This window comes from Kitasatospora sp. NPDC048365 (assembly GCF_043200835.1).
GTDB classification, from domain to species: Bacteria; Actinomycetota; Actinomycetes; order Streptomycetales; family Streptomycetaceae; genus Kitasatospora; species Kitasatospora terrestris.
The window spans coordinates 1-55,854 of record NZ_JBICYJ010000022.1; the positions used below are offsets into that span (position 1 = coordinate 1).

Annotated in this window: 49 protein-coding genes and 1 pseudogene (1 of these 50 only partly in view); 24 read left to right on the top strand and 26 right to left on the bottom strand. The window is 73.7% G+C overall.

Annotation, left to right across the window (positions count from 1 at the left end):
• Positions 1-221: 221 nt before the first annotated feature.
• The 5 genes from ACGFX4_RS22390 to ACGFX4_RS22410 form a co-directional block, all read right to left on the bottom strand.
• Positions 222-974: a hypothetical protein gene (locus ACGFX4_RS22390; protein ID WP_393077140.1), complete on the bottom strand. Its 753-nt coding sequence runs from the start codon at positions 972-974 to the stop codon at positions 222-224.
• Positions 975-1,834: 860 nt separating this feature from the next.
• A complete protein-coding gene (locus tag ACGFX4_RS22395) occupies positions 1,835-2,488 on the bottom strand; it encodes a vitamin K epoxide reductase family protein (RefSeq protein WP_393077143.1) in 654 nt (217 codons plus the stop codon).
• Between the two features lie 3 nt (positions 2,489-2,491).
• Positions 2,492-3,298: a DsbA family protein gene (locus ACGFX4_RS22400; RefSeq protein ID WP_393077146.1), complete on the bottom strand. Its 807-nt coding sequence runs from the start codon at positions 3,296-3,298 to the stop codon at positions 2,492-2,494.
• A 114-nt stretch (positions 3,299-3,412) separates the two neighbouring features.
• The gene (locus tag ACGFX4_RS22405; protein WP_393077149.1) at positions 3,413-4,057 is read right to left on the bottom strand and encodes a hypothetical protein; all 645 of its coding nucleotides are present in this window, start codon (positions 4,055-4,057) and stop codon (positions 3,413-3,415) included.
• Positions 4,058-4,094: 37 nt separating this feature from the next.
• Positions 4,095-4,475 (bottom strand): nuclear transport factor 2 family protein, encoded by a 381-nt coding sequence (locus tag ACGFX4_RS22410; protein WP_393077152.1) that lies wholly within the window; start codon positions 4,473-4,475, stop codon positions 4,095-4,097.
• A gap of 127 nt (positions 4,476-4,602) precedes the next feature.
• Between ACGFX4_RS22410 and ACGFX4_RS22415 the strand changes: the two genes are divergently transcribed.
• Positions 4,603-5,460, top strand: a complete 858-nt coding sequence (locus tag ACGFX4_RS22415; protein WP_393077155.1) for a CHAD domain-containing protein — start codon at positions 4,603-4,605, stop codon at positions 5,458-5,460.
• Positions 5,461-5,512: 52 nt separating this feature from the next.
• Here the strand turns inward: ACGFX4_RS22415 and ACGFX4_RS22420 are convergent, their stop codons facing one another.
• Positions 5,513-6,262 carry a uracil-DNA glycosylase gene (locus ACGFX4_RS22420; protein WP_393077158.1) on the bottom strand — a complete coding sequence of 250 codons (750 nt, stop codon included), beginning with the start codon at positions 6,260-6,262 and terminating at the stop codon, positions 5,513-5,515.
• 90 nt (positions 6,263-6,352) lie between these two features.
• Here ACGFX4_RS22420 and ACGFX4_RS22425 point away from each other — a divergent pair, with 90 nt between their 5' ends.
• Together ACGFX4_RS22425 and ACGFX4_RS22430 are read left to right on the top strand one after the other, a co-directional pair.
• Positions 6,353-7,327, top strand: coding sequence for a slipin family protein (locus ACGFX4_RS22425; protein ID WP_393077161.1), 975 nt, complete (start codon positions 6,353-6,355; stop codon positions 7,325-7,327).
• Positions 7,324-7,746: a CBS domain-containing protein gene (locus tag ACGFX4_RS22430; RefSeq protein WP_393077164.1), complete on the top strand. Its 423-nt coding sequence runs from the start codon at positions 7,324-7,326 to the stop codon at positions 7,744-7,746. Before ACGFX4_RS22425 ends, ACGFX4_RS22430 begins: the two co-directional genes overlap by 4 nt.
• A gap of 117 nt (positions 7,747-7,863) precedes the next feature.
• Here ACGFX4_RS22430 and ACGFX4_RS22435 read toward each other — a convergent pair whose 3' ends face one another.
• Positions 7,864-8,757, bottom strand: coding sequence for an SGNH/GDSL hydrolase family protein (locus ACGFX4_RS22435; protein ID WP_393077167.1), 894 nt, complete (start codon positions 8,755-8,757; stop codon positions 7,864-7,866).
• 159 nt (positions 8,758-8,916) lie between these two features.
• Entirely contained in the window at positions 8,917-9,333 is a 417-nt protein-coding gene (locus ACGFX4_RS22440) for a PaaI family thioesterase (protein ID WP_345700452.1), read from the bottom strand.
• A 165-nt stretch (positions 9,334-9,498) separates the two neighbouring features.
• Here ACGFX4_RS22440 and ACGFX4_RS22445 point away from each other — a divergent pair, with 165 nt between their 5' ends.
• Positions 9,499-10,899 carry an amidase gene (locus ACGFX4_RS22445; RefSeq protein WP_393077169.1) on the top strand — a complete coding sequence of 467 codons (1,401 nt, stop codon included), beginning with the start codon at positions 9,499-9,501 and terminating at the stop codon, positions 10,897-10,899.
• Between the two features lie 51 nt (positions 10,900-10,950).
• Here ACGFX4_RS22445 and pntB read toward each other — a convergent pair whose 3' ends face one another.
• The 3 genes from pntB to ACGFX4_RS22460 form a co-directional block, all read right to left on the bottom strand.
• On the bottom strand, positions 10,951-12,411 hold the full coding sequence (gene pntB / locus ACGFX4_RS22450) for a Re/Si-specific NAD(P)(+) transhydrogenase subunit beta (RefSeq protein WP_393077172.1): 1,461 nt from the start codon (positions 12,409-12,411) through the stop codon (positions 10,951-10,953).
• 6 nt (positions 12,412-12,417) lie between these two features.
• Entirely contained in the window at positions 12,418-13,974 is a 1,557-nt protein-coding gene (locus tag ACGFX4_RS22455) for a Re/Si-specific NAD(P)(+) transhydrogenase subunit alpha (protein WP_393077175.1), read from the bottom strand.
• 158 nt (positions 13,975-14,132) lie between these two features.
• Positions 14,133-17,018: an FAD-binding and (Fe-S)-binding domain-containing protein gene (locus ACGFX4_RS22460; protein ID WP_393077177.1), complete on the bottom strand. Its 2,886-nt coding sequence runs from the start codon at positions 17,016-17,018 to the stop codon at positions 14,133-14,135.
• Positions 17,019-17,087: 69 nt separating this feature from the next.
• Here ACGFX4_RS22460 and ACGFX4_RS22465 point away from each other — a divergent pair, with 69 nt between their 5' ends.
• Complete coding sequence (locus tag ACGFX4_RS22465; protein WP_393077179.1) at positions 17,088-17,705, top strand: hypothetical protein; 618 nt, start codon at positions 17,088-17,090, stop codon at positions 17,703-17,705.
• Positions 17,706-17,808: 103 nt separating this feature from the next.
• A complete protein-coding gene (locus ACGFX4_RS22470) occupies positions 17,809-18,888 on the top strand; it encodes a glycoside hydrolase family 19 protein (RefSeq protein WP_393077181.1) in 1,080 nt (359 codons plus the stop codon).
• Between the two features lie 8 nt (positions 18,889-18,896).
• On the opposite strand, the gene ACGFX4_RS22475 is transcribed toward ACGFX4_RS22470, so the two are convergent.
• The 4 genes from ACGFX4_RS22475 to ACGFX4_RS22490 form a co-directional block, all read right to left on the bottom strand.
• Complete coding sequence (locus tag ACGFX4_RS22475; RefSeq protein ID WP_393077183.1) at positions 18,897-19,514, bottom strand: hypothetical protein; 618 nt, start codon at positions 19,512-19,514, stop codon at positions 18,897-18,899.
• 83 nt (positions 19,515-19,597) lie between these two features.
• The gene (locus ACGFX4_RS22480; RefSeq protein WP_393077186.1) at positions 19,598-20,590 is read right to left on the bottom strand and encodes a glycosyltransferase family 2 protein; all 993 of its coding nucleotides are present in this window, start codon (positions 20,588-20,590) and stop codon (positions 19,598-19,600) included.
• A gap of 160 nt (positions 20,591-20,750) precedes the next feature.
• Entirely contained in the window at positions 20,751-21,578 is an 828-nt protein-coding gene (locus ACGFX4_RS22485; protein WP_393077188.1) for a lytic transglycosylase domain-containing protein, read from the bottom strand.
• A gap of 543 nt (positions 21,579-22,121) precedes the next feature.
• On the bottom strand, positions 22,122-23,456 hold the full coding sequence (locus ACGFX4_RS22490; RefSeq protein ID WP_393077191.1) for a polysaccharide lyase family 1 protein: 1,335 nt from the start codon (positions 23,454-23,456) through the stop codon (positions 22,122-22,124).
• A 169-nt stretch (positions 23,457-23,625) separates the two neighbouring features.
• Here ACGFX4_RS22490 and ACGFX4_RS22495 point away from each other — a divergent pair, with 169 nt between their 5' ends.
• Positions 23,626-23,841, top strand: coding sequence for a hypothetical protein (locus ACGFX4_RS22495; protein WP_393077192.1), 216 nt, complete (start codon positions 23,626-23,628; stop codon positions 23,839-23,841).
• A 22-nt stretch (positions 23,842-23,863) separates the two neighbouring features.
• The gene (locus ACGFX4_RS22500; protein WP_393077195.1) at positions 23,864-24,349 is read left to right on the top strand and encodes a hypothetical protein; all 486 of its coding nucleotides are present in this window, start codon (positions 23,864-23,866) and stop codon (positions 24,347-24,349) included.
• A gap of 67 nt (positions 24,350-24,416) precedes the next feature.
• Here ACGFX4_RS22500 and ACGFX4_RS22505 read toward each other — a convergent pair whose 3' ends face one another.
• A complete protein-coding gene (locus ACGFX4_RS22505) occupies positions 24,417-25,421 on the bottom strand; it encodes an ArsR/SmtB family transcription factor (RefSeq protein ID WP_393077197.1) in 1,005 nt (334 codons plus the stop codon).
• Between the two features lie 204 nt (positions 25,422-25,625).
• Between ACGFX4_RS22505 and ACGFX4_RS22510 the strand changes: the two genes are divergently transcribed.
• Positions 25,626-26,207 carry a DUF4328 domain-containing protein gene (locus ACGFX4_RS22510; protein ID WP_393077200.1) on the top strand — a complete coding sequence of 194 codons (582 nt, stop codon included), beginning with the start codon at positions 25,626-25,628 and terminating at the stop codon, positions 26,205-26,207.
• 63 nt (positions 26,208-26,270) lie between these two features.
• Positions 26,271-27,536 carry a metallophosphoesterase gene (locus ACGFX4_RS22515; RefSeq protein WP_393077202.1) on the top strand — a complete coding sequence of 422 codons (1,266 nt, stop codon included), beginning with the start codon at positions 26,271-26,273 and terminating at the stop codon, positions 27,534-27,536.
• A 50-nt stretch (positions 27,537-27,586) separates the two neighbouring features.
• Here the strand turns inward: ACGFX4_RS22515 and ACGFX4_RS22520 are convergent, their stop codons facing one another.
• Positions 27,587-27,823: a hypothetical protein gene (locus tag ACGFX4_RS22520; protein WP_393077204.1), complete on the bottom strand. Its 237-nt coding sequence runs from the start codon at positions 27,821-27,823 to the stop codon at positions 27,587-27,589.
• 107 nt (positions 27,824-27,930) lie between these two features.
• Between ACGFX4_RS22520 and ACGFX4_RS22525 the strand changes: the two genes are divergently transcribed.
• Positions 27,931-29,130 carry an MFS transporter gene (locus ACGFX4_RS22525; RefSeq protein ID WP_393077207.1) on the top strand — a complete coding sequence of 400 codons (1,200 nt, stop codon included), beginning with the start codon at positions 27,931-27,933 and terminating at the stop codon, positions 29,128-29,130.
• 22 nt (positions 29,131-29,152) lie between these two features.
• On the opposite strand, the gene ACGFX4_RS22530 is transcribed toward ACGFX4_RS22525, so the two are convergent.
• Together ACGFX4_RS22530 and ACGFX4_RS22535 are read right to left on the bottom strand one after the other, a co-directional pair.
• Complete coding sequence (locus ACGFX4_RS22530; RefSeq protein WP_393077209.1) at positions 29,153-29,962, bottom strand: leucyl/phenylalanyl-tRNA--protein transferase; 810 nt, start codon at positions 29,960-29,962, stop codon at positions 29,153-29,155.
• Between the two features lie 52 nt (positions 29,963-30,014).
• Positions 30,015-33,143 (bottom strand): amino acid adenylation domain-containing protein, encoded by a 3,129-nt coding sequence (locus ACGFX4_RS22535; protein WP_393077212.1) that lies wholly within the window; start codon positions 33,141-33,143, stop codon positions 30,015-30,017.
• A gap of 196 nt (positions 33,144-33,339) precedes the next feature.
• Between ACGFX4_RS22535 and ACGFX4_RS22540 the strand changes: the two genes are divergently transcribed.
• Positions 33,340-36,459 (top strand): putative bifunctional diguanylate cyclase/phosphodiesterase, encoded by a 3,120-nt coding sequence (locus tag ACGFX4_RS22540; RefSeq protein ID WP_393077213.1) that lies wholly within the window; start codon positions 33,340-33,342, stop codon positions 36,457-36,459.
• Positions 36,460-36,512: 53 nt separating this feature from the next.
• On the top strand, positions 36,513-39,164 hold the full coding sequence (locus ACGFX4_RS22545; RefSeq protein WP_393077443.1) for a SpoIIE family protein phosphatase: 2,652 nt from the start codon (positions 36,513-36,515) through the stop codon (positions 39,162-39,164).
• Here ACGFX4_RS22545 and ACGFX4_RS22550 read toward each other — a convergent pair.
• The 4 genes from ACGFX4_RS22550 to ACGFX4_RS22565 form a co-directional block, all read right to left on the bottom strand.
• Positions 39,139-39,573 (bottom strand): SRPBCC family protein, encoded by a 435-nt coding sequence (locus tag ACGFX4_RS22550; protein ID WP_393077216.1) that lies wholly within the window; start codon positions 39,571-39,573, stop codon positions 39,139-39,141. The two genes, ACGFX4_RS22545 and ACGFX4_RS22550, sit on opposite strands and share 26 nt — an antisense overlap.
• A 73-nt stretch (positions 39,574-39,646) precedes the next feature.
• A complete protein-coding gene (locus ACGFX4_RS22555; protein WP_393077219.1) occupies positions 39,647-39,988 on the bottom strand; it encodes a tetratricopeptide repeat protein in 342 nt (113 codons plus the stop codon).
• A 58-nt stretch (positions 39,989-40,046) separates the two neighbouring features.
• Positions 40,047-41,474, bottom strand: coding sequence for a hypothetical protein (locus ACGFX4_RS22560; protein ID WP_393077221.1), 1,428 nt, complete (start codon positions 41,472-41,474; stop codon positions 40,047-40,049).
• A 382-nt stretch (positions 41,475-41,856) separates the two neighbouring features.
• A complete protein-coding gene (locus tag ACGFX4_RS22565) occupies positions 41,857-42,366 on the bottom strand; it encodes an SMI1/KNR4 family protein (RefSeq protein ID WP_393077224.1) in 510 nt (169 codons plus the stop codon).
• 59 nt (positions 42,367-42,425) lie between these two features.
• On the opposite strand from ACGFX4_RS22565, the pseudogene ACGFX4_RS22570 reads away from it, so the two are divergent.
• A pseudogene (locus ACGFX4_RS22570) lies at positions 42,426-42,722 on the top strand (IS5/IS1182 family transposase); the annotation flags it as partial.
• Between the two features lie 34 nt (positions 42,723-42,756).
• Here ACGFX4_RS22570 and ACGFX4_RS22575 read toward each other — a convergent pair.
• Positions 42,757-43,131, bottom strand: a complete 375-nt coding sequence (locus ACGFX4_RS22575) for a Zn-ribbon domain-containing OB-fold protein (RefSeq protein WP_393077227.1) — start codon at positions 43,129-43,131, stop codon at positions 42,757-42,759.
• A gap of 484 nt (positions 43,132-43,615) precedes the next feature.
• Between ACGFX4_RS22575 and efeO the strand changes: the two genes are divergently transcribed.
• The 5 genes from efeO (at position 43,616) to ACGFX4_RS22600 (ending at position 49,004) form a co-directional block, all read left to right on the top strand.
• Positions 43,616-44,746 (top strand): iron uptake system protein EfeO, encoded by a 1,131-nt coding sequence (gene efeO / locus ACGFX4_RS22580; RefSeq protein ID WP_393077230.1) that lies wholly within the window; start codon positions 43,616-43,618, stop codon positions 44,744-44,746.
• Between the two features lie 56 nt (positions 44,747-44,802).
• Positions 44,803-46,101: an iron uptake transporter deferrochelatase/peroxidase subunit gene (efeB, locus tag ACGFX4_RS22585; protein WP_393077233.1), complete on the top strand. Its 1,299-nt coding sequence runs from the start codon at positions 44,803-44,805 to the stop codon at positions 46,099-46,101.
• A 41-nt stretch (positions 46,102-46,142) separates the two neighbouring features.
• Positions 46,143-46,979, top strand: a complete 837-nt coding sequence (gene efeU / locus ACGFX4_RS22590; protein ID WP_393077236.1) for an iron uptake transporter permease EfeU — start codon at positions 46,143-46,145, stop codon at positions 46,977-46,979.
• A 94-nt stretch (positions 46,980-47,073) separates the two neighbouring features.
• Positions 47,074-47,976: a pseudouridine-5'-phosphate glycosidase gene (locus ACGFX4_RS22595; RefSeq protein WP_393077239.1), complete on the top strand. Its 903-nt coding sequence runs from the start codon at positions 47,074-47,076 to the stop codon at positions 47,974-47,976.
• Entirely contained in the window at positions 47,973-49,004 is a 1,032-nt protein-coding gene (locus ACGFX4_RS22600) for a carbohydrate kinase family protein (protein WP_393077242.1), read from the top strand. Before ACGFX4_RS22595 ends, ACGFX4_RS22600 begins: the two co-directional genes overlap by 4 nt.
• A 132-nt stretch (positions 49,005-49,136) precedes the next feature.
• On the opposite strand, the gene ACGFX4_RS22605 is transcribed toward ACGFX4_RS22600, so the two are convergent.
• Positions 49,137-50,330 (bottom strand): erythromycin esterase family protein, encoded by a 1,194-nt coding sequence (locus ACGFX4_RS22605; RefSeq protein ID WP_393077245.1) that lies wholly within the window; start codon positions 50,328-50,330, stop codon positions 49,137-49,139.
• 84 nt (positions 50,331-50,414) lie between these two features.
• Here ACGFX4_RS22605 and ACGFX4_RS22610 point away from each other — a divergent pair, with 84 nt between their 5' ends.
• Genes ACGFX4_RS22610 through ACGFX4_RS22625 form a run of 4 tightly spaced genes read left to right on the top strand, consistent with a single transcriptional unit; the run spans position 50,415 to position 54,418 of the window.
• Positions 50,415-51,101, top strand: coding sequence for a MerR family transcriptional regulator (locus ACGFX4_RS22610; protein ID WP_393077247.1), 687 nt, complete (start codon positions 50,415-50,417; stop codon positions 51,099-51,101).
• 46 nt (positions 51,102-51,147) lie between these two features.
• Positions 51,148-52,170, top strand: a complete 1,023-nt coding sequence (locus ACGFX4_RS22615; RefSeq protein ID WP_393077248.1) for a sulfite oxidase — start codon at positions 51,148-51,150, stop codon at positions 52,168-52,170.
• A 20-nt stretch (positions 52,171-52,190) separates the two neighbouring features.
• Positions 52,191-53,567 (top strand): rhodanese-like domain-containing protein, encoded by a 1,377-nt coding sequence (locus ACGFX4_RS22620; RefSeq protein ID WP_393077251.1) that lies wholly within the window; start codon positions 52,191-52,193, stop codon positions 53,565-53,567.
• Positions 53,564-54,418 (top strand): sulfurtransferase, encoded by an 855-nt coding sequence (locus ACGFX4_RS22625; protein WP_393077254.1) that lies wholly within the window; start codon positions 53,564-53,566, stop codon positions 54,416-54,418. Before ACGFX4_RS22620 ends, ACGFX4_RS22625 begins: the two co-directional genes overlap by 4 nt.
• Before the next feature lie 20 nt (positions 54,419-54,438).
• Here ACGFX4_RS22625 and ACGFX4_RS22630 read toward each other — a convergent pair whose 3' ends face one another.
• Complete coding sequence (locus tag ACGFX4_RS22630; RefSeq protein ID WP_393077257.1) at positions 54,439-55,365, bottom strand: ABC transporter substrate-binding protein; 927 nt, start codon at positions 55,363-55,365, stop codon at positions 54,439-54,441.
• 246 nt (positions 55,366-55,611) lie between these two features.
• Here ACGFX4_RS22630 and ACGFX4_RS22635 point away from each other — a divergent pair, with 246 nt between their 5' ends.
• Positions 55,612-55,854: the beginning of a hypothetical protein gene (locus ACGFX4_RS22635; RefSeq protein ID WP_393077260.1), read on the top strand. 693 nt of this gene lie beyond the right edge of the window; 243 of the gene's 936 nt are visible here — the first part of the coding sequence; it begins with the start codon at positions 55,612-55,614; its stop codon lies off the right edge, out of view.

Below are 55,854 nucleotides of genomic sequence, written 5' to 3' on the forward strand. Positions count from 1 at the left end.
AACACCAGCGCAACGACCAGGAGCCTCGCCTGTTACCCCACCCCTCCTGACCAGCCATTTCACCCTGCCGGGACAGGATGAAAGACGTTCAGTGGTTGCACTCCCGCTTTCCAAAGATGAAGGCCATCCGGCGCAGGCTCATTTCACTCACCAGGCCACACCTTCTCGGGGCGGCGATCAAACTCGTCGCCGTTGCGGTGCGGGCATGCGTCCCATGGCGCTCAGCTTCCGCCCCGCTTGTTCAGATGCCGACGCTCTTCGCGCTCAGAAGCGGGAAGCGCTTCCCTTGCGCGCGCATCGACAATACGAGTCACGAGATGTTGAGCGGCGCCGAAGGTTACGGCCCAGGCGAGTATTTGAGGAGAAGTGTCCAAATCTGTCAGCCCAGGCACGAACTCGCCCCGGATGAGCATGATTCCCACTAGTGCAGAAAGGGCTCCCGCGGGAATCTTAAGTGTTGCCGAGGCGAGCTGAATTCTGTACGGCGCACTGGTTGGCCGTATGCTGTGCAGCGATGCAATTGCAGTAACTGCGGCACCCAGCACGCCGGAGATCTCAATTATTAGGACGTCGGTGGCTGCGGAATTTGGTGTAAAGCTATGGCTGGAGGCGCAGATGTCCTCGCCAAGGGTTCCCGTAAAGCAGAGATTGACGGCGGGTATTAACTCGAAATATAGGAGGATCGTAAATAGTGCCAGCATTAACGAGGTGAGGGCTGTTGAAATGAAAAGAGCGTTTCTAATATTCCTCATTCTTGCAAATTCTTTGTCGCGATTTCGATAGGCCTCCCGCAGGGAACTGAGAAGAACCTGGCGATCCTGTGGGGTCAGGTCCTTTCCGGACATTATCCTGCGACACAACTTTGCCACTCGCTGCCGTTGGCCATTCTCGGGCTCCACGTATGAAAGCAAGGAGCTTAAATGCAACCCGCGGCTCGCGAAACTGGAATCGTCGGCGAGTTGCATGAGCGTCACTTCCGCAGCGTGAATATTTGCCCATGCCCGTTCGGTCGCCCAACCTGATGCAGAGGACCACGGCCAAATGCTCTTGAGGGCTCGCTCGGCCTCCGATAGCAGTCCCTTTGCCCCGTTTATTAGTGCAATTTCAGGACGGTCGTGGGCGCAGCGGCTCTCAAACTCCAGCTGCGATCGTAGATAGTCAATACGTGCGAGCGCGTGGGCGCGCCACGCGGACCTGTGGCGAAGGAAAGTCAACCTTTCGGTCCGTGGTTCTTCGGGTTCTCCGGGGTTTCCATCTGATGGATTTTCGGGCAAACCTGCGCGGCGATGGAATGTTTCCATAATCCCCACCCCCTCGGAGAGATTAGGCTTGATTCCATCATCGATCTAGGCTCTCCCCAGTGCCACCCAGAGCTCAGGGCTCTGGCGTAGTCCAGTAGTGCCAGATCTGCGATCACGTGACTCGATGGAGGATGAGAGGTACTCACGGATCCTGATGCCCCGCTGTTTAGCCCACGTGCGGCAGCCTCTAGGTGCGCCCAGTTGCGCTTGGTGGCTGTTCGCTCTCGGGTTCGCGCCAAGGAAAGGCTGCCATGATCCATGTGTCTCGCGAGGCCCTCACGCCTGCGTTCGCGGCGTCCTCGTGGCCGAATTCGCTGAACAGCAGACGCAGATGTCGAAGGAGTGCGTCAAGCCGTCGGAGCCCAGGTTGTATCCCTGATCGGGACCACACACTGGCTAGTTGGTCCCTGGCCTCGGCATCTTAGTCACGGGCCGATGCTCCATATGCACCTCCTGTCCCAGACGGCCCAGAGTGAGCACGCCGGCGGCCCCCATCTGCGAAACCGCAGGTGGGGGCCGTTTTGCGTGCTGGGTCAGAGGAGGGTGCGCCAGTAGTACCAGAAGCGGTTGAGGATCAGCAGGGCGATGCCCAGGTACCAGAGCGCGGGGGCGATCCAGTGCCAGCGGGCGACGGCGGGCCACCAGCGGGGGGCGGGGATGACGCCGGTGCGGAGGTTGTGCAGGGTGGTGTACCAGAAGAGCGGGAAGACCACGGCCCAGACGACCATGCAGTACGGGCAGAGTGCGCCGATCTCGTAGAGGGCCTGGTTGATCAGCCACAGCACGAAGCCGAGGCCGAGGGTGGTGCCGGCCTGGAGGCCGAGCCAGAACCAGCGGCGGTAGGCGGCGCCGGCGAGGACGCCGGCGCCGATCGCGGTGACGGCGCCGAACGCGGCGAGCCCGATCAGCGAGTTGGGGAAGCCGAACGCCTCGGCCTGCGCGGTGCGCATGATCGAGCCGCAGCTGATGATCGGGTTGATGTTGCAGGACGGCGAGTAGGACGGGTCCTTCAGCAGCCGGATCTTGTCGACGGTGAGGACGGCGGACGCGGCCAGGCCGAGCAGGCCGCCGATCAACAGCAGCCAGCCGAAGCGGCGGCTTGCGGCGACGGGCGCCGCGACGGGCGCCGCGACGGGGGTTCCGTCAGTAACGGAGGCGCCGTCCGTGGCGGGGGTTCTGTCGGTCATGGGTCAGGCCCCGACCGTCTGGCGGATCAGCGCGGTGTACTGGTCGCCGCTCAGCGGGCTGCCGTTCTGGCCGAAGACGTTGAGCTGCTTGCCGTCGAGGACGACGGTCGGGGTGCCGCGGACGCCGCTCTTGTCGAAGGCGGCGGCGACCTTGTCGGCCCAGGGCAGGTAGGTGCCCTCGGTGACGGCCTTGGTGAAGGCGTCGGTCTTCAGGCCGGGCACCTGGTCGGCGAGTTCGAGGATCCGGTTGACGTCGCCGAAGCCGTCCTCGCGCTCCTCGGGCTGGTTGGCGTAGAGGACGTCGTGGAACTTCTTGAACTTGTCCGGGCCCTCGTTGAGCGCCGCTCCGGCGGCGGCCAGCGCGGTGTGCGAGCCCTTGCCGCCCAGGTTGCTGTCGAGGAAGGCGGCCAAGTGGTACTCGATCTTGTAGGTGCCGTCGTCGGCGAGCTGGGTGATCGACTGGCCGGCGCCGGCCTCCAGCTTCTGGCAGACCGGGCAGCGGAAGTCCTCGTACACGGCGAGGGTGTGCGGGGCGTCGGCCTTGCCGTAGACGACCACGGTGCCGTCCGGGCCGGAGGTGTTGGCGGGGGTGACCACGGGGGCGGACGAGGCGGCGGTGGAGCTGCCGCTGTCGGCGGTGGAGATCGCGATCGCGGTCGCGCCGCCCACCACCGCGAGGGCGGCGAGGACGCTGACGCCGATCACCGCCCGGCGGCGGACGGCGGCGGCCTTGGCCTCGCGGCGCTGCGCCTCCTGCAGGCGCTGGCGGGCGGTCGGGCGGTTGTTGCCGGTGTTGGTGTTGTTGCTCATGGTGGTCCGTCGACTCCTCGGCGTACGGGCGCGCGCGGCGCGGCCTCGTACCGGTGAAGGGAAAGGGGGCGCTGGGAGGGCGTCGCGGCCGACAGGTCCGTGGGACGGACGGTGTCAGGCGGCGAGCGCCAGCGCCGGCGGACCGCGCCGGGGAGCGGGGGAGGGGACCACGCCCTGCGGCCGGACGGGGGAGTCCGCGTGGCCGGGCGGGGGGAGGAGGACGGCCGGGCAGGCCGGGAGCACCGCGAGCAGCAGCGACCGCCACGGGGACGGCAGCAGCGCGGCGAGTGCGGAGAGCGCGTCGGCGAGGCCGGACAGCGCGGCGTGGCCCAGGCGCAGCCAGGCGGCGGCGGCCAGCGCGAGCGCCAGGTGGACCGCCAGCACCAGGGCCTGGAGGGCACCCGTGGAGGTGCCGGTCAGGCCGGCCAGCGGCGAGCCGTCGGTGAGCGAGTCGCCACCGCAGACCAGCAGGTTCATGCCGTGGGTCTGCGCGGCGCTGGCGCACGCGTCCTGGCCGAGGTTGAACACGGTGTTGAGCACCAGCTCGACCGGCACCAGGATCGCGGCGAGCTGCCAGAACCGGTGCCGCGCGGAGTCCAGCGCGAGCGCGAGCGCGAAGACGGCGACTCCCGCCACCGCCACCAGCGTGAGCGACAGCGCACGCCCGGTGACCACGACCTGCCCCAGCGCGGCCAGCGGCACGGCGAGCGCGGTGAACACCGCGGCCCGCAGGGCCCTGGTCGCACGGTTGTCGGTCATGGTGTTGGAGTATGCCAGAGGGCGTGTGAAGGCCGTGTCAGAACATCGAGTTGCCGTTCGCGGAGGTGGCCGGGATCACCTGCAGCACGTCCCAGTGCTCGACGATCCGGCCGTCCGCGTCGAACCGGAAGATGTCGATCCCCGCGTACTCCTCGGTCGGCCACACCTGGTGGCAGTGCAGGACCACCAGGTCGCCCTCCGCCACCACCCGCCGGAACTCCACCCGCTTGCCCGGATACTCCGCCGCCATCCGTTCGAAGTACGCGACGAACGCCTGCTTGCCGTCGCCGACGTGCGGGTTGTGCTGGATGTAGGTGTCACCGACGAAGCGCTCGACCGCCTCGGCGGGCCGGCACTCGTTGAACATCAGGTGGTAGAAGGCCTTCGCGGTCGCCTTGTTCTGCTCCGGATCGCTCATGCAGCACACCGTAGGCAGCCGGCCGCAAGCCGTGGCCGGCGGCGCGCCGGGCCGGTCGCGCGCTGTCGCGTGCCGTCGCGTGCCGTTGCCCGGGCCTACGCTGGGAGACGGCGGGAGGTGGACGGCCTTGGCGCGAAGAGTGCGGGGGACGGCGGGGGAGCTGCTGGCCGCGCGGATCCGGGAGCAGGCCGCGCGTGTCCTCGACCTGGAGGCCGCCGTCCGCGCCGACGAGGCCGACTCCGTGCACCAGCTGAGGGTCGCCGCCCGCCGGCTGCGCAGCGCGCTGCGCTCCTACCGCGACCTGCTCGACGGGGACCGCGGCGCGACGGTCCAGCGGCTGCGCGAGGTCGGCGCGGCGCTCGGCGGCGCGCGCGACGGGGAGGTGCTCGCGGAGCGGCTGCTCGCCCAGGCGCGGGAGCTGCCGGCGGACGGCGGGCGGGACGCCGTGCTCGCCGACCTCACCCGGTGGTCCGCCCGGCAGTCGGTGGACAGCCGCCCGCAGGTGCTCGCCGAGCTGGGCGGCGAACGGTGGCGGGACCTGACCCGGGAGCTCGCCGAGCTCGCCGAGGACCCGGGGCTGTCGAAGCGCGCCCGGCAGCCGGCCGGGCCGGAGGCGACCCGGGTGCTGCGCCGCGAGTGGCGCCGGACCGCGGCCCGGGTGGAGGCCGCGCTGGCCGCCGGGCCCGACGGGGCGACCGAGGGCGCCCTGCACGAGGCGCGGAAGGCCGCGAAGCGGGCCCGCTACGCGGGGGAGGCGGTCGGCGAGCCGGCCGCCGGGTTCACCGCGCGGATGAAGACCTTGCAGGACCTGCTCGGCCGGCACCAGGATGCGGCCGTCGCCGCCCGCGCCGTCCGCACGCTCTCGGACGGCGGCTTCGGGTACGGGGCGCTGTACGGACTCCAGCTGGGTGAGATGCATCTGGTCCGCGAACAGCTCCCGGAGGTGTGGCGGGAGGCGGGGCACCGGCCGCCGAAGCTGCGCTGACCTGCCGGGCCCCGGGGGAGTGCCGGTCGGCGGAGGCCGGCGGTGGTGGCGGTCAGCGGAGGCCGGCGGTGGTGGCGGCCTCGGCGAGGAGGTCGGCGAGCATGGCGGGGGTGAGGCGGCCGGTGTAGGTGTTGCGGGGGCTGACGTGGAAGCAGCCGTACAGGTGGAGGGGCGGGCCGCCGTCGGTGGCGGGGAGGACGGCGTGGGCGCCGTGGGTGAAGGCGGGACGGGGGCGGGGCAGCTGCCAGCCGGCGGCGGCCAGGGCGGGGAGCAGGGCCTGCCAGGCGAAGCCGCCGAGGGCGACGACGGCGCGCAGGGTGGGGCGCATCAGCAGCAGCTCGCGGACGATCCAGGGCCGGCAGGTGTCGCGCTCCCCGGGGGTGGGCTTGTTGTCGGGCGGGCAGCAGCGCACCGGGTCGGTGATCCGCACGCCGTGCAGCCGCAGGCCGTCGTCGCGCCAGGTGGAGTGCGGCTGGTTGGCGAGGCCGAGCCGGTGGAGGGTGGCGTACAGCAGGTCGCCGGAGGGGTCGCCGGTGAAGATGCGGCCGGTGCGGTTGCCGCCGTGGGCGGCGGGGGCGAGGCCGACCAGGGCGAGCGGGGCGTCGGCGGGGCCGAAGCCGGGGATCGGGCGGGCCCAGTACTCCTGGTCCAGGTAGGCGCGGCGCTTGGTGCGGGCGGCCTCCTCGCGCCAGGCGACCAGGCGGGGGCAGGCCCGGCAGTGGACCACCTGCTCGTCGAGCTCGGCGAGGGTGCGGGCGGCCTCGGCGGCGGGGGCGGGGTCGACCACGGGCGGGTGCTCCATGGCGCCGATGGTAGGACGCACGGCGACCGGGTACGCGCGGAGTAGCGTGGACGTGGGGTCCGGGGTTCCGTCGGGTCCGAGGTGACGGCGATGATCGTTGTTGACGCGTTGGTGGCGTTGCTGGTGGTGCTGGCCGTCTGCGCCGGGCTGAGCGTCCGGATGGTGCAGCAGTTCCAGCGCGGGGTGGTGTTCCGGTTCGGCCGGGTGCGGGACGAGGTGCGGGGTCCGGGGCTGGCGTGGCTCGTGCCGGTGGCTGACCGGATACGGAAGGTGAACGTCCAGATCGCCACGATGCCGATCCCGGCGCAGGAGGGCATCACCCGGGACAACGTGACGGTCCGGGTCGACGCGGTGGTGTACTTCCGGGTGGTCGACCCGGTGAAGGCGATCGTCAACGTGCAGGACTACAACTTCGCGATGTCGCAGGTGGCGCAGACCTCGCTGCGGTCGATCATCGGCAAGAGCGAGCTGGACGACCTGCTGGCCAACCGCGAGCCGATCAACCAGGGGCTGGAGGTCATGCTGGACTCGCCGGCGCTCGGCTGGGGGGTCGAGATCGACCGGGTGGAGATCAAGGACGTGGCGCTGCCCGAGTCGATGAAGCGCTCGATGGCCCGGCAGGCCGAGGCGGACCGGGAGCGGCGGGCCCGGATCATCACCGCGGACGGCGAGTTCCAGGCGTCGGCGCGGCTCTCGGAGGCGGCGGCGATCATGAGCGCGACCCCGGCGGCACTCCAACTGCGGCTGCTGCAGACGGTGGTGGAGGTCGCGGCGGAGAAGAACTCGACCCTGGTCCTGCCGTTCCCGGTGGAGCTGCTGCGTTTCCTGGAGAGCGCGACCGACCGCAACGGGAAGTCGCCGGTCGAGGCGGTCAAGGAGGTGGAGCGCGAGATGGAGCAGCTCGAACTCCCGGCCCTGGACGAGGTACTGGCCCGCGACCCGCTGGAGCCCCCGGCGGCCCGGGCGACCGTCGACGGGGCCCCGGTGGCGGGTGCGGGCACGGCGGCAGAGGATGGAGAGGAGATGGCGGGGCGATCGGCCACGGACGCGGGAGGCCCGAGATGACCACAGCCGGAGAGATCATGCACGCGGGGGCCGAGTGCATCGGAGACCAGCAGACGCTGGCCGATGCGGCACGGATCATGCGGGAGCGCGACGTGGGCGCGCTGCCCATCTGCGGGGAGAACCAGAAGCTGCTGGGGATCCTCACCGACCGGGACATCGTCCTCAAGTGCGTGGCAGAGGGCCGCGACCCGAGCACCGTCCTGGCGGTCGACCTGGCGGTCGGACGCCCGATGGTGGTCGAGGAGGACGAGGACGCCGAGCAGGTCCTGCGGATCATGGAGCAGCACCTGGTCCGGCGGCTGCCGGTGATCAACCACCCCGACCACAAGCTGGTGGGGATGATCAGCGAGGCGGACATCACCCGGCACCTGCCGCAGGAGCGGGTGGCGGAGTTCGTGACGGCGATCTGCGCGGAGTAGCGCGATCGGGCCCCGAGCGGGTGGGCGCCGGCTGGAGAGGCCGGCGCCCACACCCGCGCGCGGAACCCTCCGGGGCGCACGGCCCGTCGGGGTCGAGGGCGCAGAGCTCGGGGCGGCTCAGAGTTCGGCGAGGAAGGCGTCGGCGATCACCTGGTAGCCGGCGTCGTTGGCGTGGATGTCGCCGCGCGCCATGTTGGTCCACTGCAGCACCCGGGCGACGTTGAGCGGCACCAGCTGCCCGCCGAGCGGGACCATCGGCAGGAAGGCGTTGGTGTCGAACGCTCCCGCCACGTCGGCGGTCGGCACCCGGTGCGCGGCGTCGACCTGCTCGATGACGCCGTTCAGCGCGTCGGCGAGCGGGACCGAGAGGGCGGCCAGCGCCTTGCCCTGGTCGCCGGTCAACCAGGCGGCTAGGAACGGGTCGTAGAGGTTCATGCCGACGATCCGGGTGTGCGGTCCGGCGGCGTCCCGCAGCTCGCCGAGGATCCGGTCGAGGTTGCGGCGGACGGTGGCGATGCCGTTCAGCGCGCACGGCAGGTCGAGGCTGCCGCCACTCGCGCAGCCGTCCACGTCGTTGGCGCCGATGTCCAGGGTGACCACCACCCGGTCCTTGCGGTGCGCCTTCAAGTACGACACGGCGTTGGCGAGTTGGGAGCCCGACCAGGGGTGGGGGTAGCGGCAGCCGCCGTCCGCCATCGAGCCGGAGGTCTCGCCGGGGCAGCCCAGGTCGGTGAAGGAGAACGGGCGGCCCGCGGCGTGTGCGCGGCCCTCCAGGGTGCGGGCCAGGTCCTGGGCGTAGCCGCGGCCCACCACGTGGCCGCCGCCCGGCAGGGACTGGTAGCCGGCGGCGAGCGAGTCGCCGAGCGCCAGGTAGTACTCGGCGGGGTGGTTGCGGGCCGAGGCGGCGGAGTCGGCGGCGGCGGGGGTGGCGGCCGCCCCGATGGTCAGCGCGCAGAGCGCGGCGGCGAGCAGGGCGCGGGCGGGGCGGCGGGTGGGCAGGGCGGTGCGCATGCAGCCTCCAGGTCGGGCCGGCCGGTGGGTGGTTCGGCCCGGCGAGGCTACTGCGCGGTAGGGACGGCGAACAGGGGTTGGACGGCGCCGGTTCGCGGGTGTGCGGCCCGGGGAGGCGTGGACCTCGGCCCGGGCGCAGACCTCAACCGGGCGCGGACCTCAGCCCGGGAAGGCGTACACGGTGGTGGCGTGCGCGGCCGGCTCCTCCTCGCCCTCGGCGCACAGCGTCACCTCGATGAAGCCGAGCCGCCGGCCGAGCTTGGTGACCCGGGCGGTGACCAGGACGTCGGTGCCGACCACGGCGCGCTGGAAGGTGGTGGACTGCTGGATGGTGGTCATCGGGCCGAAGCCGCCGCGGGCCGCGGAGATCGCCACCACGGTCGCGGTGTCGGCCGCGGCCATCAGCGCCTGCCCGGACATGCCGCCGCCCTCCCGGGCGAGTTGGTCGGACCAGGGCAGCCGCAGTACGGCGTGCCGCTCCCCGGTCTCGGTGACGGTGAGGCCGAGGGCCTGCACCCAGGGCGCGAAGTTGTCGGCCAGGATCTTGTCCGCCTCGACGGTGCTGAGAGTCGCCATGGGGGGATGGTAGGGCCGGGCCCGCGCTGTCGGACCCCGTTCGGCCGAGGTCGACGGGGCGTCAGCGGTCGGCGAACGGCGTGGGGGTTCCGGGTCGGAGCCGGGGCGGCCTACACTCCAGCCAACTGTGCGGTATTACCGACTGGTAGCGACAAGGGGGGCCGGATGGCGGCGGAGCGGGTGCACGCGTTCGGGGACGACGCGCTCGGGGAGCACGACGCGGTGGCGCTGGCGGAGCTGGTCCGCAAGGGCGAGGTCGGCCCGGCGGAGCTGGCGGCGGCGGCGGCCCGGCGGGCGCAGTCGGTGGACGGCGCGCTCAACCCGGTGGCGCACGCCGCGTACCACGCGCCCCGGCTGGCGGCGCAGCGCGATGCGCCGCTGTACGGCGTGCCGAGCTTCCTCAAGGACAACGTGAACCTGCGCGGCCTGCCGACCAACCAGGGCTCGGCGGCGTTCCGGGCCGGGCCGGCCCGCCGGACGGCGGGGTTCGCCGACCAGTTCCTGTCCACCGGTCTGCAGGTGCTGGGCAAGACCCGGCTGCCGGAGTTCGGGCTGAACGCCTCCACCGAGTACGCGGCGGCCGACCCGGTGCGCAACCCGTGGAGCACCGGCCACTCGGCGGGCGCGTCGTCCGGCGGTTCGGCGGCGCTGGTCGCCGCCGGGGTGGTGCCGATCGCGCACGCCAACGACGGCGGCGGGTCGATCCGGATCCCGGCCGCGGCCTGCGGGCTGGTCGGCCTGAAGCCGACGCGCGGCCGGCTGGTGCTCAACGAGGACGGCCGCCGGCTGCCGATTGACCTGGTGACGGACGGGGTGCTGACCCGCTCGGTGCGCGACACGGCGGCCTTCCTGGCCGCCGCCGAACTCCACCACCGCAACACCTCGTTGCCGCCGCTGGGCCTGGTCCAGGGGCCGGGCGACAAGCTGCGGAAGATCGGCCTGGTGCTGGACTCCCCGGTGGTGGCCAGTGACGCGGAGACCCGGGCCGAGGTTGAGCAGGTGGCCGCCCGGCTGGAGGCGCTCGGCCACACGATCGACCCGGTGGTGCTGCCGTTCGGCGCCGAGTTCCAGCGGGACTTCACGCTGTACTGGGGCTACATCGCGTTCGTCATCGCGGCCAGTGGCCGGCTGCTGCTGGACCGCGGCTTCCGCGCCAAGGAGCTGGACGGGCTGACGCTGGGCCTGCGCGGCATCTTCACCCGTGAGTGGGCGCGGATCCCGGGCGTGCTGCGCCGACTGCGGGCGGTGGAGGCCGAGTACGCCGGGCTGTTCCGGACGTACGACGCGATCCTGTCGCCGGCCCTGGCGCACACCACGCCGGAGCTGGGCCACCTCAGCCCGAACGTGCCGTTCGAGGAGCTGCTGCGGCGGCTGCAGGACTACGTCGCGTTCACGCCGGTCAACAACGTCTCCGGCGGTCCGGGCATCGCCCTGCCGACCGGGGTGACGGAGGCCGGACTGCCGCTGGGCGTCCACCTCTCGGCCGGGCACGGCCAGGAGCGGACGCTGCTGGAACTCGCCTACGCCCTGGAGACGGAGCAGCCCTGGCGGCGGATCCAGGGCTGAACGGCCCGGAGGCCGGGCGGATGCTCCGCCCGGCCTCCGTGGTGCTCGTTCTCAGCGGCCGACCGCGGTCGGCCTGCGGCCGGCCGCCTCGTCGGGGGCGCCGGCGTCGAGGGCGCGCAGGATGTCCTCCACGCTCTGCTTGGCGTCGCCGAACAGCATGCTGCTGTTCTCCCGGAAGAACAGCGGGTTCTGCACGCCCGCGTAGCCGGAGGCCATCGAGCGCTTGAACACGACCACGTGCTCCGCCTCCCACACCTTCAGCACCGGCATGCCGGCGATCGGGCTGGTCGGGTCCTCGGTGGCGGCCGGGTTGACGGTGTCGTTGGCACCGATGACCAGCACCACGGTGGTGTCGGAGAAGTCGTCGTTGATCTCGTCCATCTCCAGGACGATGTCGTACGGCACCTTGGCCTCGGCGAGCAGCACGTTCATGTGCCCGGGCAGCCGGCCGGCCACCGGGTGGACGCCGAAGCGGACCTCGACGCCGCGCTCGCGCAGCCGGCGGGTGAGCTCGGCGACCGGGTGCTGGGCCTGCGCCACCGCCATGCCGTAGCCGGGGGTGATCACCACCGAGGTGGCCTGGGAGAGGAGTTCGGCGGTCTCCTGGGCGCGGATCTCGCGGTGCTCGCCCTGCTCCTCGTCGCCGCCGGACGGCGCCTCGATGCCGAAGCCGCCGGCGATGACGGAGATGAAGGAGCGGTTCATCGCCTTGCACATGATGTACGAGAGGTACGCACCGGAGGAGCCGACCAGGGCGCCGGTGACGATCAGCAGGTTGTTGTCGAGCAGGAAGCCCGCCGCCGCCGCTGCCCAGCCGGAGTAGCTGTTGAGCATCGAGACGACGACCGGCATGTCGCCGCCGCCGATCGAGGCGACCAGGTGCCAGCCGAGCAGCAGGGCGAGCACGGTGACCGCGATCATCAGGCCGAGGTTCGGGCTGACGGTGAACCAGACGGTCAGGGCGACGAAGGCGCCGAGCGCGCCCAGGTTGAGCAGGTTCTTGCCGGGCAGGACCAGCGGCCGGGAGGCGATCCGGGCGGACAGCTTCAGGAAGGCGACGATCGAGCCGGTGAAGGTGACCGCGCCGATGAAGATGCCGATGAACACCTCGGCGTGGTGGATGGACAGCAGGTCGGCGCCGACCGCGGTCTGCGCGGCGCCGTGCGCCTCCACCTCCAGGTAGCTGTTCCAGCCGACCAGCACCGCGGCCAGGCCGACGAAGCTGTGCAGCACGGCGATCAGCTCGGGCATCTCGGTCATCTCGACCTTGCGGGCCCGCCAGATGCCGAGCACGGCGCCGATCGCCATCGCGATCAGGATCAGCGCGACCGCGCCGGCCGAGATCGACTGCGCGGCCAGCACCACGGTGGCGACCAGGGCGAGGGCCATGCCGGCGATGCCGTAGACGACGCCGGCGCGGGAGGTGCGGTGCTGGGAGAGTCCGGCCAGGCTGAGGATGAACAGCAGGGCCGCGACCAGGTCGGCGGCGTGGGAGGCCGTCGTGGATGTCATCGTGGCTCAGCCTTTCGAGAACATGTTCAGCATGCGGCGGGTGACGGCGAAGCCGCCGAAGATGTTCACGCTGGTCAGCAGGATCGCGACGAACGCCAGTACGGTGACCAGCGTGCTCTCGTGCCCGATCTGCAGCAGCGCGCCGATGATCACGATTCCGGAGATCGCGTTGGTCACCGACATCAGCGGGGTGTGCAGCGCGTGGTGGACCTTGCCGATCACGTAGTAGCCGATCACCACGGCCAGCGCGAACACCGTGAAGTTGGCGGCCAGTTGGGCCGGGGCGAAGGCGACCAGCAGGAACATCGCCAGCATGCCGGCGCCGATCAGGCCGTACCGGACGGCCGGGGTCGGCCGGGACGGCGCGGGCGCGGCGGCGACCGGCGCGGCGGCGGGCTGGGCGGCCGGGGCGGCCGAGACCGACACGGCCGGCGGCGGCCAGGTGGTCTCGCCCTCGCGGACCACGGTCACCGCCCGCTGCACCACGTCCTCGAAGTCGAGGGTGAGCCGGCCGTCCTTGCCGGGCGTGACCAGCTTCAGCAGGTTGACCAGGTTGGTGCCGAACAGCTGCGAGGCCTGGGCGGGCAGCCGGGAGGCCAGGTCGGTGTAGCCGATGATGGTCACGCCGTTGTCGGTGACCACGGTGCGGCCCGCGACGGTGCCCGCGACGTTGCCGCCCTGGGCGGCCGCCATGTCGACGATCACGCTGCCCGGCTTCATCGCCGCCACGTCCTCGGCGGTGATCAGGCGCGGCGCGGGCCGGCCCGGGATCAGCGCGGTGGTGACGACGATGTCCACGTCCCTGGCCTGCTCGCTGTAGAGCTCGGCGGCGGCGCGGTCGTAGTCGGCGGAGGTGGCCTTGGCGTACCCGTCGGTGCTGGCCTCCTGGGTGACGTTCACCGGCAGGTACTCGCCGCCGAGCGACTTCACCTGGTCGGCGACCTCGGGCCGCGGGTCGGTGGCCCGGACGATCGCGCCCAGGCTGGACGCGGCGCCGATCGCGGCGAGGCCCGCCACACCCGCGCCGGCCACCAGGACCTTCGCGGGCGGGACCTTGCCGGCGGCGGTGACCTGGCCGGTGAAGAAGCGTCCGAAGACGTGTGCGGCCTCGATCACCGCCCGGTAGCCGGCGATGTTCGCCATCGAGCTGAGCACGTCCATCGACTGGGCGCGCGAGATCCGGGGCACCGCGTCCAGCGCCAGCGCGGTCACCGGACGGGCCGACAGGGCCTCCAGCAGGTCCGGGCGGAGCGCGGGGGACAGCAGGCCGACCAGGGTGGCGCCGTCCTGCAGCCGGGCGATCTCGCCGGTGCTCGGGGCGTTGACCTTGATCACGACGTCGGCGGCCCAGGCGTCACCGATCCCCGCGCCGGCCTCGACGTACGCCGCGTCGGTGAAACCCGAGGCGGAACCCGCTCCGGACTCGACCACGACCTCGTAGCCGAGCGCGAGCAGCCCGCGGACGGTCGCCGGGGTGGCGGCCACGCGGGTCTCACCGGCGGTCGACTCGGCGACGACGCCGAGGCGCTGCGGTGGGTGGTCCGTAGGGTCGTGTGCAGACATCTCTCGTGTCTCTCTCGTCGGAGGAGCTGTTGACGGGGGGATCTGCGCGGGGACTGACGCGTGGTGAGCGCCTCCCCTTGGACGCAGGAACCTACACGTCCGAGCTGCCCACCGGCACGGTGCGAAGTGGTGACATGTTTCACCAATTCGCCCACGATTCAGTTGATCCCGAGCGCCCGGAGGACCACTTCGGCCAGGTGCAGCGGGCGGTGGCCCGGGGCCAGGTCGTTGATCTGGGTGCGGCAGCTGAGCCCGTCGGCGAGCACCAGGGTGTCCGGAGCCGCCGCGCGGACGGCGGGCAGCAGCACCCGTTCGGCGGCGGCCACCGACACCTCGTAGTGGCCGCGCTCCATCCCGAAGTTGCCGGCCAGGCCGCAACAGCCGGAGTCCAGGACGGTGTTGGCGAGGCCGAGGCGCTCGGCCACCCGGCGGTCGGCGTCGGTGCCGAGCACCGCGTGCTGGTGGCAGTGGACCTGGGTGAGCGCGGCCCCCTCCAGGCGGGGGAGGTCCACCCGGTGCTCGTCCAGGAGCTCGGCGAAGGTCCGCACCCGGGTGGGCAGCCGGTGCTCGCCGATCAGCCGCGGCCACTCCTCGCGCAGGGTGGCGGTGCAGCTGGGCTCCAGGCCGACCACCGGCAGGTCGGGCGGCAGGTCGGGCGGCAGGTTGGCCAGGCTGCGGCGCATCACCCGGCGGGCGAGCGAGAGTTGGCCGGTGGAGACCAGGGTGAGGCCGCAGCAGACCCGGCCGGCCGGCAGCCGTACCGCGAAGCCGAGGCGTTCCAGCGCCAGCACGGCGGCCCGCGCGGGCGCCGGGTCGAGCAGGTCGGCCATCGAGTCCGGCCAGAGCAGCACCGGGGTGGCGCCGGCCGGTTCGGGGTGGGCGGCGCGGTAGCGGCGGAACCAGCGTCCGAAGGTCTCCGGCGGCAGCGCCGGCAGCGAGCGGCGCGGGTCGATGCCGGCCGCCCAGCGCAGCACCGTCGCCGAGCCGCGGTGCCGCGCGAGGGCGTTGAACAGGCCCGGGGCCAGCGCGGCGCCGCGCAGCCAGAGCGGCAGCCAGCCGAGCGCCAGGTGCGAGCGCGGGCGCGGCCGCCACCGGTAGTGCTGGTGCAGGAACTCCGCCTTGTAGGTGGCCAGGTCGACCTGGACCGGGCACTCGCTCGCGCAGCCCTTGCAGCCCAGGCACAGGTCGAGCGCCTCCCGGACCTCCGCCGAGCGCCAGCCGTCGGTGACCAGCTCCCCGCGCAGCATCTCGGCCAGCAGCCGGGCCCGGCCGCGGGTGGAGTGCCGCTCCTCGCCGGTCGCCATGTAGCTGGGGCACATCACGCCGCTCGCGGTGTCCACGCACTTGGCGACGCCGACGCAGCGGTGCACCGCGTTCAGCAGGCTGCCGCCGTCGCGCTCGTACGGCAGGGCGAGCGGCAGCGCGCGGAAGCGGCCGGCGACCCGCAGGTCGGCGTCGAGCGGGCGCGGGTCGACCAGGACACCGGGGTTGAGCAGGTTCTCCGGGTCCCAGATCCGCTTGAACCGGCCGAACAGCTCCAGGACCTCCGGCGGGTACATCCGGGACAGCAGCTCGGAACGGGCCTGCCCGTCGCCGTGCTCGCCGGAGAGCGAGCCGCCGTGCGCCACCACCAGGTCGGCCGCCTGCTCCATGAACTCCCGGAAGCTCTGCGGCCGTTCGGCGAGCGGGAAGTCCAGCCGCAGGTGGACGCAGCCCTCCCCGAAGTGCCCGAACGGGACGCCGCGCAGGCCGTGCCGGGCCAGCAGCCCGCGCAGCGCCCGCAGGTAGTCGCCGAGCCGCTCGACGGGGACCGCCGAGTCCTCCCAGCCGGGCCAGGCCGGGACGCCGCCGGGCACGGCCGGGTCGGGCAGCCGGGTGACGATCCCGGCGGCCGCCTCCCGCACGGCCCACAGCCGGCGCTGCTCCCCGGGGTCGTCCAGCACGGTGACGGTGGCCCGCGGGGTGCGGCGGACGGCGGCGGCCAGGGCGCGGGCCCGGTCCGCGGCCTCGGCGGCGTCCGCCCCGCCGGTCTCCAGGAAGAGCCAGCAGGCGCCGTCCGGCAGCCGGTCGAGGACGGCCGGGCGGCGGCCCGCCGCGGCGAGGGCGGCGAGCAGGTCGGCGGCCATCCCCTCGGCGGTGAGCGGCCCGAACGGCAGCAGGTCGGGCAGCGCGTCGGCGGCGGCCGCCTCGTCCGGGTACCCGGCGACCACCAGGGCCCGGGCGGCGGGGGAGTCGACCAGGCCGACGGTGGCGCCCAGCAGCACCGCGCAGCTGCCCTCCGACCCGGCGAGCGCCCGCGCCAGGTCGTGGCCGTGCTCGGGCAGCAGCGCGTCCAGCGCGTAGCCGGAGCCGCGGCGGGGCAGGGCGGGCATGGCGCGGCGCAGCAGCGCCAGGTGGTCGGCGGCCAGGGACTGCAGGGCGCGGTGGAGTTCGCCGGTGCGGCCGGGCCGGGCGGCGAGCCGGTCGCGCTCGGCCGGGGTGAGCGGGCCGCCGACGGTGAGCTCGGTGCCGTCGGCGAGCAGCAGGTCGAGCGAGCGCAGGTGGTCCGAGGTGCGGCCCCAGGCGACCGAGTGGGCGCCGCAGGCGTTGTTGCCGATCATGCCGCCGAGGGTGCAGCGGCTGTGCGTGGACGGGTCGGGGCCGAAGCGCAGCCCGTACGGGCGGGCGGCGGCCTGCAGGTCGTCCAGGACGGCGCCGGGCTCGACCCGGGCGGTGCGGGTGCCGGGGTCGACGGCGAGGACGCGGTTCAGGTGGCGGCGGAAGTCCAGCACCACGGCGCCGGGGCCGATCGCCTGCCCGCCGATGCTGGTGCCGGCGCCGCGCGGCACCACCGGCACCCCGTACTCGCGGCACAGGGCCACCGCGGCCCGGACGTCGTCCGGGTCGGCGGGCTTGACCACGCCGCGCGGCACCTGGCGGTAGTTGGAGGCGTCCTGGCTGTACACCGCGCGCTCGGCCGTCCCGAAGCGGACCTCGCCGCGGACGGTCGAGCGCAGCGCGCGGGCCAGGTCGGCGGTACGGCCGGCGGCGTCGGAGGTGGCCATGGCGTCGATGATCGCAGGCGATCGGTATTCGCATGCGCCGACGCGTCGTCATCTGACAGGCTCGCGCACATGATCGAATCCGACGGAGCCACCACCCCGAGTCCGTACCGTGCGCGCCTGCCGATCGGCGAGCGCCTCGTCGTCCCGAAGGACGGCGCCGTGAGCTGGGACATCTTCCCGTACGAGGGGGAGCCGACCGGCCGCGTCCTGGAGTCCGCCGTGCTGCCCGAGCCGCCCCGGCACGGCGAGGACGGCGCCGGGAGCTGCTCCGCCTGCGCCCGCGAGGACGCGTCCTACCTGTGGACCGACGAGAACTGGCGGCTCACCAGCGTCGCCGAGGCGCCCGGCATCCCCGCGATGCTGCTGCTCGAACCGCGGGCCCACGTCGACCTGGCCGAGCTGCCGGCCGAACGGGCCGCCGAGATCGGCCCGGTGCTCCAGCGGGTGGAGCGCGCGGTCCGCTCGCTGGACGACGTCGCCCGGGTGCACATCAACCGCTGGGGCGACGGCGCGGCCCACCTCCACCTGTGGCTGCTCGCCCGCCCGGCCGGCCAGGTGCAGCTGCGCGGATCGCTGCTGCCGCTGTGGGAGGAGATGCTGCCGCGGCTGCCGGAGGAGGAGTGGCGGGAGAACAACCGCCGGATCGCCGCCGCGATGGCGGCCGGCGGCGGCATCGCGCACATGTAGCGACGGACCGTCAACACCGTTATGGTCCAGACCTCTTGACAGGTCTGGACCAAAGCGCTTGAGTGCGTGACACCCCCACTCGATCCCCCACAAGGAGTGGCACATGTCCAAGCGCCGGATCATCGCGATGCTCGCCTCGGCGGCCGCCGCCGCCGGGCTCGCCGCGCTCACCCCGCTCGCCTCCCCCGCCTACGCGGCGAGCTGCGCGACCCCCTACGCGGCCGCCACCGTCTACACCGGCGGCATGAGCGCCTCGTACAACGGCCACAACTGGCAGGCCAAGTGGTGGACCCAGGGCGAGACGCCGTCCACCGGCGGCTCCGGTGTCTGGGCCGACCAGGGCACCTGCGGCGGCGGTTCCACCCCCACGCCGACCGGCAACTGCACCTACCCCGCGTGGAAGGCCGGCCAGAACTACACCACCGGCACCGTGGTCCGCTACACCGACGGCAACCTGTACATCGCCGAGCACGACAACCCGGGCTACGACCCGGTCATCTCCACCTGGTACTGGGACCCGTACAGCTGCAGCGGCGGCTCCACCTCCACCCCGCCGAACCCCGGCGGATTCGTGGTCTCCGAGGCCCAGTTCAACCAGATGTTCCCGAACCGGAACTCCTTCTACACCTACTCCGGCCTGACCGCCGCGCTCAGCGCCTACCCGGGCTTCGCCAAGACCGGCAGCGACACGGTGAAGAAGCAGGAGGCCGCCGCCTTCCTCGCCAACGTCAACCACGAGACCGGTGGACTGGTCTACATCGTCGAGCAGAACACCGCCAACTACCCGCACTACTGCGATACTTCACAGCCGTACGGGTGCCCGGCCGGCCAGGCCGCCTACTACGGGCGCGGCCCGATCCAGCTCAGCTGGAACTTCAACTACAAGGCCGCCGGCGACGCGCTCGGCATCAACCTGCTCAACAACCCCAACCTGGTGCAGACCGACGCGGCTGTCGCCTGGAAGACCGGCATCTGGTACTGGATGACCCAGAACGGCCCCGGCACCATGACCCCGCACAACGCGATGGTCAACGGCGCGGGCTTCGGCGAGACCATCCGCTCCATCAACGGCTCGATCGAGTGCAACGGCGGCAACCCCGCCCAGGTGCAGAGCCGGATCAACGCCTACCAGAACTTCGCCGCGATCCTGGGCGTGCCGACCGGGGGCAACCTGTCCTGCTAGGGCTGCCCTCAGGGTGTGGGGGCCACCGGAGCGGCGGGCGGGTGCTCGCCGCTCCGGCGGTCCTTGGGGTCGGGCTCGTCGTGGGTGGCCAGGATGGTGTCGAAGACCTCGCGCAGCTTGTCGGTGGCCTGCTTGGAAAACAGGCCGCACAGGCCGGCGACCCCGGCGAAGCCGTACGGATTGGTGGCGTTGCCCTCGGTGCCGCCCGCGAACAGGCCGCCGCGCAGCAGGAAGTAGACCATCACCGCGAGCGCCGCGCCGATCCCCGAGCGCAGCAGGTACCAGGGCACCCAGCTGCGCACCAGGCTGTGCTTGCCGGCGTAGGTGGCGAAGGAGGTGGCCGCGTGCACGAAGCTGCCGAGGCCGCTGGTGGCCACCACCACGACCAGCAGCGCGGTGTTGGCGGTCAGCCGGACCGGGCCGAGGCCCAGCGGCCACCAGGTGACGGCCTTCGGCGCCTGCGGCGAGGTGAGGTCGGTGAGCGGCGCCCAGATCGAGATCAGCACCGCGAGGCAGAACGCGGCCTCCGCGACCAGGACGAAGCCGAGCAGCGCGGTGGCCCGGACGGAGATCGTCCGGGGCTTGGCCGGCCCGGGGTGCCGCGACGGGGTGTTCGACTCCGACATGGAAGTTCCGATCTCCCGGCCGAAACTGACTGTCCGTCGACTCTACCGGGCCGGGATCGACCGGGGAACGGCGCCCGTCGCCGCTACCGCCGGCCGACCGCGCCGCGCGCGATGTGCGAGAGCTTGGCCACCTCGAAGGCGGCGTACGCCCCGGTGGCGAGCAGCGAGAACTTGATGCCCTCGCGCCCGTCCGGCCGCCGGTAGCCCTCGGGGACGAAGCGCCGGTAGTGCTCGGCGGCGCGGTGGAAGAACTGCGGCCGCTCGGCCCGGGGCACGCAGCCGGCCAGGTCGAAGACGAAGAGGTAGTGCCGGATCATCCGGGTGAACAGGTGCGGGCGGGCCGGGTCCGCGTCGGCGGTGCGCTCCAGCAGGCCGAAGCTGTGCTCGTACTGGTCGAAGACGTCGAAGTGGCTGCTGCCCGGCGAGCCCGCCGGGTGCAGGGTGTGGCGGCGGCGGATGGTCACGCACTCGCGGTCCAGCACCGCGATCCGCCCGGCGGCCAGCAGCGACTCGTGGACGGCAGGCACCTCCTCGTAGTGCCCGTCCGGGAAGGTGGGGACGGCCTCGCGGCGGATCAGCCGGTCCCAGGCGAGCGGCGGGGCGCCGAGCAGCTCGGGCCGCTCCAGCGGGGCGAACACCTCGGGGCCGGCCGCGGCCAGCAGCTCGGACGCGCCGCCGGGCCAGATCCGGCCGCGGTGCTCGCGGTTGTGGCCGAACAGCAGGACGTCGAGGTCGCCGGTCTCCTCCAGCCGGTCGGCCATCGCCTGCAGCGCGTCCGGGGCGAGCAGGTGGTCGCTGTCCAGGAAGAGCACGTACCGGCCGCGGGCCTGGGCGGCGCCGGCGTTGCGGCTGCGGCCGATGCCGACGGCCGCGTTCAGGCGGAGCACGGTGACCCGGGGGTCGCGCATCTCGTACGCCTCGACCAGCCGCTCGGGGCACTCCGGGGAGCGGTCGACCACCAGGACGATCTCGAAGCCGCGGAAGGACTGGGCGAGCAGCGAGTCCAGGCATTCCTTGAGCTGCTGCTGCAGGTCGTAGGCGGGGACCACGACGGAGATCAGAGGTGAGTCGGCCATGGCCGCAGAGGCTATGGGCGGGGACACCAGCACGCAAAGGCCGGAAGCCGCGCGAAAACGCCCAAGCCGGGACAAGCCAGAGCGGACGTGTGCGGAATCTTCACACCGCGAGCACGTCCGCTCTACAACTACCGACCGGTACGGACCGGTATTGACTGGATCAGTACCAGTTGTGCGCCTGCCAGAACGACCAGGCCGCGCAGGGGCTGCCGTAGGTCTCGTTCATGTACTGCAGGCCCCACTTGATCTGGGTGGCCGGGTTGTCCCGCCAGTCCGAGCCGGCCGAGGCCATCTTGGACGCCGGCAGCGCCTGGACCAGGCCGTACGCGCCCGAGGAGGCGTTGGTGGCGTGCACGTTCCAGCTGGACTCGCGCTCCACGATGTTGGAGAAGCACTGCAGCTGGGAGGCCGGGACGATCTGCGCGGCGATCTGCTGCGGGGTGCCCGAGTAGGTCGTGGTCAGCGCGGAGCGGGCCTGCGAGCGGGAGGCGGCCTCGGCGTCGGCCTTCGCCTTCGCGTCCGCGGCGGCCTTGGCGGCGGCCGCGGCCTTCGCCTGCGCGGCGGCCTTCGCCTTGGCCTCGGCGTCCGCCTTCGCCTTGGCGTCGGCGGCGGCCTTGGCCTTCGCGTCGGCGGCGGCCTTCGCGTCCGCGGCCGCCTTCGCGTCGGCAGCGGCCTTCGCGTCGGCCTCCGCCTTCGCGGACGCCTCGGCGGCCGCCTGGGCCTCCGTGGACGCCTTCGCCGAGGCCTCGGCCGAGGCCTGCGCCTCGGCGGCGGCCTGGGCCTGCGCGGCGGCCAGCTGGTCCACGTCGGGGGTGGCGGCGGCGACGGCGGTGCGCGGGGCGGCGGCCTCGGCGGTCGTGGCGTCCTGCGGCAGGGCGATGGCCAGCGTGGCGGAGCCCGCCACGGCCAGGGTGGCGACGCCGGTGATCAGCGCGTTGCGGCGGTTCTGCAGCTTCGCGCGGAGCTGGTGGGTCTTGCGGTGCTGCATGGGCGGGCGACCTCTTCCGTCTCGCGGTGCCGTATCCGGGCACACGGGCATCGCGAAGCGCGTTCGGGGAACAGGCCCGCGGGCCGTGTCGGACGGCCGTGCACCCCGGCCGTACGGCGCGGGGCGGGCGGGTTGGCGCGGCGGGAGAGAGCCGTGCCGCCTTGCGACCGGGACATTCTTGGCAGAGGCCCTTACGGCGGCGCAACGGGCTCGGAAACTACTGCCGGTAGTAGGCACGGCAGTGCGCCCGTGATCGACTCGGGCGCGTCACCCCGGTCTACCCGGCCCCCGCACCGACCAAACCCGGGATGTCCGATTGGCGCCGATTTCCCGGCTGACCTGCGGATTTCCGGGAGCGTCCGGAGCCACCCGGCGGCCCGGCCCGGCCGTCGCCGTTCGCCGGGCGGGAACTTCGACTACGCAGGGCCGTAGTCGCGGTGGGGCGTGTGGGCGGGCTCACAGGAACCGCGGAGGACCTTCGGCGCAGCGCGACCGCGCGGTCACCCGGGGGTGACCGCGCGGCCGCGATCGGGGGCCGAGGGGTCAGAGGTGGCCGATGCCCGCGTGGTGGCCGACCAGGTGCGGCAGCTTGTCCGCGCGGTCGACCCGCAGGCGCAGGGTCGGCGTCCAGGTGCTCTCGGCGGCGAGCGGCGTGGCCGGGTGCGCCTCGTTGAAGGCGGCCAGCAGGTCGACCGGCGCGCCGTTGACCAGGTTGCCGGCCGCGGTCAGCCCGGTGCCGCCCCAGTTGTAGAGGACCTTCCCGGCCGGGGCGTTCGCCGGCAGCTCGAAGTAGTTCGCCTCCGCGACGATCTGCGAGGACTTGCCGACACCGATGCTGTACTCGTACTCCTCCGCGCCGACCGCGTAGTAGTTGTTGAAGACGTCCACCTGCCCGAAGCGCACCCGCGGGGCCCGCTGCACGGTGTTGGACCACAGGTTGTGGTGGAAGGTCACCCGCAGGTGCCCCGGGTCGACCTTGGACGTGTTGCTGCTGCCCACCAGGTTGGTCTTGTCGTGGTCCTCGAAGGCGTTCCACGAGGCGGTGACCAGGTCCGAGCCGTTGGTGATGTCGAGCTGGCCGTCGTGGACCTGGTACGGCCGCCCGAAGTACTGCGGCTGCGCCGCGTCGGGGTTGCGGCCGTCGGTGAAGGTGTTGTGGTCCACCCAGACGTGGGTGGCGTTGTAGAGGGTCACCGAGTCGTACTCGGAGTTCCAGTTGCCGGTCGCGCCGTCCTTCGGGTCCCAGGACGGGAAGCAGTCCGCGGCGTCCTCGAACGTGGTGTTGCGGATGATCACGTTGTCGACGTTCTTCACCACGAATCCGCCGCCGAGGATCCGCGCGGTGTGCCGCAGCCCGACGATCGTGGTGTTCGCGCCGACGTTGATCTGGATCTGCCGGGCCTGCGCCTTCTGCGCCGCGTCCCGGGCGTCCTCCAGCGGCCCGCTGGGCTCGGTGGCCGTCCCCCAGGTCGCCGGGTCGTACGCCGCCAGGTAGGCGGGGAGAGACCAGCCGGTGCCCGCCGCGTAGTCGGCACAGGTCAGCGGGCGGCCGGTGTCGTCGGTGTTCAGGTCGATCGTCCCGGCCAGGTAGATGATCTTCGGGGTGGCGTTGCCCGCGTTGGTGGCGTTGTCGCCGCCCAGTGCCGCCACCAGCTCGGCCCGGTCGTGCACCAGGAACGCGTGCCCGGCGTCCGCCGCGCCGCCGCCCGTCGTGCCGGTGGTCGCCGAACCCCAGCCGTCGGACGCCGCCAGGGCCGCCCGGCCGATCCCCTCCCAGTGCGGAGTGACCGTGGGCGCGGCGGACGCGGTGCCGGGGATCGCGATCGCCGCGGCGAGCAGCGACGCCGTACCGAGGAGGAGCGAGCGGGGAATGCGCATGGAAGTCCCTCGGGTGGGTGTTCATGTGTATGAACAGTGGACTTGTCTGTGTGCCGAAGGTAGGGGCCTGCCTGAGGACCGGTCAAGAGTCTTGGCTCAGGATGTGGTTGGCGTTCACGGATGTGAAAATCAGTGAGATGGTGGGAGCCTGCCCGGAAGGATGGCGGGCATGTGGACGAACCAGGCGCTGATCGACGCCCTGACCAGCGGCGACCCCGACCGGGCCGGCCGAGCCCTCACCCGGCTCGCCCGGCACCCGCGCGAACTCGCCGCCCTCGACGACCGGATCCGCCGGGTCCACCGCTGGGACGCCCACGCCTTCCCGCAGCTCACCGCCGCCGAGACCGCCGTCCGGCGAGGCCAGGCCGACCGGTACGCGTGGTGATGTCCCGCTGCTGGTGGGCCTGTTGACGCATCCGGTGGACGCCGTACGGGCGCGGGCGCTGCGCGGGCTGCGGCAGCTCGCCGGCGCCGACGCGCCCGTGGCGTCCGTCCTGCCGCTGCTGCGGGACCGCTCGGCGCGGGTGGTTCGGGCCGCCGCCGACCTGCTGCGACCCGTCGCCGCGGAACTCCCGGACGGCCTCGCCCGATCCCTGCTCGCCGACGAGAACCGGACAGCCGTCCGCCGGGCCGGCTACCGCCTGCTCCACGAACCCGACCCGGTCGCCCGGCTGCTGGTTCACCTGCGGGTCGCCGCCGACCCCGACCCGCGCCTCGCCGTCCGGGCCGCCGCCGACGCCGTTACCCTCCTCCGCCGGGCCGCGACCACCGCCCGACTCCGCCCCGACCCCGCCACCCGCGCCGAACTCCTCGCCCTCGCCCACGAGGTCACCGACCGCATCGGCCCCGACCGGCTCGACCTCCTCCACCGCGCGACCGTCGGCGGCGAGTAGGCGCGAGGCTTTGGGCGGGGTCGAACTCCTCGCGCCGGCCCGTGCGGTGAACGACCGCCGGTGCCGGTCAGGTGGTGGTCCGGTCGTCCCGGGAGAGGAGGGCTTCGCCGAGCGGGGTGAGGGTGTGCTGGATCCGGCGACCGAGGCGGTGGCTGTGGAGCAGTCCGGCGTCGCGGAGCACGGTGGCGTGCTGGCTGGCGCCGCCGGCCGAGATGCCGAGGCGGCGGGCGAGGTCGCCGGTGGTGGTGCCGCCGTCGGCGGTGCGCAGGACGGCGGCCCGGGTGGTGCCCATCAGGGCGTCGAGCGCCCGGCCGTCCGGTGCGTCGGCGGTGAGGACGTGCGCCGCCGCCAGGGTGTCGCGCAGGACGGGGTAGACGAGCAGCAACTGCTCGTCCTCGTCCAGGGGCAGGTAGAGGTGGATCGAGCGGGCGAGCGCCGAGGGCGCGAGCAGCAGGCCCTGCCCGCACAGGTGGATGTCGGTCCGGCCGGGGGTGTGCGTGCGGTAGTCGACTTCGAGGACGGGTGGGCGCCAGCGGACGCCGGGGTGGAGCGAGCCGAGCAGCGCGTCCGTGCCGCCGGTGACCATCTCGGTGGCCTTGGCGGCCCGTTCGGCGGTCAGCACCCGCTCGATCCGGTCCCAGTGCGGCGCCACGGACACCCGGTGGGCGGTCCGGAACGCCGCCGTCAGGCTCGCCGTGGCCTGCGCCTCGCCCCGCGCGGCGCCCGCGACGAAGCGGGGAATCCTGGCCCGCAGCCCGTCCGGCGCGTCGGCGATCTCGGCGGCGAGCAGCCCGCGGCGGGCGATCAGCCGGTCGAGGCCGTCGTCGAGCCGGTCCGCCGGGCCGGCTACGGTGAGCAGGTCGAGCGGTCCGGCGGGGTGGGCGATGCCGACGGCCAGCTCCCGGGCCTCGCCGTGCAGTTGGCTGCGCACGCGCCGGCGCCAGCCGCCGAGCAGGTCGTCCTCGCCGCGGTGCTGGGCGGTGCGGAGGGCGAGTTGGGTCTCGGCGAGCGGCCCGAGCAGGGTGAGCCGGGTACGTCCGATGTCCGCCGCGGTGAGGTGCAGCCGGAGCACGTCGTCCTCCCGAACGTCCCGACGGGCCGAGATCTTCGGCCCCGGGCCCGAGGCTAGTCGGTGCGGGAACCGTCGTCCGGGGATCCGTCCGATGTCGCCTCCGCCACCACCGGCGCCCCGGGCTCACCGGCCCGGACCGGCAGGGCTACGCTCCGTCCGGTCCCGCGCATGATCGACAACGCGGGCGGACGCTCAGGAGCTCGGGTGAGTACGGAAGCAGTCGGCGACGCGCCGCGTCAGGACGTCCCGGTCGGGGAGAAGCCGGTCGTGGACCCGGGGTCCGCGGCGGTCGCCGCGCAGGCGGTGATCGCGGCGTACACGGTCGCCCAGCTCGCGGTGGGACTGGCCGGCGGGACGCGGGCCGGGTTCTTCGCGGCGTACGTGCCGGTCGGCCTGGTGCTGATGGTGGGGAGCGCCGTGCTCTTCCTCCGCTGGTTCAGCCGCTGCCGCCACAACGCCCAGGCCTTCGACCCGGCCGGGCACCGCTTCGGGCCGGGGCTCGCGGTCGGCGGCTGGTTCATTCCGCTGGCGAACCTCTGGATCCCGTACCGCGTCACGCTCGACATCTGGCGGGCGAGCGGACCGCGCGGCGGCGAGTGGCTGCTCAACGCCTGGTGGGTGGCGTGGCTGGCGAAGACCCTCGGCGCGGCCGTCCTCATGCAGACCCAGGCCCACCCGAACGGCTACTCCGCCTTCGACCGGATCGCCGGCGTGGTCGCGGGCGTCCTGGCCGTCCTGATGATCCGCACCCTGACCGCCCGGCAGCGCGCGAGGCTCGCCGCCTGACGCCCGCCGGCCCGGCCGGGGGTGGTGATGGGTCGGGGGGCGGGGGCGCCGATACTGGCTGGCATGGTGATCGTGGTGGTGTTGGTGGTCGCCCTCGTGCTGATCGGCGCGGGGCAGTGGTACCTGTGGCGGCGGCTGGTGCGGGACGTGTCGCGTCCGGGCGGCCGGTGGCGGCGGGCGGGCACGGTGCTGGCGGTGGTGCTCCCGCTGCTGTCGTTCGGGGCGCTGCTCGGTGGGCGGGTGCTGCCGATGGCCGCCGAGCGGTGGCTGGCGTGGCCCGGGTACCTGTGGCTGCCGGTGATGCTGTACCTGGTGCTGGCGCTCGCCGTCGGCGAGCTGGTCCGGCCGGTGCTGCTGCGGTGGCCCCGGCGGCGGGCGGCCGAGCCGGCGGCGGTCGCGGTGCCGGTGGCGGTGGGCGCGGGGACCGGTCCGGCGGACACCTCCGCCACGGCGGGGACGTCGGACACGGCGGGGGAGCCCGAGCGTGGGCGGGAGCCGGCCGACGCGTCGCGGCGGCTGTTCGTGTCGCGGGCGGTCGCCGTCGCCGCGGGCGGCGTCGCGGTGGGCGTGGTGGGCAACGGCGCGTACGGGGTGCTGCGCGGGCCGCGGGTGAAGCAGGTGACGGTGCCGCTGGCGAAGCTGCCGCGGGCCGCGCACGGCTACCGGATCGCGGTGGTCAGCGACATCCACCTCGGGCCGATCCTGGGTCGGGGGCACACCCGCCGGATCGTCGACACCATCAACGCGACCCAGCCGGACCTGATCGCCGTCGTCGGTGACCTGGTCGACGGCAGCGTGCCCGACCTCGGTCCGGCCGCCCGGCCGCTGGCGGACCTGCGGGCTCGGGACGGCGCGTTCTTCGTCACCGGCAACCACGAGTACTTCTCCGGCGCGGCGCCGTGGGTGGAGTTCGTCCGGGAGCTGGGCGTGCACCCGCTGGAGAACGACCGCACCGAGCTGCCGTACTTCGACCTGGCCGGCGTGAACGACATCGCCGGCACGGCGGAGGGCCACGGCCCGGACTACGCCAAGGCGTTGGGCGACCGCGACCGGGCCCGCGCGTCGGTGCTGCTCGCGCACCAGCCGGTCACCATCCACGACACCGTCAAGTGGGGCGTGGACCTGCAGCTCTCCGGCCACACCCACGGCGGGCAGCTGTGGCCGGGCAACTACCTGGCGGAGCTGGCGAATCCGACGGTCGCCGGGCTGGAGCGGTACGGCGACACGCAGTTGTACGTGACGCGGGGCGCGGGTGCGTGGGGGCCGCCGGTGCGGGTCGGTGCGCCGTCGGACATCACGGTCATCACGCTGGCGTCGAAGGCCGCCTGAGGTCCTGGGGTCCTGATGTCCTGAGGTCCTGAGGTCCTGAGGTCCTGAGGTCAGAACAGGGTGGTGCCGGCGGCCTGCTGCTCCTGGCCGGGGAGGGCGAGCTGGAGGTCGAGGGCGGCGGGCTCGACCGGGCGCAGCGAGCCGATGCAGCTGACCAGCGCGCCGGTGGACTCGCGCGGCACGTCCGGTGCGTCGTGGCGGCTGGCCCGCCACTGGGCGACACCGTGGGGGAGGGCGGCGACGGTTCGGCGGCAGAACTCGCAGGTCGTGCGCGGCATCTTCGTCATGCCCCGATTGTGCCGCGGCGGGCTGACAGGGCAAGGGGTGCGAACCAGCCGTCTCGGGATGTGAAATGTTCGGTCTCGCCATGTGGGAGATCCCTATCGTTCCGGGCATGGAGGAGAACCGGAACCACCGCAGATGGCTGATGCTGGCGCTCGGGACGGGCGGCCAGACGGCCAGCACCGTCGTGCTGTACGGGTTGCCGTACCTGATACCGGCGTTCCGCCGGGACCTGGGCCTCTCGCTCGCGGGGGCCGGGGTGCTGGTGGCGTGCCCGATCTTCGGGATCCTGGCCGGGCTGGTCGGCTGGGGAGTGGTGGCGGACCGGTACGGCGAGCGGTTCGCGCTGTCGGCGGGCCTGCTGTCGGCGGCGGTGGTGCTGGCGGCCGCGGTGCCGGCGGCGGGGGACGTGCGGTGGCTGGGGGCGCTGCTGGTGCTGGCGGGAGTGGCCGGGTCGTCGGTGAACTCGGCGTCCGGCCGGCTGGTGATCGGCTGGTTCCCGCCGGACCGGCGCGGGGTGGCGATGGGTGTCCGGCAGGCGTCGCAGCCGCTGGGCACCGGGCTGGCCGCGGTCTGTCTGCCGCCGATCGCCGAACAGGCTGGCGTGGCCGGGGCGTTGGGGTTCTGCGCGGTGCTGTGCGGCGGGTCCGGGCTGGCGATCGCGGTGGCGGCGGTGGATCCGCCGCGGCCCTCGCGGGCCGAGGCGGCGCGGACCCGCTCGCCGTACCGGGGCTGGTACCTGTGGCGGCTGCACGCGGCGGCGGGGCTGCTGTGCGTACCGCAGTTCGTGGTGACCGGGTTCGCGCTGGTCTTCCTGATCGAGGCGCGCGGCTGGGCGCCGGCGACGGCGGGGACGGTGCTGGCGGTGGCGAACCTGGCGGGCGCGGGGGTGCGGCTGCTGGTGGGCTGGTGGTCCGACCGGGCGGGCAGCCGGGTGGTGCCGATGCGGCGGCTGGCGCTGGCCACGGCGGCGGACCTGGGGCTGCTGGCCCTGGGCGCGTGGTGGGGCTCCTGGGCGGGGGCGGCGGCGCTGCTGCTGGCGTCGGGGCTGACGGTGTCCACCAACGGGCTGCACAACACGGCGGTCGCCGAGTACGCCGGCCCGGTCTGGGCGGGCCGGGCGCTGGGCGTGCACGGGGTGTGGCAGCACGCGATGGTGGTGCTGGTGCCGCCGCTGGCGGGCGCGGCGATCACCGGGCACGGGTACGGGTGGACCTTCGCGGCGGTGGTGGCCTTCCCGCTGCTGGCGGCGGCGCTGATCCCGATGGGCTCGGGCCACGCGGTCCGGGCGCTCGCACCGGCGGTGCGCTAGCCGGGGCCGTTGCCGGGGTGGCTCAGTGCCGCTCGGGTGGGGCGAGGCGGGACGCCGGGTGGGGGGTGGGGTCGGGTGGGCCGGCTGCGGGTGGGGTGCGGAGGAGGGTGAGGTAGTCGGCGCGGGGGACGGGGGCGGCGCCGAGGGTGCGGATGTGGGGGCTGTCCCACTGGGCGTCGAGGTGGCGGCCGCCGGCGGCGGCGAAGCGGGTGGCGAGGTCGGCGAGGGCGACCCGGGCGGCGTCGGGGCGGCGGTGGAACATGGAGTCCAGGCTGAGCACGGCGCCGACCCGGATGCCGAACGCGCCGCCGATCAACTCGCCGTCGCCGTCGCGGACTTCGACGCTGTGGGCGTGTCCGGCGGTGTGCAGCTCGCGGAGCGAGGCCTGCAGGTCGTCGGTGAGCCACCGGGGGCGGCGGTCGGCGGCGCAGGCGGCGAGGACCTCGGGGAAGGCGTGGTCGGCGGTGGTGGTCCAGCCGGAGTTGCGCAGCCGGCGCCTGAGCCGGCGGCTGAGCGGGACTCCGGTGGCGGTGGGGATGACGGGCCGCGGGTCCGGGGACCACCAGGCGACGGTGTACGGGGAGGTGGGGCCCGGGTCGTGCAGGGCGATGGCGCCGGCGGCGACCAGCGGCTCGTACCGGGTCTCGTTGTGCAGTTCGCCGTAGAGGTCGGCGGCGGGGAGCGGGAAGAGCCCGTGGGCGTAGGCGGCGAGCAGGGCCTGCGGGCCGAGGTCGGGGCAGAAGGCCGCGGGGGCGTCGGCGGGGGCGCGGGCGGGGTCGACGGTGCTCCACCAGGTGGCCGGGTCGGCCTCGGGCCGGCCGGCGGCGGTCATGGGGCGGGCCGGGGGTCGTCGGCGGTCACGGGGTGGTCCGGGGCGTCGGCGGTCACGGGACGGGGTCCAGCTGGCCGTTGGTGGTCATCCGGTCGAGGTAGAAGTCGAGCAGTTCGGTGTCGACGGGCGGGAACTCGATGCCGCTGCCGGCCAGTCCCTTCTCGGCGTTGGTGCGGCTGAACTGCGGGAAGGTGGGCCGGAAGTACATCTCGCTGATGGTGAGCCGGGTGGGTCCGGCGCAGCGGTCGACGAAGAGCGGCGCGAAGGGCGTGATGGGGTGTTCGGGGTGGTCGGCGGCGAACGCGACCAGCTGTTCGACCCAGTCCCCGTAGGCGAGTTCGGAGACCGGCCGGCCGTGGGCGCGGAGCCGGTCGGCGAGCCTGGGCAGGTCGGCGGGGTTGGGGTTGGTGAGGTGGTGGACGCGCCCGTCCGCGGGGGTGTGGGTGGCGAGGTGGGCGAGGGCGCGGGTGAAGGTGTCGGCGGGGACGAAGTCGAGCGGCAGGTCGACGTCGGGGACGGTGCCGCTGTCGGCGAAGTAGCGGATGAGCGCGCAGAGTTCGGTGCCGGGGTTCATGGTGCCGGTGGCCAGGTCGCCGGTGACGTCGTTGACCCGGTGGATGGCGACCGGGAGGCCGGCGCGGGCGGCGTTGTGCAGCAGGGCCTCGGCGACCCACTTGCTCTCGACGTAGCCGACGGAGAGCAGGTCGGGGTGGCCGAGCGGGGTGGTCTCGTCGACGTGGCGCTCTCCGGCGGCGCCGTGTCCGGCGAGGACGGCCATGCTGGAGAGGTAGTGGACGGGGATGCCCCGGGAGTGGCCGGCGAGGCGGACGATCTCGCGGGTGCCGCCGACGTTGGCGGCGCGCAGCTGCCGGTACGGGTAGAGGAAGTTGACCTGTCCGCCGAGGTGGTGGACGGTGTCCAGCCGGCCGGCCAGGTCCTCGAAGACGGCGCGGGGGAGGCCGAGCAGGGGTTCGGCGAGGTCGCCGACCAGCGGGACGACCCGGTCGGAGGCGTGCAGGTCGCGCTGCAGGTAGTGCTGATGGGCGGAGCGCAGGCGTTCCAGGGCGTGTTCGGGGTCGGCGGCGCGGACCAGGCAGTGGATCCGGGCGTCGGTGGTGGCGAGCAGGGTGTGCAGCAGGTGGGCGCCGCAGAAGCCGGTGGCGCCGGTGAGCAGCAGTTCGGCGGGGTCGGTCCAGTTCGGGCCGCCGTCGGTCCGCCGGACGGGGACGCCGAGTTCGGCCTCGGCGGTGAAGTCGACGGTGTCGGTGCCGGGGTCGGCGGCGTGGCCGGTGCGGGCGGCGTGGACGGCGACGGTGAAGGAGCCGAGGGTGGGGTCGCTCAGCAGTGCGCGGGTGAGTTCGCGGACCCGGTCGACGCCGAGGCCGAACATGATCCGGGCGCGGGCGAGCATCTCCATGGCGAGCAGCGAGTTGCCGCCGAGCTGGAAGAAGTCGTCCTCGCTGGCGACCTCGTCGACACCGAGCAGCTGGGCCCACAGGTAGGCGAGTCCGTGTTCCGCGGCGGCGCTTCCGTTGCCGGGTCGGGCGGCGGGCCGGGCGGTCTCGGCGAGCCGGCGGTTGTCGATCTTGCCGCCGGGGGTGAGCGGCATCCCGTCGACGGCCACGTAGGCGGCCGGGACGAGCGGGTCGGGGAGGTGCCCGGCGAGGAAGGTGCGCAGTTCGGCGGCGGAGGTCGCGGTGCCGGTGTAGTACGCGGTGAGGGCGCGTCCGGCGCCGACGCCGTCGGTGGCGATCACCCTGGCCTGGCCGACGGCGGGGTGGGCGGTGAGGACGGCCTCGATCTCGGCGGGGTCGACCCGGAAGCCGCGGATCTTGACCTGGTCGTCGATCCGGCCGAGCAGTTCGAGGTTGCCGTCGGGGCGCCAGCGCCCGGTGTCGCCGGTGCGGTACATCCGCTCGCCGGGCCGGCCGGCGTACGGGTCGGGCAGGAAGCGTTCGGCGGTGAGCACCGGGTTCTTCCAGTAGCCGCGGGCCAGGGCCGTCCCGCCGAGGTAGACCTCGCCCTTGCGGCCGGGCGGCACCGGGTTCAACTCGCCGTCCAGGACGTGCACGTAGGTGCCCAGCAGCGGGCGGCCGACCGGGACGGGGGCGTGTCCGAGGCCGCCGATCAGCTCGCCCCGCAGCTCGCACAGGGTGGAGGTGATGGCGGTCTCGGTGAGGCCGTAGGCGTTGATGCGCCGGGTGCGCGGCTGGCGGCGCAGCGCGGTGCGGCAGTCCTCGGCGTGCACGGTCTCGCCGCCGACGATCAGCAGCCGCAGCCAGTCGGCGCCGTGGGCGTCCTCGGGCAGCAGGTCGAGCAGCCGGTGCCAGTAGGTGGGCGTCAGGTCGGCGACGGTGATCCCGAGTTCGGGGATGCGGTGGGCGAGCTCGATCGGCGCCCAGGTGCGCCGCCCGCCGAGTACCAGGGTGGAGCCGCTGAGCAGCGGGGCGAAGATCTGCTCCAGGGCGGTGTCGAAGCCGAGCGCGCCGAGTTGGAGGACCCGGTCGGCGGGGGAGAGCTCGTACGCCTCGGCGACCCGGGTGAGGGTGAGGGCGAAGGCCCGGTGGTTGACCGGGACGCCCTTGGGGGTGCCGGTGGTGCCGGAGGTGTAGATCAGGTACGCCAGGTCCTCGGGCAGCGGGTCGGCGGGCACCGGACCGTCACAGGAGAGCTCCTCCACGGCGTTCGGGTCGGCGAGCACCAGGACCGCCTCCGCGTCGGCGGTCAACTGCCGTAACCGCTGCGGCGGGTGGTCCGGGTCGAGCGGCAGGAAGGCGGCGCCGGCCTTCAGGACTCCGAGCAGGGCGACCACCAGCGGCACGGAGCGTTCGAGGCGGACGGCGACCACGGTCTCGGCCGCGGCGCCGCGGCGACGCAGCCCGGCGGCGAGCCGGTCGCTGCGCTCGTCGAGCTCGCGGTAGCCGATCCGCTGCTCCTCGGAGAGCAGGGCCAGCGCGTCGGGCGTCCGCTGGGCCTGGCGACGGAACAGTGCGGGCACGGTGGGCCCGTACCCGCTGCGCAGGTCCGGTCGCACGCCGTGGAGGCGGGTCCCGGTGGCGAGGCGGGCGACGGCCTCGCGGCAGTTGTCGCGGCCGCCCGGGCCCCATTCCCGGGCCCAGCCCGCCGGGACCGGTAGTGCGTCCGGCCAGATCGCGTACGATCCTTCGTCGTTGCGCACCACGGTGCTCGGACCTGATCCGGGCGGCTGGGGGGAGGATTCCTTTTCCACCGGCACTGACCTCGGGGGATGCGGAAGTGGACGGCGTCCGGGAAATCGGCGCCGACATTTCGACTATAGGCACGTCCGGCGCGACAGCGATATCGCTGGGTATATTGGGAACGCAGTGCCCCGGAGCCTCCGTGAGGGAGGTAGTCGGTTGACTCGCAGTCGACAGCGCCTGACGGTCTGTTATTTCGGCTGGATGGGCCTGCTCACGCTCGTCTACTACCTGAATCCGGACGACCGGATCATCTGGTGGACGGCGATGGGCCTCAGCGGGGTCGGCGCCATCGTGCTCGGCACCCGGATGAACCGGCCGGCACACCCCGGCTACTGGTACGTGCTGGCCGCGGCCAACCTGAGCTTCACCATCGGTGAGGTCACCCAGGTCGTCTACACCGAGTACCTGCACGTCCTGACCTACCCGACCCTGGCCGACGCCTTCTACCTGGCCGAGTACCTGCTGTACGCGGTCGGCGTGGCCGGCTTCATCCGCTGGCGAACCGCCCACCAGGACCGCGGCTCGATGCTGGACGCGCTCACCCTCACGGTGGGTCTGGCCCTGCTGGTCTGGCTGTACCTGATCGTCCCGTACGAGCGGAACCAGGACCTGAGCTGGTTCCAGAAGGCCGTCTCGATCGCGTACCCGCTGGGCGACGTGCTGCTGCTGCTGATGCTGATGCGGCTGCTGGTGCCGCGCGGCGGCAAGAGCCGGGCGCTGCTGCTGCTCACCGTCGGCTCGCTCGGCATGCTGGCCTCCGACATCCTGTACGGCCTGATCCAGCTGCACGGCGTGTGGCACATCGGCACCCCGGTGGACTTCGGCTGGGCCGCGTTCTACACGCTGTGGGGCGCCGCCGCGCTGCACCCGTCGATGGTGGAGCTGACCCGGCCGATCCCCACCCAGCCGACCGACATCACCAAGGGCCGGCTGGCGCTGCTCACCCTGGCCTCGCTGATCGCCCCCGCGATGCTGCTGTTCGACGTCTACCGCGGGGACAGCAGCCACGCCGGGGTGATCGCCGCGTTCTCGGCGGTACTGTTCCTGCTGGTGCTGGCCCGGCTGGCCGGGATCGTGGTGGTGCACCGCAACCAGCTGGACCGGGAGCGGGCGCTGCGGATGGCCGGCGCCCGGCTGGCCGGGGCGGTCACCGTCAGTGAGGTCGCCGACTCCGTGCAGTCCGCGGCGGCCTCGCTGCTGCCGCCCGGCGAGCCGGGCGCCGCCCTGCTGGCGGTCTGCGAGGACGGCGCCCTGAAGGCCGGGCGCAACCCGTGCGAGGGAGTGCTGCGGGTACCGCAGATGGACGAGGTGCGCACCAGTCGGCTGCTGCCGGTGGAGGAGCTGGGCGGCGGCCTGGAGGAGCAGTTCGCCGGCTCGCCGTCCGTCCTGGTCTGCCCGCTCGCGCTGGAGCAGCGGACCCTCGGCGAGCCGCTGATCGGCGTCCTGGTCGTCGGCGGCACCGAGCACCGGCTGACCGCCTTATGGGGCTCCCTGGACATCCTGGCCGGGCAGGCCGCGCTCGCCGTCGAGCGGGTGATGCTCAGCCGGGAGGTCAACCAGCACAACAGCGAGCTCTACTTCCGCACCTTGGTGCAGTCCGGCTCGGACGTGATCCTGATCCTCGACGACCAGGACGGCATCCGGTACGCCTCCTCCTCGGCCGAGCGGGTGCTCGGCCACCACGAGCCGTCCGGCGTCCCGCTGACCGACCTGGTGCCGCCCGAGGACGTCCGCACCGTCCAGCAGGCGCTGGCCCGGATGCGCACCCGCGAGCAGGCCGAGCAGCGCGAGCACTGGCGGCTGCTGCGCAGCGACCACAGCGTGATCGAGGCCGAGGTGCGCTGGAACGACCTGCGCGCCGACCCCACTGTGGCCGGCCTGGTGCTCACCCTGCGCGACGTCACCGACCAGCGGCAGATGGAGCGCGAGCTGACCCACCGGGCCTTCCACGACTCGCTGACCGGCCTGGCCAACCGGGTGCTGTTCCTGGACCGGGTCGGCCACGCGCTGGCCCGCAGCGAGCGCCGCGGCACCGTCACCGGGGTGCTCTTCATCGACCTGGACGACTTCAAGGTGGTCAACGACACCCAGGGCCACGCGGTCGGCGACGAGCTGCTGGTCGCGGTCTCGCTGCGGGTCTCCACCGCGCTGCGCACCTCCGACACCGCCGCCCGGCTCGGCGGCGACGAGTTCGCGGTGCTGGTCGAGGACGCGCTCTCCCCGGCGGACGTCGGCCGCACCGCCGACGCGGTGCTCGGCGTCTTCGAGGAGCCCTTCCGGCTCTCCTCCGGCGCCGTCCGGGTTGCCGCCAGCGTCGGCGTCGCCACCACCGAGGACAGCGTGGACGCCGCCGAGCTGCTCACCCACGCCGACCTGGCGCTGTACGAGGCCAAGGCGGCCGGCAAGCGGCAGTGGAGCCGCTACCAGCCGCAGCTGCAGGCCGGGCTGGTGGAGCGGCACGAGCTGAACGAGAGCCTGGACAACGCCATCGCCGAATCCGCCTTCGCGCTGTACTACCAGCCGATCGTCGACCTGGCCAGCGGCAACCTGGTGGCCTTCGAGGCGCTGGTCCGCTGGCCGCACGAGCGCCGCGGCATGGTGCTGCCCGAGGACTTCATCGCGCTCGCCGAGGAGAGCGGCCAGATCGTCCCGCTGGGCGCCTGGGTGCTGGAGCGGGCCGCCGCCGAGGCCACCGCCTGGCAGAAGCTCAGCGGCGACCGGCGCACCGCCGGCGGCCGGCTGCCGCTGCGGGTCAGCGTCAACGTCTCGGCTCGGCAGTTCCGCGACGCCGGCTTCGTCGACACCGTCCGCCAGGTCGTGGAGACCAGCGGCATCAAGCCCGGCACCCTGATCCTGGAGCTCACCGAGAGCGTGCTGATGCGGCGCGACGAACGCGTCCGCACCGACATGCGCACCCTGCGCGACCTCGGCGTACGGATCGCCATCGACGACTTCGGCACCGGTTACTCCTCGCTCAGCTACCTGCGCGAGTTCCCGATCTCGGTGCTGAAGATCGACAAGTCCTTCATCGACGGCCTGGGCCTGTCCGAGCAGCAGTACGCCCTGGTCGAGGGCATCACGCGGATCGCCGACACGCTCGGCGTCCAGGTGATCGCCGAGGGCATCGAGAACGACGCCCAGCGGCAGCTGCTCGCCGCCATGGGGTGCCCGCTCGGCCAGGGCTACCTGTTCGCCAGGCCGCTCACCGCCGAACAGGCCGGCGCCCTGGTCCAGGGCGACGCCGACCTCGCCGGACTCCAGGACGACCGGCCCTGACCGACCCATTGGCCCACGGGGGGAGGGGAGTGTAGACATAACCCATGACCCGGATGGCCCGGTTCCGGGCGGCCCTCGACGTACGGAGCGTGGCGGGCCAGGTCTTCGTGCTGCAGCTGGTCGTCCTGCTGCTGGTGGTGGCCGCCGCCGCGGTCGAGTCCGTCCTGCAGTCCCGGGCGGACAGCACCAACGAGGCGCGCAACCGCTCCGTGGCGGTCGCCCAGACCTACGCCAGCTCACCGGGCATCGTCGCCGCCCTCCGCTCGCCCGACCCGACCGCGATCCTGCAGCCCAGCGCCGAGGAGGCCCGGGTCAAGTCCGGCGTCGACTTCCTGGTGGTGCTCTCCACCGACGGCATCCGCTACACCCACCCGCTGCCCGACCGGATCGGCAAGAAGTTCGTCGGCACCTACGAGCCCGCGCTGAAGGGGCAGGTCGTCACCGAGACCGTCAACGGCACCATCGGACGCCTGGTCCAGGCCGTCGTCCCGGTCACCGACCAGGACGGCACCGTGGTCGGCGCGGTCTCCTCCGGCGTCCGGATCAGCCAGATCAGCGCCAGCGCCGACCGCCAGCTGCCGGTGCTGATCGGCGCCGCCGCGGCCGCCCTGCTGTGCGCCGGCGGCGGCGCCTTCCTGATCTCCCGGCGGCTGCGCCGGCAGACCCGCGGCCTCGGCCCGACCGAGATGACCAGGATGTACGAGCACCACGACGCGGTGCTGCACGCCGTCCGCGAGGGCGTCCTGATCGTCGGTGCCGAACAGCGCCTGCTGCTCGCCAACGACGAGGCCCGCCGGCTGCTCGCCCTGCCGGCCGACTCCGAGGGCCGCCGCGTTCCCGACCTGGGCCTGGCCCGCCCGGTCGCCGAACTGCTCGCCTCCGGCGAGGAGTCCACCGACGAGGTGGTCACCGCCGGCGACCGGCTGCTCGCCGTCAACGTCCGCCCCACCGACCGCGGCGGCGGCCCGCCCGGCTACGTCGCCACCTTCCGCGACACCACCGAACTGCGGGTGCTCAGCGGCAAGGCCGACCTGGCCCGCCGCCGCCTGCAGCAGCTGTACGACGCCAGCGGCGCGATCGGCACCACCCTCGACATCGGCCGCACCTGCGAGGAGCTGGCCGAGGCACTGGTCCCCGCGCTCGCCGACTACGCGGCCGTCGACCTCTCCGAGCCCGTGCTCCGCGGTGAACCGCCCGGCCCGGACCTGACCGCCCCGATGCGCCGCACCGCGCTCACCGGCGTCACCCCCGCCCCGCTGCTGCTGCCGGTCGGCGCCGACGTCCCGATCGTGCCCGGCACCCCGCGCGCCCGCGCCCTCGCCGACCACCGCACGGTGCTGGAGACCGACCTGACCGACGCGATCCGCCGCTGGGCCGACGTCCACCCCACGGCCGCCGCCGGCGCCCGCGAGCAGGGCCTGCACTCGCTGATCGCCGTCCCGCTCACCGTCGGCGGCGTGGTGCTGGGCATCGCCACCTTCTGGCGGGCCGCCGCCCGCACCGAGTCCTTCGACGCCGACGACCGCTCGCTCGCCGAGGAACTGGTCGCCCGCGCCGCCATCTCGATCGAGAACGCCCGCCGCTACACCCGCGAGCACGGCATGGCCGTCACCCTGCAGCACAGCCTGCTGCCCGGCGCCCTGCCCGAGCAGTCCGCGCTGGACGTCGCCTACCGCTACCTGCCCGCCCAGGCCGGGGTCGGCGGCGACTGGTTCGACGTCATCCCGCTGCCCGGCGCCCGGGTCGCCCTGGTCGTCGGCGACGTGGTCGGCCACGGCCTGCACGCCGCCGCCACCATGGGCCGGCTGCGCACCGCCGTGCACAACTTCACCGCCCTCGACCTGCCGCCCGACGAGCTCCTCGGCCACCTCGACGACCTGGTCAACCGCCTCGACCAGGACCGGGCCACCGACGGCCAGGTCCCGATCACCGGCGCCACCTGCCTGTACGCGGTCTACGACCCGGTCTCCCGGCAGTGCACGGTGGCCCGGGCCGGACACCTGCTGCCCGCCCTGGTCCACCCCGACGGCCGGGTGGAGTTCCCCGAGGTCCCCGCCGGACCGCCGCTCGGCCTGGTCGGCCACCCCTTCGAGACCGCCGAACTGCTCCTGCCCGAGGGCAGCCGGCTGGTCCTCTACACCGACGGACTGGTCGAGTCCCGCGACCGGGACATCGACGAGGGCCTGGAGCTGCTCCGCGCGACCCTCGCGCACCCCGACCGCAGCCCCCAGCAGACCTGCGCCGACGTGCTCTCCACCCTGCTGCCCGCCAACCCCACCGACGACATCGCGCTGCTGGTCGCCCGCACCCGCGCGCTGCCCGCCGACCTGGTCGCGCAGTGGGAGGTCCCGGAGGACCCGGCCGCCGTCGCGGGCGCCCGCGCCGAGGCCACCCGGCAGATCGAGGCGTGGGGGCTGGTCGAGCAGGGTTTCGCCGCCGAGCTGATCCTCAGCGAACTGATCACCAACGCGATCCGGTACGCCAGCGGGCCGATCAGGGTCCGGCTGATCCTCGACCGGGCGCTGATCTGCGAGGTCGCCGACGGCAGCTCCACCTCGCCGCACCTGCGCTACGCCGCCGACACCGACGAGGGCGGCCGCGGCCTGTTCCTGGTCGCGCAGCTCGCCGAACGCTGGGGCACCCGGTACACCGCCACCGGCAAGGTGATCTGGGCCGAGCTCAGCGGTGCTCGACCAACTCCTTGAACAGCGCCAGGTCGGCCCGGACCGCCTCCTCGATGGTGTGGCTCTGCGCGAACCCCACCGGGCCGTCGCCGCCCAGGTCGTCCCGCAGCGTCTCCGGGTCGTACTCCAGGCGCAGCTGCACCTGGGTGTGCGTCGCGTCCAGCGGGCGCAGCGCGAAGGTGCCCTTCAGGTGCACGCCGTCCACGGTCTGCCAGGTCATCACCCGACCCCGGCCGCGGTCGGTCAGCTCGGCCACGAACGACCGCCGCACCCCGCCGATCTCCACGTCCAGCCGGGCCCGGTTGCGGCCGTGCGCGGCGGCGTGCCGCAGCCCGGCGACGAACCGCGGGTAGTCGGCCACGCGGTGCAACTGCTCCCAGGTCCGGCCGACCGGGAGGGTGACGTCGATCTGCTCCTCGAGGGTGGTCATGCGCACCTCCTCCTCGCGTCCAGCCTGCCCCCGGCCCCCGGGCCGGGCAAACGCCGGGCCCGGGGACGGCCGCTCACAGCTCCGTGAACTCGCCCTCGAAGGCCGCGGCCAGCCGCAGGTACGGCGCGGCCTCCGCCGCCCGGCCCTGCCGCTGCAGCACCCGGCCCAGCATCAGGTGGGCGTAGTGCTCGACCGGGTCGCGCGCGATCACCTCGCGCAGCTGCTCCTCGGCCCGGCGCAGCTGGGCGGAGTGGTAGTAGGCGCGGGCCAGCAGCAGGCGCGGGGCGACCTGCTCGGGGACCTCGGCGACCACCTCGGCCAGCATCGGGGCCGCGTCCGCGTACGCCTTGGAGTCGAAGTACAGACGGGCGCGCTCCCAGCGCTGGACGGTGGTCTCCTCGCGGGTGGTGCTCACGGGTGGCTCCTCTCTCGGTGACTCGTTGAACATTCACCGATCGGGAGTCATTCCCCGGTCACGCCGCGGGCCGCTCCACCGGCCGGGGCACGTCGGACAGGTCGAGCAGGCAGTGCATCAGCTCCAGCGGCAGGGCCGGGTTGGCCGCCGCGGCCTCCGCCAGCTCCGAGGCCAGCAGGCGGCGCAGGACCGCCAGCGGCAGCCGCGGGTGGCGGGCGGCGGCCCGGGCCACCGCCCGGTCCGGGTCGGCGGTGAGCCGCTCCACCAGCTCCGGCGCCACCTCGGGGTCGCGCAGGGCGGCCAGCCGCAGCCGGGCGTCGGGGTGGCCGGCGAACCGGGCCAGGCCCGGGCGGGCGAAGTTCGGCCGCTCCGCCAGCGCGTCGTGGGCCCGGCCGCGGCCGCCCGCGTACAGCTCCACCAGCAGCTCGTGCGGGGCGTCCGGGCAGTGCTCGGCCAGCGCCAGGCGGACCCCCGGGTCCGGGTCGGCGGCCAGAGCGCGGACCGCCTCGGCCGGCAGGCCCGGCGCCGCAGCCGCGCTGCGGCGCAGCAGCGGGTGCGCGGAGGCCGCCAGTTCGACCAGCGCCCGCGGGTCGCCGTGCCGGGACGTCACCCAGGCCGGTGCGGCGGTGCGGCCGTCCGGGACGGAGATCCGGATCGCGGCCCGCTGCGGCTCCGTCAGGTCCGGGCGGACCGAGACCGCGAGGCGCACCTGCTCGGCCGGGTCGACCGCCAGGGCGAGCGCCAGGTCGGTCGGCAGGTGCGGGTTGCCGGCCGCGGCGGTGCGGATCCACGGGTCGTCGTCGTAGCGCAGCCACTCGCCGAGCCGGCGCTCGATCGGCGCGTGGGCGGCGGCCCGCTCGCGGCGGCGCGGGTCGCTCTCGGCGATGTACTCCGCCAGGGTGCGCGGCAGCGGACGCTCGGTACGGCGGGCCGTCCGGACGGCCGCCCGCACCATCGGGTCGCGGTCGGCCGTCAGCTCGTGCCGGAGCCCGGCGGGCAGCTGCGGCCAGCTCTCGCGGGTGATCGCGGCGGCCCGGACAGCGGGCTGCGGGTCGCGGGCCAGCGCCGCCCGCAGGTCGGCCGGCAGGCCCGGGCAGGCCGGCACCAGCCGGCGGTTGTTCGCGTCCCGGTCGCCGGCCAGTGCGGCCAGCGCCTCGGCGGGCAGCACCACCTGGCGCTCGGCGGCGGCCAACGCGCAGGCGCGGCGCACGGTGCGGTCGCGGTCCAGGGCGAGCCGGCCGAGCAGGGCGGGCGGCAGGTGCGGGTTGTCGGCGAGCCGGCGGCGCACCGCCGGGGCCGGGTGGGCGAGGGCCGCCTCCACGGTGCCGGCCGGCAGCGCACGGGCGGAGAGCCAGCGGTCCTCGTCGGGGCGGCGGTCGGCGGCCAGCAGCCGGTCCAGCACGGCGGCCGGGGCCGCCGGATTGGCGGCCAGCCCGGTGGGCCAGGCCTGCCGCAGCGCCGCCTCCCCGCCAGCGGCGGCCGTCAACTTCACTTCCGAACATGCCCGCTGAGGCAGTGTCAGCTCAACCACGTCTCCGTGCACCTTCCCCCGGTCCAGGCAACGGAGCCGACAGTAACCGAGCCGGTGTGGTGCGTGCACGAGTTCTTGACAGGTAGGCCGGATCCGTCCCCGGACCCGGCGCCCTTCGGCCGAAGTCGCGGGGGAACGGCGGAGGAGATGCGGGGGAGTCGTGCCCGGCGGGGCCGGGCGGAGGGTCTAGGGCGCGTATTGAGTCGTGATCAATCCGGGGGAATCACCGTCACGCCGTAGCTTGATCGGCTAGCCTGCCCGGCTCCGTTGGCCGACGCGACGCCATCGCAACGTCCGTGCGGCTGACGACGTGACTGGGGTGCCCGAGTTAAGCGGATCAGTCCTCCTCGGCGAACTCGGCGGCGTCGGGAAAAACGCTGGTGCTGATGTGTCCCGACAGCCAGCCGACCAAGAACTCGACCGCATTCACGGGATGCGCGTCGTAGTACCAGCCCCGCGGATTCCAGCAGACAACCGTCCACTCGTCCGGCTGCCCGTCAGTGAGCCAGCACACGCGGTCCCCGTTGTCGGTTCCCGCCCACGGTAGGAGTCCGCCCGGCTCCGGGTAGAAGGGGTACGGGCAGGCGTCGGGGTTGCGGTCCCGGAAGTTGCGTTCCTGGTCCAGCAGCCGTTTCGCAGGGCCGACCAGCAAGTCTCGCCCGCCAAAGGGCGTAAGCGGCGTCAAGAACTCGGCGAAGTGGTAGGCGCCATAGGCTCCGACCACCTGCTTGAAGTCAGAGGGGAGTCCCACGCCGAGTGCTGCCTCCACCTCGTCCCAGTCTCCATTCGCCCACAGTGGTTGCGACGGTGGCGGGACGAGGCGAGTGAGGTCGTCGAACGCGGTCATGGGGTTGAGCTTAGGGGTGGTCGTCGCGACTGAAGCCTCCGCCCTTGCCGAGAACGCCATACTCGTCCCGCGGCAACCGCGCCTACCTACGCAAACGCCGTATCAAGGCAGTCATCCCGGAGAAGAGGGACCAGGCAGCCAACCGGAGGAAGAAGGGCAACAGGGGCGGCCGGACCGTCGGCCACGACGCCAAGCTCTACAAGGAGTGGAACACCGTCGAGCGACTGATTAACAGGCTGAAGGCCTGGCGGGGCATCGCCACTCGGTTCGACAAGACTCCCGAGAGCTACCTCGCCGGCCTCAACCTCCGCGCCTCGATGATCTGGATCAAGGACCTCGTCAAGACCGCTCCTTGATCACGACTAAATACTCGCCCTAGTAGCGGAGGGTCTAGTAGACGCGCGGGACCGGACGGAAGGTGAGGTGGCGGCCCTCGTCCTCGCTGGTGGTGAGCTGGACGCGGGTGCCGATCGGGACGGCGCCCGGGAGACCGCCGACCACCGCGGCCTGGACCGAGAAGCCCTCGTCCAGGGTCACCAGGTAGGGGCGGTCGGGGTGCGAGCCGCGGCGGGTCGGGCGCAGCAGGCGCTGCACCGTGCCCTGGCCGGCGCCGCGGGCCGGCTCCAGGTCGGCCGAGCCGCAGACCGGGCAGAGCATGCAGGTGACCGCGGCCGCGGAGCGGCACCAGTGGCACCGGCGGTAGGTCAGTTCGCCGTCCTCCAGGGTGGAGGCCGAGGTGGGTGCGATCGCGACGAGCGGGGTCATGGCCGTCTCCTCTTCGAGCCCGGGTGCGCCGCCGTACCGCCGCCCGTCGCCGGGCGTGCGGTCGTGGCGCCTGCCGAGGAGGACGCTATGGCACTCAGTGCCGCCTGTAAAGGTACTGAGTGCCGGATTCTTGGGAATCGGGCACGGCCTGCGGCACTGAGTGCCATGGATGGCGGGCGGGGGCCTGCGTTCGTGGGCGGAGGGGTGGTCCCGGTCACATCGGGGGCGGACGGTGCGCCAAGCCGAAGTGGCGTCAAGTCGACAATTTTCGGCGGGGGTTGACGGATCCGCAGGCACCCGCCGGACGGCGGGGGAACGGTGGCCGGGCGGCGGGTGTCCGTTTCGTGGCCGCCCCGATATCGACGGGGTTCCCAGCTGCCTCTAAGGTATGCCTTAGCTTACCGGGCAGCCGGGGATCGGACCTGATCACCGCTGCCCGGCCTTGTGAGTCCTGCCTGTTCCGACCCTCGCCCGTGGAGTGTTCATGTCCGCCCGTCGTTCGACCGCAGTCACGCTGCTCTCCATCGCCGTGGCCGGTGCCGCGCTGGCCGGTTGCTCCTCCAAGAAGGACGGCGGCTCCGCCGACGCGATCCAGGTGAACGCGACCGACACCGCCTGCGAGCTGTCGAAGACCACCTTCCCCGCCGGGCACATCGAGCTCGCCATCGCCAACAAGGGCTCGAAGACCACCGAGGTCTACATCTACGGCGAGGGCGACAAGATCGTCACCGAGCGCGAGAACATCGGCCCCGGCACCAAGGCCACCATCAACGCCGAGGTCAAGGCTGGCACCTACGAGGTCGCCTGCAAGCCCGGCCAGACCGGTGACGGCATCCGCCAGAAGATCACCGTGACCGGCGGCACCGAGGCCAAGAAGGACCCGCGCCTGGAGTCCGCGGTCGACGCGTACCGCAAGTACGCCCAGGAGCAGGCCGACGCCACCATCCCGGTGGTCACCCAGTTCGCCGACGCCGTCAAGGCCGGCGACCTGGAGAAGGCGAAGTCGCTGTTCGCCGCGTCCCGCGTCGGCTGGGAGCGCACCGAGCCGGTCGCCGAGAGCTTCGGCGACGTCGACCCGAAGACCGACACCCGCGAGGACGGCCTGGAGGCTGGCCAGGAGTGGACCGGCTGGCACAAGATCGAGAAGTCGCTCTGGGCCGAGAACAAGATCGACGACTCGGACAAGAAGCTCGCCGACCAGCTCGTCGCCGACCTGACCGACTGGCAGAAGCGCATCCCGCAGGCCGAGATCACCGCCACCGGCATGGCCAACGGCGCCAAGGAGCTGCTGGACGAGGTCCAGAAGAACAAGATCTCCGGTGAGGAGGACCGCTACTCCCACACCGACCTCTCCGACTTCGCCGCCAACGTCGAGGGCGCCCGCAAGGCCTACGAGCTGCTGAAGCCGGTCGCCGCCGAGAAGGACGCCGCGCTGGCCAAGACCCTGGACGGCGAGTTCGACGCGATCCAGGCGCTGCTCGCCAAGTACAAGCAGGGCGAGGGCTACGTCTCGTACGAGAAGGTCACCGAGGCCGAGCGCAAGACCTTCCAGGACGCGGTGAACTCGCTGGGCGAGCCGCTGTCCAAGCTGGCCGCCGCCGTCGTCGTCCAGTAGGTCCGGTAGTTTCACCGCCGAGTCCCGATCCCACCCAGCGCGAAGGAACACAGACGATGACCGCCGAACACGCGGAGAGCACGGAGAACGCCGGAACCGGCACCGAGGGCGCCGAGCAGCGCTCCGGGCTGAGCCGACGCGCCGTCATCGGCTGGGCGGGAGCGGGCGTGGCGCTCGGCGCCGCCAGCGTCGGCACGGTCGCCGCCGCCACCCGGCACGCCGAGGACCCGGTGCCCGCCAAGCAGACCGTGGACATCCCGTTCTACGGCGAGCACCAGGCCGGCATCTCCACCCCGGTCCAGGACCGGCTGCACTTCGCCGCCTTCGACGTCATCACCAAGGACCGCGAGGCCCTGGTGAAGATGCTGAAGGAGTGGACCAAGGCCGCCGCCGCGATGACCGCCGGCCGCGAGGTCGGCGCCGGCGCCACCGGCGGCCTGCCCGAGGCCCCGCCGGACGACACCGGCGAGGCCCTCGGCCTGCCGGCCTCCCGGCTCACCCTCACCGTCGGCTTCGGCCCCACCCTGTTCGAGAAGGACGGCGTCGACCGCTTCGGCCTGAAGGCCAAGCGGCCCGAGGCCCTGGTCGACCTGCCGAAGTTCGCCGGCGACCGGCTCGACCCGAACCGGGTCGGCGGCGACATCTGCGTCCAGGCCTGCGCCGACGACCCGCAGATCGCCGTCCACGCGATCCGCAACCTCGCCCGGATCGGCATGGGCGTGGTCAACGTCCGCTGGTCGCAGCTCGGCTTCGGCAAGACCTCCTCCACCACGCCCGACGCGCAGACCCCGCGCAACCTGATGGGCTTCAAGGACGGCACCCACAACATCGCGGGCACCGACGACGCCGCGCTCGCCAAGCACGTCTGGGTCGCCCCCGGCGACGGCCCCGAGTGGATGACCGGCGGCTCGTACCTGGTCTCCCGCCGCATCCGGATGACCATCGAGACCTGGGACCGCACCTCGCTGCAGGAGCAGGAGGACGTCATCGGGCGCACCAAGCTCGAAGGCGCGCCGATCGGCAAGCAGAAGGAGCGCGACACCCCGGACCTGAAGGCCATGAAGGACGACGCGCACGTCCGCCTCGCCCACCCGGACAGCAACGACGGCCAGATGATCCTGCGCCGCGGCTTCTCCTTCACCGACGGCACCGACGGCCTCGGCCGTCTGGACGCCGGCCTGTTCTTCCTCGCCTACCAGCGCGACACCCGCAAGCAGTTCGTCCCGCTGCAGACCAGGCTGGCCGCCAACGACGCGCTGAACGAGTACATCATCCACGTCGGCTCCGGCCACTTCGCCTGCCCGCCCGGCATCCGCAAGCCCGGCGAGTGGTGGGGCCAGGCTCTCTTCGGCTGAGCCCGTCCGCCGTCCGTACCATTGTTTCGAGGAGAGCCGCCGTGTTCGCCAACTACCTGATCGGCCTGCGCGAGGGCCTGGAAGCCAGCCTGGTCGTCTGCATCCTGATCGCCTACCTGGTGAAGACCGGTCGCAAGGACCGGCTCGCGCCGGTCTGGGCGGGCATCGCCGCTGCCGTCGCGCTGTCCATGGCGTTCGGCGCGGTGCTGCAGTTCGGCTCCTCGCAGCTCTCCTTCGAGGCCCAGGAGGCGCTCGGCGGCAGCCTGTCGATCATCGCGGTCGGCCTGGTCACCTGGATGGTCTTCTGGATGCGCCGCACCGCCCGGCACCTGAAGTCCGAACTGCACGGCAAGCTGGACGCCGCGCTCGCGATGGGCACCGTCGCGCTCGTCGTCACCGCCTTCCTGGCGGTCGGCCGCGAGGGCCTGGAGACCGCGCTGTTCATCTGGACCGCTGTGCAGGCCACCGGCGACGGCTGGAACCCGCTGGTCGGCGCGGTGCTCGGCCTGCTCACCTCGGTCGTGCTCGGCTGGCTGTTCTACCGCGGCGCGCTGAAGATCAACCTCGCCAAGTTCTTCACCTGGACCGGCGCGATGCTCGTCGTGGTCGCCGCCGGCGTACTCGCCTACGGCGTCCACGACCTGCAGGAAGCCGGCTGGGTGCCGGGCCTGCACGACCGCGCTTTCGACATCAGCTCCACCATCCCGCAGGACAGCTGGTACGGGACGCTGCTCAAGGGCGTGTTCAACTTCCAGCCCGACCCGACCTGGCTGCAGGTGGGCGTCTGGGTGCTGTACCTGGTGCCGACCCTGGCCTACTTCTTCTTCAGCAAGCCCGGCACCACCGCACCCCGCCCGGCGGTCGCCACCAGCAGCTGACCGCCACCGGCTGAGCACGACCCTTCGGGGGCCCGCGAGCGCGCGGGCCCCCGAAGTGGTTTCGGGAGCCCCGCGGCGTGCCAGGTATCTCCGCATGGAGATCTCGGAGGAGGTGCGGGACGCCCTGGCGGGTGGGCGGCCCGTGGTGGCGCTGGAGTCGACGATCATCGCGCACGGGCTGCCCCGGCCGCGGAACCTCGCGGTCGCGGAGGAGCTGGAGGCGCTGGTCCGGGCCGGCGGGGCGGTGCCCGCCACCGTCGCGGTGCTCGACGGGGTGCCCCGGATCGGCCTCGGCAAAGCCGAGTTGGAGCGGATCGCCGCCGAGGACGGCCTGCGCAAGCTCGGCCACCGCGACCTGGCGCTCGCCGTCGCGGCCGGCGCGAGCGGCGCCACCACCGTCTCCGGCACGGCGTTCCTCGCCGCCCGGGCCGGGATCCGGGTGTTCGCCACCGGCGGCCTCGGCGGGGTCCACCGCGGCTGGGTGACCACCATGGACGAGTCCGCCGACCTCGGACTGCTCGCCCGCACCCGGATCACCGTGGTCTGCGCCGGCGTCAAGTCCATCCTCGACGTACCCGCCACCCTGGAACGCCTGGAGACCCTCGGCGTCGCCGTGGCCGGCCACCGGACCGACCAGTTCCCCGGCTTCTACCTGACCCGCTCCGGCCGCCCGGTCGACTGGACCGTGGACGGCCCCGCCGAGGTCGCCGCCGCGATGTGGGCCCAGGACGCGCTCGGCGGCCTCGACTCCGCCCTGATCGTGGCCAACCCCGTCGACGAGGCCGAACAGCTCGACCCCGCCCTGCACGACCGCGTCCTCGCGGACGGGCTCGCCGCCGCCGAACGCGCCGGCGTCAGCGGGCAGGCCGCCACCCCGTTCCTGCTCGCGTACCTCACCGAGCACACCGCGGGCGCCTCGCTGGAGGCCAACCTCGCGGCCGTCCGCGGCAACGTCCGGCTCGCCGCGCGGATCGCGGTGGAGTGGGCGCGCGGATGACGGGCGCGGAGCCGGGCGGCGGAGCCGGTGGAGGTGCGGCCGGGAGCGGTGCCGGCACCGCCGGTGGGGCGGCCGGAGCCGGTCGGGGTACCGGCGGTGGGGCGGGCGGCGGGCTCGGCGGGGGCGTGGCCGGGGCGCTGCTGGTCGTCGGGGACGTGGTCACCGACATCGTCGCCCGGCACAGCGACCCGCCGGCGCCGCGCACCGACACCGCCGCCCGGATCGCCGTCCGGCCCGGCGGCGCCGGGGCGAACGCCGCCGCCTGGGCCGCCCGCGCCGGGGCGGCCGTCCGGCTGCTCGGCCGGGTCGGCGCGGACGCCGCGGACTGGCACCGGCGGGAGCTCGCGGCGAGCGGCGTCCGGTCCTTCCTGACCGTCGACCGGGCGACCGCCACCGCCGTGGTGATCGCCTTGGTCGACGCCACCGCCGAACGCAGTTTCCTCACCGACAGCGGAGCCACCGCGAACCTCGGCCCCGCCGACTGGGACCCGTCGCTGCTCGACGGCGCGGGCCGCGTCCACCTGTCCGGCTACCTCTGCTTCACCGAGCCCGGCCGGGAGTTGGCGGCGACGGTGATCCGGGAGGCGGCGCGGCGCGGGGTGCCGGTGAGCGTCGACCCGGCGTCCGCCGGATTCATCGCGGGGCTGGGACGGGACCGGTTCCTCGCGGCGGTCGTCGGCGCCGGGCTGCTGCTGCCGAACCTCGACGAGGCGCGGCTGCTCAGCGGCGAGCAGGAACCGGAGGCCGCCGCGGTGGCGCTGGCACGGCGGTTCGGCGAGGCGGTGGTCAAACTCGGCGGGGACGGCGCGGTCGTCGCCGTCGGCGACCGGATCGCCGCCCGGGTACCGGCCCGTCCGGTCGAACCGCTCGACACCACCGGCGCGGGCGACGCGTTCACCGGTACCTACCTCGCCGCGAGGCTCACGGGCGCCTCCCCGGCCGACGCCGCCACCGCCGCCTGCGAGGCCGGCGCCCTGGCGGTGCGGACCATAGGCGGCCGCCCGCCGACCGGGCCGGTCGCGACGTAGCGTGTCCCCGATCGAATCCGGAGCGGAGCCGGTCGGGCACGGCATGCCCGGCCGGGTGTGCACGGGGACCGGCTGACGGCCGCCCGGCAGGGCCGGGTCCGTCCCCGGGTCCGTCGTTTCCGGCCGGGGGTGTCAGATCTCGCGGAGGAAGACGATGGCGTCGGTGAGGTCGGTGGTGGCCGGGTCGAGGGGGAAGTAGGTGTGGTCGGCGGGGGTCCGCCGGTCGGGCTGCCGGTCCAGGGCGGTGGCGAGGCGGCGGGGGTCGACCAGGGTGCGCGGGTGGGGGAGGGCGGCGAGGATGCCTTCGAGGGTGGTCGGGGCGGGGGTGTCGGTGCCGTTGCGGGTGCCGAAGGTGGTGGCGGCGAAGGCGTAGCCGGTGCCGAGGCGGGCGGAGAGGATCGCGCCGAGGCTCCACCACTCGAAGAGTGTGCCGCCCATGGTGAGGCTGCTGAGGTTGCGCTGCAGGTGCGCGTTGTGGGCGAACACCAGGGTGCGGCCCCGGCGTTCGTCGGCGCGCAGGACCGCGTCGAGGTTGTCGGCCATCATCGTGGCGCGCAGGCCGAGCAGGGTGGCGATGCGGTGGGGCGAGGTGTCGGCGAGGGCGGCGTGGTAGCGGAGCAGCCCGGTGGCGGTGCGGGCGTACAGCTCGGCGCGGCGGTGGGCCTCGGTGGAGGCCGCGGCCAGGAGCTGCGGGGCGTGGGCGGTGAGCAGGGTCTGCAGGTCGTCGGCGAGCAGGCGCAGTTCGCGGGCGTCGTCGGTGCGGCCGGGTGAGGCGCCGGGGTCCGTCATCACGTTCGGGTGGGTCCAGCGGTCGTCGGGGCCGAGCAGGGTGTCGAGGGTGTCGGCGGAGGGGACGGGGGCCGGGCCGAGGTGGGTGGAGAGGTGGTCGCGGAGGGCGGTGAGCGCGGGTCGCGGCGAGGCGGCGCCGGTGATCTCCAGCGGGCCGTCGACGCCGTGGAAGCGGACCCGGTCCTCGGGCGCGCACGTCTCGTTGTGGTCGCGCATCCAGGTCAGCAGGGAGCGGTTGGCGGCGGAGGCGCCGAACCCGTGGCTGAACCCGGTGGCCATGACGGTGTCGAGGTCGCCGGTGCCCTCGGTGACGTACGCGTCGGCGGTCAGGGCGGCGAGGCAGTCGCTCTCGATGGCGACGGAGCGGTAGCCCTCGTGCTCGACGAGGTGGGCGAGGAGCTCGTTGCGCAGGTCGAGGAAGGCGTCCACGCCGTGGGTCGGCTCGCCGAGTGCGAGGACGCGGGTGTCGGGGGAGAGCAGCGAGGTGAGGGCGGCGGGGGAGTAGGGGCGGGTGGCGTCCTGCAGCTGGTCGGTCATGGCTTCAACGCTATCGTTGAGGGTTCGGTGGAGACTTTGACGCGCAGCTGAGCGACGGTGGTGGGAAAAGTTTCAAACACGGGATTGAGGCCGGTCGATCTGGCGCGGGAGCACGGGCTGTCCACGCAGGCGGTCCGCAACTACGAGGACGCGGGGATCCTGCCGCCCGCGGAGCGTTCGGCGCACGGGTACCGGCGGTACGGGCCGCGGCACGCGGCCGCGTTGCGGACGTTCCTGGCGCTGGTGCCCGCGCACGGGCACGCGACGGCGACGGCGGTGATGCGGGCGCTCAACGCGGGGGAGCTGGCGGAGGCGCTGCGGCTGATCGACGGGAGCCACGAGCAGCTCGCGGTCGACCGGCGGACGCTCGACGAGGTGGAGGCGGCGGTCGGCCACCTGGTGGAGGCGGATCCGGGCGGCGCGGCGGAGACGTTCATCGGGCCGTTGGCGCGGCGGCTGGGCGTGCGGGCGGCGACGCTGCGGGCGTGGGAGCGGGCCGGGCTGGTGGTGCCGGCCCGGGACCGGCGGACCGGGTACCGGGTGTACGCGCCCGCGGACGTGCGGGACGTGCTGCTGGCCCACCAGCTGCGCCGTGGCGGGTACGGGCTGGAGCAGATCGCCCGGGTGCTGGAGCGGGTCCGGGCGGCGGGCGGCACGGAGCCGCTGCGGGCCGCGCTGGAGGGCCGGCGGGAGCGGGTGACGGCGCGCGGGCGGGCGATGCTGGCGGCCGCCGCCGCGGTCGACGGCTACCTGCGGCGGCACCCGGGCTGAGGCCCGCGACGCGCTCCCGGCCGCCCCGCGGGCGTAGATTCGAGGTATGGGCGGGCCCGAGACGGTCACGGTGGAGCCGTTCAACGCACAGACGCCCGCGGCGGCGCTCGCGGCGCACCGCACCGCGGCGGACGCGCTGTTCGTGCGCTCGCACTTCGCGGTACCGGAGATCGACCCGGACCGCTGGCGGCTGCGGGTCGGGGCGGCGGAGTTCGGCCTCGCCGAGCTGCGGGCCTCGGGCCGGCGCGAGGTGGAGGCGGTGCTGGAGTGCGCGGGCAACGGGCGGAGCCTGATGCGGCCGCCCGCGCCCGGCGTGCCGTGGGGCGAGCGGGCGGTGGGGTGCGCGCTGTTCGCCGGCGTTCCGTTCGCCGCGGTCGCCGAGCGGGCGGGGCTGGACCCGGGGGCCGCCGAGTACGTGTTCACCGGCGCCGACAGCGGGACGGTCGACGGCCGGCGGACCCCGTTCGAGCGCAGCCTGCCGGTGGCCGCGGCCCTGCACCCGGACACCCTGCTCGCCCTCGAACTGAACGGCCGCCCGCTGACCGCCGAGCACGGCGCGCCGGTCCGGCTGGTGGCACCCGGACGGTACGGGGTCGCGGACGTGAAGTGGCTGGTGGCGGTGCGGGCGGTGGAGCGGCCGTTCAGCGGCCCGTTCCAGGGCGGCTCGTACGTCTACCGGGACTCGTACGGCACCGACGGCGGCACCGAGGACGGCCCGGTCACCACCGTCCGGGTCCGCTCGCTGATCACCGCGCCGGCGCCGGGCGCGCGGCTGCGGGTCGGCGCGGAGACGGAGCTGCGCGGGCACGCGTGGTCGGGCGCCGGGCCGGTGGAGCGGGTCGAGGTGCGGATCGACGACGGCGCCTGGCGGCCGGCGCGGCTGCGCGGCGGCAGCCGGTACGCGTGGTGCGACTGGTCGTACCGCTGGCTGCCGGAGCGCCCCGGCGGCCACCGGATCGAGGTCCGGGCGACGGACGCCAGCGGCGCCGCGCAGCCGCTCCGGGCGCCGTGGAACGCGGACGGCTACGGCTGCAATCCGGCGGCGGCGCTGGACGTGGTCGCGTACTGAACGGGAGCGGGTGAGCGCGGGTGGACGGGATCGGCTACGAGGCGATCGTCACCGCCGGGCTGGGCGACTCCAGCTACCTGCTGGTGAGCGGTGACGAGGCGGCGTACGTGGATCCGCAGCGGGACTGCTGGCCGGTGCTGGAGGCGTGCCGGCGGCGCGGGGTGCGGGTGCGGTACGTGCTGGAGACGCACGTGCACAACGACTACCTCTCGGGGGCACTGGAGGTGCGGGAGGCGACCGGGGCGACGGTGGCGGGGCCGGCGGCGGCCGGGTACGGGTTCGCCCACCTGCCGCTGGTGGAGGACGACGAGGTCACGGTCGGCGACGCGGTGGTCCGCGCGCTGGAGACGCCCGGGCACACGGCCGAGCACACCGCGTACCTGGTGCACCACCGGGAGCGGCCGCAGGACGGGCCCGAGGCGGTGTTCACCGGCGGCAGCCTGCTGGTCGGCGCCTCCGGCCGGACCGACCTGCTCGGCCCGGACCGCACCGAGGAGCTGACCCGGGCCCAGTACCGCTCGCTGCGGCGGCTGGCCGCGCTGCCGGACGCCACCCGGGTGCTGCCCACCCACGGCGCCGGCAGCTCCTGTGCGACCGCCGCGGAGCCGGGGGCCCGGACCAGTACGGTCGGCGCGCAGCGGCTCGGCAACCCCGGGCTGCTGGCCGCCGACGAGGCGGAGTTCCTGGCCGGGCGGCTGCGCGGACTGCCGCCGGTGCCCGGCTACTACCGGCACATGGCGCCGATCAACCGGGCCGGGCCGCCGGTGCTCGGGCACCCGCCGGTGCTGCCGCCGCTGACGCCCGGCGAGGCGGAGCACCTGGCGCTGCACGGCGCGACCGTGGTGGACGCCCGCGACCGCCGCGAGTACGCCGCCGCGCACCTGCCGGGCGCGCTGGGCCACGAGCTGGACGACGCGTTCGGCGCGGTGGTCGGGGAGATCGTCCCGTTCGGCACCGACCTGGTGCTGGTGCTGCCGGAGCCGGCGGCCGAGGCGGCCGCCGAGGCCGTCCGGCAGCTGCTGCGGATCGGCTACCGGGCGCTCGGCCGGCTCGCGGGCGGGGTCGAGGCGTGGGCGGCGACCGGACGGCCGGTGGCGTCCTTCGCGACCGCCGACGTACGGGAGTTGGCCGCGCGCGGGCCCGGCGCGGTGACCGTGCTGGACGTCCGCACCCGGCCGGAGCCGCCGGTGCCCGGCGCGCGGGCCGTCCAGCTCGGACAACTCACTTCCCGGGCAGGGGATTTCACGGGCGAGGTGTGGACGGTGTGCGGCCGGGGGCGGCGGGCCGCCGTCGCCGCCGGACTGCTCGCGCGGGCGGGCGTGCCGGTGACCGCCGTGGTGAGCGGCGGCGCGGCCGATCTGATCGGAGCGGGGGAGGAGAGGAGGACCGGGCGATGAGCGGCAACGGTTACGCGCACCCGGAACGGCTGGTCTCCACCGAGTGGTTGGCCGCCCACCTGACGGACGGCACCGTTCGCATCGTCGACGTCGACGAGGACACCGCCGCGTACGACCGGGGCCACGTCCCCGGCGCGGTCGGCTGGAACTGGGCCACCGACCTGCACAGCCCCGTCGGCCGGGACTACCTCGACCGGGAGGCGCTCGGCCGGCTGCTGTCCGCCGCCGGGGTCGAGGAGGACACCACCGTGGTGCTGTACGGCGGCAACAACAACTGGTTCGCCGCGTACGCGTACTGGATCCTGCGACTGCGCGGCTTCGAGGCGGTGAAACTGCTCGACGGCGGCCGCAAGAAATGGGAGTTGGAGGGCCGTGAACTCACCCACGAGGTGATGGACTACCAGCACACCGGCTACACCGTCGACGGCCGCGAACGGCCCGAGATCCGGGCGCTGCGCTACGAGATGCTCGCCCGCACCGGCGGCGAACTCGGCCTGGTGGACGTCCGCTCGCCCGAGGAGTACCGCGGCGAGCGGCTCGCCCCGCCGCACCTGCCGCAGGAACAGGCCCAGGTCCCCGGCCACATCCCCGGCGCGGTCAACATCCCCTGGTCGCAGGCGGCCAACGACGACGGCACCTTCAAGTCCGCCGCCGAGCTGCGCGCCCTGTACGGGGACGCGGGCATCGACGGCGGACGTGAGGTGGTCGCGTACTGCAGGATCGGCGAACGCTCCGCGCACACCTGGTTCGCACTCACCGAGCTGCTGGGCTACGGCAACGTGAAGAACTACGACGGCTCGTGGACCGAGTACGGCTCACTCGTCGGCGCACCGGTGGCGCTCGGCGCCTGAACCGCTTTTCGGACTGCGGGCTACAGACCGCCGTTGACCACGGCGCTGGTCACCGCGCCGCGCTGGACGCCCCACTTGGTGAGGATCCGGTCGTAGTCGCCGTTGCGGATCAGCTGGTCCAGGGTGTGGGCCAGCACGTCCCGCAGCTCGGTGTCGCGCTTGTTGAGCGTGATGCCGTACGGGCTGGACTGCCCGTACGCGCCGACCATGGCGAACCGGCCGCCGCGCTCCGGGGCGGTGTTGTACACCGCGACCGGGTAGTCGTTCAGGTCGGCGGCGGCGGTGCCGGCGGAGACCTCGGCCTGGGCCAGCGCGTCGGTCTCCAGCTCGTGGAGCTTCATCGGCTTGTCGACCTTCAGGCAGGCGTTGATCTGCCGCCGGCCCACCTCGGCCTGGATGGTGCCGCGCTGCACGGCCACCGTCCGGCCGCACAGGCTGTCCAGGGAGGAGATGTTCAGCGGGTTGCCGTTGCGGACCAGGATCGACGTCCCCGTCATGAAGTAGTCGATGAAGTCCACCCCGGGGTCGACCTGCTGGTGGTTGTCGTCGGTGCCCTCCTGGCGGCGCCGGGTGTCGATCACCGCGGACATCGCCAGGTCGATCTTCTTCTGCTGGACGGCCGGGATCACCTGGTCGAAGGGCATGTTCACGAACTCGATCTTCAGGCCCAGGTAGTTGCCGACCGCCGCCGCGAGGTCCGGGTCCAGACCGGCCCAGGGCGCGTCCGGGGTCCTGAAGTCGACCGGCGGGTAGTTGAGGTCGGAACCGATCCGCAGCACACCGGCGGCACGCACCGGCTGCGGGACGCGGGCCCGCAGCTCGGCCGCCGTCCGGTCGGCCGGACTGGTCGGCGCCGAGCAGGCACCCAGCAGCAGCGAACCGGTGCCGGCCGCCGCCATGGCGCGGAACGGGAAGGAAAGGGGGAACGGGATGAGGGTAGGGCGCATCGCACTCTTCTTGCGTGGAGGGAAGGAGAGAGCACCGCCGGGGGTCTGCCGGGGTTCGCAGCCGGACCGCGTCGCGTGCCCTGTGGCCGCTGCGGGATGGGCGCGGCCTGTCGACGTGGTCCGCCACCGGGGGCGGAAGCCCCCATCCTCGCACCCTGCCCCCGCGGATCACCCGCCGGGGGACTGCTAGCATGCGGCACCGCTCGCTCCGCATACGGCGGAGCCGCGGTCCGCCTGGGGGATTCCGTGTACCGTCCTGCCCGCCGTGCCGTCGCGCTCGCCGCGGCCGCCCTGCTGCTCCTGCTCCTGCCGGGGTCGGCCTCGGCCGCGGGCAACGGCTCGATCAGCACCACGATGACCGGGGTGCCCGGCTCGCTGCCGGTCGGCGGGAGCTTCACGGTGACGATGACCGTCCGGTCGACCTCCCAGTACCGGATCAACGTGACGGGCTTCTACCTGAGCATGTGGAACTTCGCCCAGCAGGGCGGG

Bases quoted from the DNA above. Each gene is read 5' to 3' on its own strand.
- ACGFX4_RS22395 (WP_393077143.1), bottom strand. From the start codon at position 2,488: ATGACCGACAGAACCCCCGCCACGGACGGCGCCTCCGTTACTGACGGA.
- ACGFX4_RS22400 (WP_393077146.1), bottom strand. From the start codon at position 3,298: ATGAGCAACAACACCAACACCGGCAACAACCGCCCGACCGCCCGCCAG.
- ACGFX4_RS22405 (WP_393077149.1), bottom strand. From the start codon at position 4,057: ATGACCGACAACCGTGCGACCAGGGCCCTGCGGGCCGCGGTGTTCACC.
- ACGFX4_RS22410 (WP_393077152.1), bottom strand. From the start codon at position 4,475: ATGAGCGATCCGGAGCAGAACAAGGCGACCGCGAAGGCCTTCTACCAC.
- ACGFX4_RS22420 (WP_393077158.1), bottom strand. From the start codon at position 6,262: ATGGAGCACCCGCCCGTGGTCGACCCCGCCCCCGCCGCCGAGGCCGCC.
- ACGFX4_RS22425 (WP_393077161.1), top strand. From the start codon at position 6,353: ATGATCGTTGTTGACGCGTTGGTGGCGTTGCTGGTGGTGCTGGCCGTC.
- ACGFX4_RS22430 (WP_393077164.1), top strand. From the start codon at position 7,324: ATGACCACAGCCGGAGAGATCATGCACGCGGGGGCCGAGTGCATCGGA.
- ACGFX4_RS22435 (WP_393077167.1), bottom strand. From the start codon at position 8,757: ATGCGCACCGCCCTGCCCACCCGCCGCCCCGCCCGCGCCCTGCTCGCC.
- ACGFX4_RS22440 (WP_345700452.1), bottom strand. From the start codon at position 9,333: ATGGCGACTCTCAGCACCGTCGAGGCGGACAAGATCCTGGCCGACAAC.
- ACGFX4_RS22445 (WP_393077169.1), top strand. From the start codon at position 9,499: ATGGCGGCGGAGCGGGTGCACGCGTTCGGGGACGACGCGCTCGGGGAG.
- pntB (WP_393077172.1), bottom strand. From the start codon at position 12,411: ATGACATCCACGACGGCCTCCCACGCCGCCGACCTGGTCGCGGCCCTG.
- ACGFX4_RS22455 (WP_393077175.1), bottom strand. From the start codon at position 13,974: ATGTCTGCACACGACCCTACGGACCACCCACCGCAGCGCCTCGGCGTC.
- ACGFX4_RS22460 (WP_393077177.1), bottom strand. From the start codon at position 17,018: ATGGCCACCTCCGACGCCGCCGGCCGTACCGCCGACCTGGCCCGCGCG.
- ACGFX4_RS22465 (WP_393077179.1), top strand. From the start codon at position 17,088: ATGATCGAATCCGACGGAGCCACCACCCCGAGTCCGTACCGTGCGCGC.
- ACGFX4_RS22470 (WP_393077181.1), top strand. From the start codon at position 17,809: ATGTCCAAGCGCCGGATCATCGCGATGCTCGCCTCGGCGGCCGCCGCC.
- ACGFX4_RS22475 (WP_393077183.1), bottom strand. From the start codon at position 19,514: ATGTCGGAGTCGAACACCCCGTCGCGGCACCCCGGGCCGGCCAAGCCC.
- ACGFX4_RS22480 (WP_393077186.1), bottom strand. From the start codon at position 20,590: ATGGCCGACTCACCTCTGATCTCCGTCGTGGTCCCCGCCTACGACCTG.
- ACGFX4_RS22485 (WP_393077188.1), bottom strand. From the start codon at position 21,578: ATGCAGCACCGCAAGACCCACCAGCTCCGCGCGAAGCTGCAGAACCGC.
- ACGFX4_RS22490 (WP_393077191.1), bottom strand. From the start codon at position 23,456: ATGCGCATTCCCCGCTCGCTCCTCCTCGGTACGGCGTCGCTGCTCGCC.
- ACGFX4_RS22495 (WP_393077192.1), top strand. From the start codon at position 23,626: ATGTGGACGAACCAGGCGCTGATCGACGCCCTGACCAGCGGCGACCCC.
- ACGFX4_RS22515 (WP_393077202.1), top strand. From the start codon at position 26,271: ATGGTGATCGTGGTGGTGTTGGTGGTCGCCCTCGTGCTGATCGGCGCG.
- ACGFX4_RS22520 (WP_393077204.1), bottom strand. From the start codon at position 27,823: ATGACGAAGATGCCGCGCACGACCTGCGAGTTCTGCCGCCGAACCGTC.
- ACGFX4_RS22525 (WP_393077207.1), top strand. From the start codon at position 27,931: ATGGAGGAGAACCGGAACCACCGCAGATGGCTGATGCTGGCGCTCGGG.
- ACGFX4_RS22530 (WP_393077209.1), bottom strand. From the start codon at position 29,962: ATGACCGCCGCCGGCCGGCCCGAGGCCGACCCGGCCACCTGGTGGAGC.
- ACGFX4_RS22545 (WP_393077443.1), top strand. From the start codon at position 36,513: ATGGCCCGGTTCCGGGCGGCCCTCGACGTACGGAGCGTGGCGGGCCAG.
- ACGFX4_RS22550 (WP_393077216.1), bottom strand. From the start codon at position 39,573: ATGACCACCCTCGAGGAGCAGATCGACGTCACCCTCCCGGTCGGCCGG.
- ACGFX4_RS22565 (WP_393077224.1), bottom strand. From the start codon at position 42,366: ATGACCGCGTTCGACGACCTCACTCGCCTCGTCCCGCCACCGTCGCAA.
- ACGFX4_RS22575 (WP_393077227.1), bottom strand. From the start codon at position 43,131: ATGACCCCGCTCGTCGCGATCGCACCCACCTCGGCCTCCACCCTGGAG.
- efeO (WP_393077230.1), top strand. From the start codon at position 43,616: ATGTCCGCCCGTCGTTCGACCGCAGTCACGCTGCTCTCCATCGCCGTG.
- efeB (WP_393077233.1), top strand. From the start codon at position 44,803: ATGACCGCCGAACACGCGGAGAGCACGGAGAACGCCGGAACCGGCACC.
- ACGFX4_RS22595 (WP_393077239.1), top strand. From the start codon at position 47,074: ATGGAGATCTCGGAGGAGGTGCGGGACGCCCTGGCGGGTGGGCGGCCC.
- ACGFX4_RS22600 (WP_393077242.1), top strand. From the start codon at position 47,973: ATGACGGGCGCGGAGCCGGGCGGCGGAGCCGGTGGAGGTGCGGCCGGG.
- ACGFX4_RS22605 (WP_393077245.1), bottom strand. From the start codon at position 50,330: ATGACCGACCAGCTGCAGGACGCCACCCGCCCCTACTCCCCCGCCGCC.
- ACGFX4_RS22615 (WP_393077248.1), top strand. From the start codon at position 51,148: ATGGGCGGGCCCGAGACGGTCACGGTGGAGCCGTTCAACGCACAGACG.
- ACGFX4_RS22625 (WP_393077254.1), top strand. From the start codon at position 53,564: ATGAGCGGCAACGGTTACGCGCACCCGGAACGGCTGGTCTCCACCGAG.
- ACGFX4_RS22630 (WP_393077257.1), bottom strand. From the start codon at position 55,365: ATGCGCCCTACCCTCATCCCGTTCCCCCTTTCCTTCCCGTTCCGCGCC.